A 42,453-nucleotide genomic window follows, 5' to 3' on the forward strand; every position below is an offset into this window, starting at 1 on the left:
ACAGTTTGGTATATTTTGTCCAGTTTATAACCTCAAAAAAGTCATCAATAAGAACAATATATGTCAATTAATATAAGATTAGACATAAACTTATTATTATTTGCAGATTTATCTTATTGAATTACTTTAAAATCATTAAAAATCAATAAAGTAAATATTTTAATTATATAAAAACCCATAAGGTAAATATTAGGAGAATATTAGTTACCCCTCATGTAAGGAGAACAAAAATACTGTTTAACCTACAGCGATAAAGCAGCCGCAAACGCGGGAGTAACGACAAAACAGAGAAACGTAATTCGTATCATGGAAGAACACACCTTGCCTCGGTGAGGGGCTGTTTTTTTACAAAACGTTAATAAAAAAAGTCATGTCATTAAAAAAACAAGGCGCATGTCAGAAAACACAACGGCGAATCAGGTAGTAACAATAGGCATACCATGAACGGTAGTGAATCCGTCAAGGCAGGCTCTATTTTACGAGCAACGGGCGGGGCGAGAATCCAACTATTTTCAAGCCCTAGGCAATTATCCTGATGACGCCATAACTTACTGATTAAAAAAATAAAGGATAGGATATGGAAGAAGCGAACCTATTAGTCGGACAACGTATTCAGGCCAAAAGGAAAGAGCTGGGGATGACAGCAACAGCATTGGCAAAGCAAATTGGTATTAGCCAGCAACAACTTTCACGTTACGAAAGGGGTACAAACCGAATTAATTTAACCCATCTTGTTGAGATTGTAGGGCTGTTGAGTACCGACATCAGTTGGTTTTTTGAAGATTGTTTTATGAGTAAAAAAGAAGACAACACCGTTAATAAACTCACGGATCAATATATTCCCATTGCTGAAACAATTATAGGGAAAAATGGTTGTTAAAGGTCAAGATAAACTCGTCAGAAGCCTAAGTGAAACTGGTTTCATTTATCAAGTTTAAGGCTTCTGACTCTTGTTAGATAGTATCCCTGCAATATGTATTTTTTATCACATCCATTTTATTCTTGCGTGTGATCCACTACCCCAACGACACCCACGACAAATCGTTTGATGATCAAGAGTTCTTCTGCCGAGTAGTTTTCCAGCATTTGCAACCATTTTGCTTCTGCTTGCTGATGCAGCTTTTCATGGGCAGCAAAAATCCGCTTTCCTTTAATAGATAAACTGAAATAAGTCTCTTTCTGGTTATCCACCATTTTTAACTTCTCAACGATAGAACGCTGAAGAAGTTTTGCACAAATTTTCGAGATCGCGCCCTTGGTCATTTTCATCGCTTGGCTGATACTCGTGATATTTAACAACCCCGCTGCCCCAATACACTGAATAACATGTAATTCAGACAGTGAGTAACCACTGATGCCGTATTCACGGAGTGTCTCTTCATCATGTCCTTGCTTAACACTGTCTCTCAAGTGTATCAGGTGGTTAACGGCAGCAAGGATCTCACATTGGCAAACTTTACGGTTAAACATTCACTACTTTTTCCAAATCGTTATTTCCAAGGAAAGTATTTTTGACATCATCGCAAAGAAAAGGAAAAAAGATCTTTATAAAATCCACCAATTTATTAATCTCCATTTTGTTTCCAAGGAAATAAAATGGAGAAAAAAGATGAATAAACGTATTTCAATTCGCAATGTAAAAATGATTTTCTATCTGGTGTGCTTCAGCGCCCTTTTAGGCTCTCTGGCACAAAATATCTATACTCCCGTTATTCCTACCATAAAAGAGTTATTCAATACTTCCCTACCCTTGGTAAATCTCACCGTATCAGCATTCACATTTGTTTTAGCTGTTATGCAAATCGTGTATGGCCCACTCGCTGACAGTAAAGGCCGAAAAGCTATTCTACTACCTGCCCTTGCTATCTCCGTTATCGGTTCTGTTGGATGTACCATGACTTCCGATATTTATTGGCTGATTTTCTTTCGAATAGTGCAAGCTATTGGCGTTGCCGCCATTCCAGTTATTGTCGTTATATCCTGAAAATCAAATCAGGCAGGCAGGCAGTAAAAAACATTAGATACAGAATAAAATACGGGTATATTGGGTAGTATTTTGTTCAAAACATGGTGTGATGTGCTACTGATATATAGCGGGATTAATTTTTAACTCGGAAGATTCACCCAGTTAAAAATATTTAATCAAAAATTTTCCATAAAGAAAGATAATTCACTATTTTAAGTTAACTTAATTCATACAGTGGATTATGTGAGATAAGCCAGTAAGCAATTTATCTTTTTTCAGTGAATCCCCAAATGCATTACTATTTGCGTTTAACACAGAACATGATGCAATGTTCTACGCATAACTCAGCACATCATCGTAGAGCCAACATATGAAATTAACCATCATACAAATTACGGTGTTATCCCCGCAGGATAGAATTGATTTGGCAAAAATTTGGCCTGAACAAGATGAGCAAGAGTGGGATGTACTGCCAGAAAGCGATCGAAAACTGTTTGTTGCACAGTTTAATGGCAGGCTGCTGGCTGCGGTCAAAGTCACTATTAACCCATCAATCGGCATTCTTGAAGATTTTTGTGTGCGGGAAATCACTCGTCGGCGCGGTGTTGGTTCTTATCTGCTGGAGCAGATTAAAGCCGCTTTTTCCGATATCAAACGCTGGGAATGGAGCCTGAATCATTTTCCTGAAGCTCACGCGCCAGATTTGCGTGGTTTTATGGATGCCAATACTTTTCATTATGATGCACGTCTGAATAGCTATTATTTGGATCTATAACCTATCTGGTACGCTGGATAGGCTGGCGTAATACAGTTTTCAGTTTTCCTGACGAAAGGGATTCAAAAATAGCCTAGCATGCTATTTAATGAGACATAGCCCAAACCGCCGCAACATTACGTGCCGTTACCCGCAGGTTTTCGGCACCATTGGCAAGAGCATCTGAAAGGGAACAAGCTTCCGGTACGATGGAAAATACGGCATCCAGCCCATGTTGATGCACGACATGATAATCTCGGCTCATTCCCCCAACCAAAGCGATGGAAGGGATGCCAAACTTTTTGGCAACGCGGGCAACGCCGATGGGGGTTTTGCCATGTAAGGTCTGGCTATCTATGCGACCTTCCCCCGTAATGACCAGATCCGCTCCCTGAACAGCCTCTTCCAGTTTCAAGGTATCAATAACAATCTCAATACCTGACTGTAGCTTCGCCCCCAAACATCCCAGTAAGGAAGCGCCCATTCCACCAGCCGCTCCAGCACCTGCTTCATCAATCACGCTTTTTCCCGTTAGGGATTCCATTTTCATTCCATAATGACGCAAGGCAGAATCAAGCGCTTTAACCATCTCCGGTGTCGCCCCTTTTTGTGGGCCAAACACCGCTGATGCTCCCAATTCTCCACAGAGTGGATTATTCACATCACAAGCCACGGTAAGTTCAATTTGACTGAGACGAGGGTCAAGACCTGTTAGGTCGATGCTTTCCAATCGGGTTAAGGCTGCGCCGCCAAATGGCAGAATGCGCCCGTCTCCATCCGATAAATTCGCGCCAAGTGCTTGCATCATGCCCGCACCACCATCATTGGTCGCACTGCCTCCAATGCCTAAAATCAGTTTTTGCGCGCCATGTTCCAGCGCAGACAGAATGAGTTCTCCTGTTCCATAGCTCGTCGTTACCAGAGGATTGCGCTGTTCCAAAGGCACCAAGTGCAAACCAGAAGCGGCGGCCATTTCAATCACCGCAGTTTCCCCCTCTCCCAGTAGACCGAAAAATGCCTCAACGGGCTGCCCCAAGGGATCGGTGACTGTACATGAGATACATTTTCCCCCCGTCGCAGCAACCAGCGATTCCACCGTCCCTTCTCCTCCATCTGCCATGGGCAACTTGATGTAATCCGCCTGCGGGAGAATTTCCTGAAATCCCTGCTCTATCGCTTGTGCCACTTGCAAGGCACTCAGACTCTCCTTAAATGAATCAGGGGCAATCACAATTTTCATAACGGGTTCCTCTATTCTTTGATGCATATTCTCTGACATCTCTAGCCAGCAAAGCCTAACACTCCAAAGATTAAAGTTGAGGTGAAGGCAATGGTAAAACCAATCAATGTTTCGTAGGGAAGCAGCTTCAAACGTTCATGTACCTGCATATGCACACTGCCTCCTGTAGCATGGAAAAAACTGCCATGCGGTAAATGGTCAAGTACGATTGCACCTGCATGAACCATCGCGGCTCCCGCCAAGGCGCTGATGCCTAAATCGATCAATGTAGGCGCAAATACCGCAGATGCAACCGCAGTACCTGCCGTTGTGGATGCTGTCGTCATTGACATCAAGGCACCCGAAATCGGGGCCAACAGGTATGAAGGCAAGCCAGAAGCCGTAATGCTCTGAATCAGCATATTTTTAAGCTCAGAATTTGCAATAATTCCGGCGAGTGTTCCTGTTCCCAATAACATGATGGCGATGGGTGACATGCGATTTAGGCCAGAAATGATAAATTTATTCGATTGACGCCAGTGCCCCATGATCACCGCGCCAGCAAGCCCTCCCACCGGCAATGCAATCAAGGGATCAATGGTGATATTGGCAATCGGACGTAGTGCCAGCAGCAAAATGGTAATAACTGGAGCGGAAATTGCCGCCATAAAAGAGGGAAATGTTGCCTGTCCTGTGAGTGTCAGTTCTTCATTTCTGACTTTATACCCCCGATTTATCAGGCGACTTGAAAGATAGTAAGCCATCACTAACCCGAATAGCCCGGGAATAATACCCGCAGCCATCAGAGATGTCAGGGGGACATGAAATCCCTCCGACGCTGCAATGGTATTCGGATTGGGGGACATGACGTTTCCCGCTTTACCACCGCCAATCATCGCAAGCAAAATCGCCATTTTCGATAAATCAGCACGATGCGCAATCGCCAGTGCAATTGGAGCCACAGTAATCACGGCTACATCAATAAATACTCCCACAGCCGTCAGCAACATGGTCGCCAGCGCCAAGGCCAATAGTGCTCGCTTTTCTCCTGCCTTGCGCACAATCGTTTCTGCTATGGTGTTTGCTGCTCCAGATTCAATCAATACTCCCGCCAATACACCTGCCGCCAGTATGCGTAAAACAGCATTCGTCATGCTTTGCGCACCCGTGACCATCAAACTCACGGTCTGAATTAAATCCGCTCCACCAATCAAGCCGCCCATCAATGCGCCAATCATCATGCCATAGACAGGAGGCACTTTACGCAGTATCAGCACAATCGCGACAACCAGTGCAATAATGGCTCCCAAAGCAGAAACTGTCGTCATTTTCTTCTATCCCCATTCGCCTCATGATTATTATCTGAAACCACTATGGGTTAACACTTACCCTCGCTTAACTGCTCATCTCCATCTCGCAGACATAAAAAAAGCGATAAACAAATTATCGCCTTTTAGCATTAAGAGTATGGGAGATTACGCTTCAATAGCCAGTCGCAATTTCTTCATTGCATTTTTTTCTAGCTGCCGAACACGTTCGGCGGATACACCGTATTTATCCGCCAGTTCCTGCAAGGTGGTTTTATTGTCATCATCCAACCAACGGGCACGAATGATGTATTGGCTACGCTCATCAAGCCCTTCCATCGCTACAGAAAGTTTATCCGCAGCGTGGTTTTCCCAGTTATCTTCTTCAATGCCATCAGCAAAGTCAGAAGCCTTATCTTGCAAATAGAGCACCGGGGCCACGGGTTGACTATCATGATTGTCATCATCAGAAGACATATCAAATGCCATATCCTGCGCTGACATACGGGATTCCATCTCTCGGACGTCTTTGCTGGTCACGCCCAATTCTTGGGCGACCATCTCAACTTCATCCTGATTGAACCATCCCAGACGTTGTTTAGCCTTACGCAAATTAAAGAACAGCTTGCGCTGGGCTTTTGTCGTTGCAACTTTCACAATACGCCAATTACGCAATACGTATTCATGGATTTCTGCCTTAATCCAGTGAACAGCAAAAGAAACCAAACGCACGCCCACTTCTGGATTAAATCGACGAACCGCTTTCATCAGGCCAATATTTCCTTCCTGAATTAAATCCGCCTGCGGTAAACCATAACCGGCATAACTGCGAGCAACATGAACAACGAAGCGCAGGTGAGAAAGAATCAGCTTTTTCGCTGCATCCAGATCTCCCTGGTAATGCAGCCTTTCTGCCAGTTCCCTCTCTTCCTCTGCGGTGAGCATAGGATAAGCATTGGAGGCACGGATGTATCCTTCCAAACTACCTTGTGGAACTAATGCCAAAGTTTGCATTTCTTTTGTCATTCAAATTCTCTCAAAATCAGATCCAAATTGATGGCCTTTTAATTGCCTGAATGAACCAATAGGTTTATTTAAGCCATAGATACGTCTATTTTACCATCGTAGAGATCATATTCAAATCATCTAAATTGTATGAATATCGATACAAATCTGTAACTGTGATTTCGGCAACGCTTAAGCCCAAAAGTTCACATGAAAACCCGCAACTACCTTTACTCCGGCCTAAAACGACGTAAATGCTGAATTGTCGCAAACCACGCAGCAATCCAACCAATCATTCCAGAAATAAGTACCAACAACAGTGATTCATCCCATCCCAAGCCATGCAGTTTAAAGCTCGTCCCAAAGACACTCGCCACTTCTGTGACCACATTGGAAAGTTTCCATACCAGCAGGGACGAGAGGCTTAAGGAAAAAATCGCGCCTAAACTGCCCAGCAAGGCTCCACCATTAAGGAAAGGACGCAGAATAAAACCATCCGTCGCCCCAATCAGTTTCATGACATTAATCGTCTCACGCCGGCTAAAGATGCTCAACCGGACACTGTTACCAATAACCAAAAGCAGCGCAACTACCATCAAGATGCCTATCACGGCGGCAATCCGGCCAATAAGCGTAGTCAAAGCGGTCAAGCGGGCGAACCAGCTGTCATCCATTCTGACTTCTTCAATACCTTTAATCTGGGCAACCTGATCACGCAATGTCGTTAATGTTTGCGGGTCTTGGGAATTCAATTTAGGAGAAACAATGGCAACCGCTGGCAGAGGATTTTCTTCCAACAGATCCAAGGCACTGGCAAATCCCGACCATGCACGAAATTCGTTTACGGCTTCTTCACGGGAGAGATAATTCACCGATTTCACGTCATCCATGCCTTTCAGCTGATCAATCACCTGTTTGGCGCTGTTGTCATTCAGTGACTTATCCAAATAGACCGTAAGCTGTGGGATGGGATACCACTGTACCACCGCCTGATTAACGTTTTTCCAAACGATATAAAACACGCTCGGCAAGGTCAGGGAAATGGCAATCACCATAATGGTCAGCAGCGTTGCCAGCGGCTGGCGTAACATATCTGACAGGGTACTTTTCCACGCATAACGCCACTGTACACGCCATCCCCCTTTCAATGATTTGGATTTGGACTTGGATTTTGGGGGCTGCGTTTTCTTCGTTGAATGACGGACATTCTTAGCCATGATGCCCTCCTTGCATACGTCCCTGATTCAGGGTCAGGATGCGGTAATTTCTTCGTTCAATGAGAGCAATATCATGGGTAGCCATCAGAACCGTCACGCCAACTCGGTTAAATTCTTCAAACAGGCGCATGATCCCCTCAGATAATTCACCATCCAGATTTCCCGTCGGCTCATCTGCCAGCAGAACAGTTGGCTTGTTCACCACAGCGCGGGCAATACCAACGCGCTGTTGTTCTCCACCGGAAAGCTGAATGGGGAAATTTTTCGCTTTGTCCAGCAAGCCGACCTTATCCAGCGCCGCAGATACCCGTCTGCGAATGTCTTCAGCACTTGCCCCTGAGATGATCAACGGCATGGCGACGTTCTCGTATACCGTGCGATCCAACAACAGGTGATGATCCTGAAAAATCATGCCGATCTGACGACGCAGAAAAGGAATCTCACGGGATTTTAGGCGGCGAATGTCATGACCAGAAAACCAGATGTGACCTGCGCTAGGACGCTCAATACCACAGATAAGTTTCAAAAGCGTACTTTTACCGGCCCCTGAATGACCGGTTAAAAATGCCATTTCTCCTGGAAGTAGATGAAAATCCACCCCTTGCAGCGCCTGCCGCCCTCCCAGATAGGCTTTACTGACCTGTTCAAAGCGAATCATCGATAGTTAATCCTCTCGGGCAAAAAGAGCCTCAATAAAATCATCTGCCTTAAATGGACGGAGATCTTCAATGCCTTCCCCTACGCCAATGTAGCGGATTGGGATCTCAAATTGGTCGGCAATAGCGAAAATAACCCCCCCTTTCGCAGTACCATCCAATTTAGTCAGTGCAATACCCGTCAATCCCACAGCTTCATGGAATAGTTTAGCCTGACTTACTGCGTTTTGACCTGTGCTGGCATCCAGTGTCAGCATAATTTCATGTGGTGCGTCTTCGTCCAGTTTTTTCATCACTCGAACGATTTTCTTCAGTTCTTCCATCAGATGGGATTTATTCTGCAAGCGCCCAGCGGTATCCGCAATCAGGACATCAATGCCTTTGGCCTTGGCTGACTGGATGGCATCAAAAATCACTGAGGCTGGATCTGCCCCTGTATGTTGGGCAATCACAGGGATTTTGTTGCGATCTCCCCAAACCTGCAACTGTTCGACTGCTGCTGCACGGAAAGTATCCCCTGCCGCCAGCATGACGGATTTGCCCTGAGAATGGTATTGGCGCGCTAATTTACCAATAGTTGTCGTTTTGCCGACGCCATTCACTCCCACCATCAGGATGACGTAAGGAGATTTACCTTCAATCTCCAGCGGCTTATCAACTTTCGCCAGAATGTCTGACATCTCTTCTTTCAGCTTAGAGTAAAGTGCTTCCGCATCTTTCAATTCCTTGCGGCTGGCATGAGCTGTCAGGCTAGTAATAATCTTACGGGTCGTTTCGACACCCACATCCGCAATCAGTAACTGTTCTTCCAGTTCTTCAAACAGATCATCATCAATTTTCTTGCCACGGAATAAGCCCAAAAAGCCGGAACCAAGGTTCTGACGGGTTTTGACCAGACTACGTTTCAAACGAGCAAAAAACCCTTCTTTGGTTGGGCGCTCTTGTTCTTTCGGTAATGCCGCTTGTTCCTCGGCCTGACGGGCAGCTTCTTCCGCTAAACGCTGCTGCTCCGCGGCTTCTGCTTCACGACGGGCAGCTTCTTCCGCTAAACGCTGCTGCTCCGCGGCTTCTGCTTCACGACGGGCGGCTTCTTCCGCTAAACGCTGCTGCTCCGCGGCTTCTGCTTCACGACGGGCGGCTTCCTCCGCTAAACACTGCTGCTCCTCAGCTAATTTTTCTTGTTCAACTTGTTCTTCTTGCTGTTTCTTATCTTGACGACCAAGTCCAAACCAAGAGAAGAAACCTTTTTTTTTCTCTTTTGCCATCGGCCACTACACTCCTCGCGGTTAATTATGGCGTTATCAACAAATATGCCCACTGAGATAGGTTCTAACGGTGATAAAATCCAGTCTAACATTTTCATCACACCACAACACATATCTATCGAGGATTTCGTGGTAAATTAATCAATGGGTTTCTTCATTTTCACTCACTTTTTGTCTCCGCCAGATATTATTTAATAGCATCGGATGACAAATGCTTAAGTTATGTAAATTATGACTAAAAAACCACAGCGCGCATCTTTGGGACAAATCCGTATTATCGGCGGAAAATGGCGCGGGAGAAAATTGCCAGTTCCTGATAGTGACGGGCTACGTCCAACGACGGATAGAGTCCGTGAAACGCTATTTAACTGGCTCATGCCAACGATTCAGGGAGCCCGTTGTCTGGATTGTTTTTCAGGCAGTGGAGCACTCGGATTTGAGGCTTTGTCACGCTATGCAAGCCACGCTACCTTAATTGAATATGATAGCAATGTGGCGAAACAACTATCGGCTAATTTAGCCTTGCTGAAAGCTGAAAATGCCAATGTAGTGCAAGGTAATGCTCTACAATACCTCAATGGGGCAGGTACGCCATTTAACGTGATTTTCCTTGATCCTCCATTCCGCAAGGGCATGCTCACTGAAGCAATCCGTTTATTGGAAGCCAATGGCTGGCTAGCAGAAGAAAGCTGGATTTATGTTGAAGCAGAATCAGAATCTTCTGCGACGGAAGTTCCTTCAAACTGGCAACTGCATAGGGAAAAAGCTGCTGGACAAGTTGCTTATCGATTGTATATTCGCCACCAGACATTTGGTGTCTGACCTGCTTAAACACGATTTTGGAGTCAATGATGTTTATTCAATTAGGAAGAGTTATCATGTTTTTCGTTTGGGGAATCATGATTTTAAATTTGTTTCACCCCTTCCCTAAGCCATTGAGATACTTCATGGATATTGCCATGGTGTTCACGGTAGTAATGCATGCGTTTCAGTTATTGCTGCTGAAAAACTCCCAACCTAAAGATCAAAAACTATCTGGTTTTCTCCAGACTAAAATCTTCTTTTTCGGTGTCTTTGAGTTATTGGCCTGGCAGAAAAAGCAACAACGGGAGAAAAAATAACTCTCCACACCACCTATCCATTTTGTTTCCTTCCCATTGGAAATAAAGCAAATCTCGTCAATGAGTAATCCCGTTAATTACTCATTGACGTTCCTTGCTTTTGATAATAAAACGTTACTCGTTCGTTAATAACACTTTAATATTGCACTCTCCGCACCAACCCCATCATAAATAGTCATGCCTGCTCAAACGGGCGTTGAACATTAAGGAAAGGAAAAGTATGAGTTGGCCATTTCTTGCTGTGTTTTTCTCTGGATGGTTATATATTGATGCCGCCTATCGTGGCACCAACTGGCAGCAATGGGTTTTCCGCCCAGTCACAATGCTGCTTCTGTTATTGTGGGCATGCCAAGCACCTAATCTTGGGGTTTCAGGCTACTTAATCATCGCGGGTCTTCTCACTGCTTTGCTCTCTGATTCGATCCGTATGCTCCCTAGTAAGTATTTACTCTTCTCATTCATCACGCTCTTCCTGAGTTACTTGTTATACACCATCAGTTTTGCCTTACATATGGGCTTCAGTTTCTTCTTCCCACTTCCACTGAGCTTGCTGGTCATTGGTATTGTGATCATGCTCGTTGTCTGGACTCGTCTTGATAGTATGCGTTGGCGGGTGATAGATAGTCTTCTTATGGCACTGCTGATGGTTTGGGTCGCCGGGGAACAATATTTTATGCTCAGTAATGAAAACCGCTTTTCTGCCATGGCTGGCGCTACCCTGTTACTCCTTGCACATAGCATCAGCATTATTGACCGGTATCGCTTCTCCTTTAAGTTATCAAAAGCGATTATCGCAGCCTGTGGTTTTATCGGGCACTTTTTGATTATTCGTTCACTGTTCCTGTAATTGATCCCATCCCTATTGGGTAAGAGCCTGAGGATCAAATAACACAAAGAGGGAGGACGTTGATGATGATAATCCATCTTAGATAGCACAAATCATCAAAATAATTCCTCTTATTGGATTTGACTCTGGAGTTCACTCCAGAGTGTAGAGTTAATCTTAACTAACCAGAATTAACTCTATTTGAGAGGTCGCCTATGTTCTCCACAGCCAAAAAACATGAGCAATCACAGCACGATTATTTGTCTTCCCAGAAGGAAGAGCATCACGATACTGCCGAGAATGTAAGTGATCATTCACATGCTCCTCATGATACATGCCATGAGCACTCTCACGGCAAAACACACACTCATGAACATGCTCATGAGCATGGTGGAACACATTGTTCACACGACCATGCACATGCCATACAGGACACGACTCCCTTTGAGCTAACAGCTAACCAGCGTTTTAATTGGATTATCCATGGAATGGATTGCCCAAGCTGCGCAGGAAAAATCGAGAATGCCGTAAAAAAACTCCCAGAAGCTAAACAGGTCAAGGTACTATTTACAACAGAGAAACTGGTGGTCGATTCTGACGTTGATATTCGTGCCGCCGTCGAGCACGCGGTAAAGCAAGCTGGCTTTGAAATAAAGGAGACGGATTCAGTATCCAAACTACCTCCAGCAGTCAGTCACTGGAAAACATTTTCCCCTATTCTTATTCTCACCGCCTTGATGTTCATCAGTTGGGGAGTATCAAAAGTCAATGCTCCCGCGGGGCAAATTGCTTTCATCATTACCACGCTAATTGGGCTATATCCAGTTGCGACCAAAGCTTTCAAACTAATTCGTTCAGGCACGCCATTTGCCATCGAGACTTTGATGAGTGTCGCTGCCATCGGTGCCTTGTTCATTGATGCCACAGCAGAAGCCGCAATGGTCATTCTGTTGTTCAAGTTAGGGGAAGTTTTGGAATCCTACGCCGCCGGACGTGCCCGTCGTGGCGTCAGTGCCTTGATGGCATTGGTTCCTGACCAAGCCTTGCTGGTGAAGGAAGGGAAGAAGACAATCGTATCAGCGGCTGACCTGCGCCCTGGTGATATCATTGAGGTAGCCCCAGGCGCCCGTTTACCCACCGATGCCAAACTACTCAGTCCGTTCGCTAGTTTCGATGAAAGCGCCCTGACAGGTGAATCTATTCCCGTTGAACGGCATCAGGGAGAAAAAGTCGCCGCAGGTTGTCTTTCTGTCGATAGTGCTGTGCAGATGAAGGTGATCTCTGAACCCGGACACAACGCGATTGACCGCATTCTTCAATTGATTGAAGAAGCAGAAGAATGTCGTGCGCCAATTGAGCGTTTTATCGATCGGTTCAGCCGCATCTATACTCCGCTGATTATCTTGTTCTCTGCGCTCGTGGTACTGATCCCTCCGCTGTTCTTTGCCGGATCGTGGGAAACTTGGATCTACCGTGCCCTGACCCTACTGTTGATCGGTTGCCCTTGCGCACTAGTCATCTCGACCCCTGCCGCAATAACTTCCGCACTGGCAGCTGCGACCCGTCGAGGCTCTCTAATCAAGGGGGGAGCAGCATTAGAGCAACTTGGGGCAGTGACCACAATTGCATTGGATAAAACTGGCACACTGACCGAAGGCAAACCACAGGTGACTGAGATTGAGCCAGTGGGAAACACCCGTGCTGAAACCTTACTGGCACTGGCTGGTGCTGTAGAAAGTGGCTCTCATCATCCATTAGCAAAAGCTATCCTTAACGCCGCAGAAAATAAAGGAGTGACAATTGTTGAGGCTGAACACCGCAAAGCACTGGCAGGGATCGGAGTTGAAGGTCAATTGTCAGGGCAGAGAATTCTAGTCTCCTCCCCTGGACGCTTGCCGGAAAATACCTTGTCTGCGGAATGGAAACAGAGAGTCACGGAATTGGAAAGCAGCGGCAAAACTGCGGTTGCTGTTATGCAGGGCAAGCAATTTATGGGTTTGATTGCCATGCAAGATACCTTGCGCCAGGATGCCATTGATGCTATCCGTCTTTTGAAAAAACAAGGGGTTGAGGCAGTCATGCTGACTGGCGACAATCCCCGTGCTGCGGCAGCTATTGCGAACCAATTAGGCATTGATTATCGCGCAGGATTGTTACCAGAAGATAAAGTCAAAGCGGTGACTGAGTTGAATAAAAAACACCGCACCATGATGGTTGGTGATGGCATCAACGATGCTCCAGCCATGAAAGCAGCCAGTATCGGGGTTGCCATGGGCAGCGGTACTGATGTTGCATTAGAAACAGCCGACGCCGCCCTAACGCATAATCGGCTGACGGGTTTAGCTGAAATTATTGCACTGTCTCGCACAACCCATTACAACATCCGTCAGAATATCACCATTGCGTTAGGCTTAAAGGCGATATTCCTTATCACCAGTCTATTGGGTATCACGGGGCTATGGATGGCGGTTCTGGCTGATTCAGGCGCCACTGCACTAGTCACTGCAAACGCAGTCCGACTGCTGAGAACTAAGTCGCAGAAGTGATGAATTGAGAATAATGAAAAGTAACAAGGAAAGGTAACAAACTGAAAAGGTGCGTACTCCGCACCTTTTCAAAATTACAATTACTCAAGATTGCTATTAAGGAAAAAGGAAATACGGCATTCAGCGAGGTGATAAATTGTGACTAAATGCCATACTTAAAGCCTAGCACGACTCCTTTTTTCTGCCAGTCAATTACACGTTATTTTCTCAACTAAACAGTATGTTCGCTTTTTCTGAGTAGATACCGATAAGGAGTTTGCCCCGTCTCCTGTGCAATCAACGCATGATCCATAAAACGACAGAAACCCGGAATATCGCGGGTCGTTGCCGGATCATCAGCAATGATCAATAACGTCTGGCCAGCACTCATATGGCGAACTGTCTTACGTACCATCATTACTGGCTCTGGGCAGCGTAACCCCAACGTATCAAGCGTTTTGTCGGGATTAGCGAAAACATCGGACATAACAATCTCTGTAGGTTCAAACAATCTATAGCGGTGGATTATATTACAAAATATCGTCAACTACCGTACTTTACTTTTATTGAACAACCCGCGTATGATCTGTTTCGCCTGATTTTCAGGCGCGTTTATTTTCTGGGTTCCCTCACCCCATTCACCAAAAAGGTACAATATGTTCCAATTGACCTCGCAGCAGCGAGCCACGGCGTTGTTCTGGCTTTCGCTCTTCCACATTCTTATCATCACTTCCAGTAACTATCTGGTGCAATTACCTATCTCCATTTTTGGTTTTCATACCACTTGGGGGGCATTTACATTTCCTTTTATCTTTTTGGCAACCGATCTGACTGTGCGTATTTACGGTGCTCCATTGGCTCGCCGGATCATTATCTCCGTCATGCTTCCCGCGTTGTTGATCTCTTATCTGGTTTCAGCTCTGTTTTTTCAGGGAACATGGCAGGGATTCGGAACATTGGGAACCTTTAATTTGTTTGTAGCCCGCATTGCGGCAGCCAGCTTTATGGCCTATGTACTCGGCCAGATATTGGATGTCGGAGTCTTCAATCGTCTGCGCCAAAAACGCCGCTGGTGGATAGCTCCGGCTGCCGCCATGTTTTTCGGTAATATGTTCGATACGCTGGCCTTTTTCTTTATCGCGTTTTACCACAGCACTGATACGTTCATGGCAACCCATTGGGTCGAAATTGCCTTAGTGGATTATGCGTTCAAGCTGTTTATCTGTATGCTTTTCTTCCTCCCAGCCTATGGCATCCTGTTGAATTTAATCCTGAAATACTTTTTTGCTCAACCAGTAGATAAAACGCTGCTCAAAGTTCATTAAAAAGAAAATAGCACCCTGAACCAATCAGGGTGCCAATTGTTCAGTCATTTTTACCTCTCGAATCACGCATTTCCTGCTTTTACTCATAACCTCTCTGTATATTTTGCCGTATAGTGTTGGCGGACAGGCAAACACATCCAACTGCCTGCCCAGGCCAGTATTGTGACACTCCATGCTTAGTTTCCAGTGAAGAAGGAATATTTCTTATGCTGAAAGTGATCCAGTCTCCATCCAAATATATCCAAGGGCCAGATGCGTTATCTCACATTGGTCGATACACCAAAATGCTTGCTGACCACGTCTTCGTGATTGCTGATAATTTCGTCATGAGCCTTATTGGGGATATCGTCAGCAAAAGCCTAGAAGAACATGAAGTTACCAGTCACTTCGAAATCTTTAACGGTGAGTGCAGCCGTGGTGAAATCCAACGCCTATCCGACATTCTGATAAGTAATCAATGTCAGGCCGTCATCGGGATTGGGGGTGGCAAAACCCTTGATACCGCCAAGGCTGTGGCACACGAATCCAAAATACCCGTGATTATTTCTCCTACCCTTGCTTCAACGGATGCGCCGACCAGTGCCCTTTCCGTCCTGTATACAGAACTGGGCGAATTTGACAGCTATCTTCTCTATCCGCAAAACCCGAATATTGTGCTGATGGATACCAATATCATTGCCAAAGCGCCTGTTCGCCTGTTTGTGGCAGGAATGGGAGATGCACTCGCTACCTATTTTGAGGCGCGAGCCAGTAGTGCTGCCCATAAACCTACTATGGCTGGCGGAGCGACATCCACTACAGGTCTGGCGCTGGCGAAACTGTGTTATGAAACCTTACTGGCTGAAGGTTACAAGGCCAAACTGGCAGTGGAAGCGGGAGTCAGTACACCGGCGGTTGAGAATATTGTTGAGGCGAATACCTATCTCAGTGGCATTGGTTTCGAAAGCGCAGGTCTGGCTGCCGCTCACGCCGTCCACAATGGCTTTACAGTGTTGGAAGAGTGTCACCATCTCTATCACGGCGAAAAAGTGGCATTCGGCACACTAACGCAATTGATATTGGAAAACAGCCCAAGTGAGGAATTGGAAACGGTACTCGATTTCTGTGTACAGATGGGTCTGCCAGTGACACTGGAACAACTCGGCTTACGTGCCAGTGAAAAACTGAATCAAAAAATCATGCAAGTCGCCATCGCAAGTTGTGCCGAAGGTGAAACTATTCACAATATGCCATTTGCTGTGACACCAGAGCAGGTTTACGCCGCGATTTTGGCCGCAGACCGAATGGGACAAGATTGGCTGTATTAAGTTATTGCGAAAATGATTCGGTTTCAGGGCGGGAATTCCCGCCCTGAAGGTTTGAACACGACGATTCAGGAGAAACGAAATTTACCACCAATATCATCAAGGATTGATATCCTTTAATTTTTAAAACCAGTTTCACTCATCATTCCCCCGAATTAGCAAACGTTTTTCTTCAAATAGATTCAAATATGATGAATAATATAACGTGTGCTACGGCCACCAGCCTCAGTTTTTTCCAGACATCCAAATTCTATTAGGTGATTTAAATGTCGGGTCGCTGTTGCACGGCTAACTTTTGCAATTTTCTGATATTGTCCACTATTAATGCCTTGCTGAAAATCACCATCCAGCATTCTGTTCAGGACGTTGATCTGTTCTCCACTAAGCCGGCTTTGATCAACACAACGCCAGAATCGAGCCTTTTTCACCGTACTATCAATTTGCTTCAGTTTAGTGATAAGAGTGTCATTCAATGTTTGCAGAAACCACACCATCCAATCGGTAATATCCAAACCACTGCGCTGGGTCTGTTCCAGTATTTCGTAATATTGCTTTCGACGTTCAAAAATATTCACTGACATGGCATAAAACCGGATTGAGCGGCTTTCTCCTTGCGCCAATACTAAATCAGTCAGGAAACACGGGTGATACGCCCATTACCATCTTCCATTGGATGCAGAGTGACAAACCATAAATGTACAATTGCTGCCCGCAAGATCGGATCAAGATTAAATTCATGATGGGATTGATTGAACCAAACAATAAATTTTGTCATTTCTTCCTGCAATTTTTCGGCTGGTGGAGCTTCAAAATGAATAATAGGCTTATCTATTCTGCCGGAGATGACCTCCATTCCCCCATGCCGCAACTGGCCTCCCTTGATGGGATTGAACAAGGTATAACCTGCGGGAAACATCAATTCATGCCATTTCAAAATGCGTTCAAGCGACAACGGTTCGTAATATTTTTCCACCACATCAAAGGCAATTTCTGCCATACCCTCTGACTGTTCGCTAGTTGGATAGGGTTTAGCTTCGCTGATACCTAGTCGATTTGCCAGTGAAGAACGTATTGATGCCGCATTTAACTTTTCACCTTCTATTTCACAGGAATAGAGAATGCTGGCAAGAAGAGTATCTAGTGTCGCTTGCTCTGTGCTTTCAGCGTCAGATCTTCCTAGCAGTAACCCCTGATTAAAATGAATCTCCCGCAACACAGACGTCATAACATGCTAATTCCATTGGAAATCAGGCCAATTTTCTTGTTCCCATATCCACATTGAATTCCACCTTATGATGCCAATAGTCGAACCATTCTACTCATGGAGTGAGGCAAATAACAACTCTATTCGACTCATAAAATGAGGCGAATAGCAGGTCTAATTGACTCACCAGCCGAAATTTACACCTCTGAGTCCACTGCCCGCGCCAACAAACTTATCGGATATTCACATTTCTTGCTGGTAGACATCTCAATCTGCCATTTGCAGGTTTCGCAATCCGTAATCACCAGATCGACACCACTCGCTTCAATCTGGTGGAATAAATTCGCCCCGACCCCTTGGGAAACATCATAGTTTTCCGCCTTAAAGCCGTTTGCTCAGATATAATCCATTCCGCTACAATCTGCTCTGCTACAAACAGGACACTCAGTAAAGAAACGCCCACACCGCAACCTTCGGCCAGAGAATCATATCCTCCCAATATCGCACCCGCAGCATAGAGGTCTTCGATCACATTACCTCCTTTCAATGGCCGTAAATATTCATCCGTGTTTACACCGAATTTAAGGTAAGGTTGTGGCGCAAAGATATTTTGCTGCGTCCATTGCCCTCGTTCGGGGTTCCCCAACAGATCTAGATTCAGCAGGGGTTCATAAACGCGATCACATTCGGTTTTCAGCACGATAAATTAACGAAGCTACGTTTTTCTCACCGATCCGGCTGTAGGGATGCGTCACTTCACGACCATCGGGTATGCCAATCACGTATCCGGCGAGTCAATGTCTTGCTGGGATAGATAAAATATATACAATACCCGTGTTTTTTGTTTGATAAGGAATAAAAACGAGCGAGAAACGCGCATGAAATGGCATGAAAAAAGTACATATCGTGATAAATATCACGCTTTGATAAACCGATAAGGACACAAACAAAAATGGAAGATGAGAATAAAAAACGGGCATGATCCCGTAGGAGCATGCCCATAATTCAATTAACGATGTCAATCAGTGCGCTATTTTATTGGCTCCGGCCAAATTGTGGCGATGTGGCTCAGGCATTCTTCTTTAGAATCTGTCCTCCCGATTGTCATCCATCCCATCGGGATCTCATACTCAGCAGGCCAGACCGAATACTGCTTTTTAGCATTTATGACAACCATCCAACTCATGGCATCATTTTCTGTTAACTGCTTCATACTACAGCCTCCTTTTTGAAGTTTTCTGACAGGATAGCCGGCAGGAACCTTGTACCAATCAGATAACGCAATACCTGATGGACATATTCAGCCGTAATTGTTGGGCAACGAATGTCGCTTCCAACCAATCCTGCCAGCGTATTCTTCAACTCCAATTCAGGATGGACTTCATCGAGATAAGCCGGATCCAGCGCCCGATAAGGTCTTTCTGTCATATCCCTGATCAGCGGGATCAGCGGATACAGTGGGTGAGTATCATCCAGCGCAAGGATCTTCTCTTTACCCTCATTAAACGGTACAGGGTTGAGGATATAGCCAAAATCCTGCACCCAGTCGAAAAATTGCCGGATAGAAACCTGTTCTGGGTTGAACAAGTTGAAGAATTGCCCATTGGATTCCGGTTGTTTGGAAATATGTACCAACGATGCCGCCACATAATCAACCGGTACAATATCAAGCAACAGAGCGTGATCAGGATAAAAGCCCATTGCCAGATAACCTTTCAAGGACGCGACCAGATAATCATTACCCTGTGCTGCCCCTGTGCGGGTGTGTCCAAGGATCAATCCCGGCCGGTAAATGCTCACAGGCACGCCCCGTTTGCGGGCAATATTGATGATCCCTTCTGATACCCACTTACAGCCCGAATAACCAGAAGGATCACGTACCGATTCATTCATGGCACGATCATCTTCCATATAGGGGCGTGGCGATTCTGTAGCAAACAGGGCATTCACGGAAGAAACATAATGGAAATGTTTCAAACGCGCAGTGCAAGCCAGTTCCAGCGCCGTTCTGGTGCCATCGACATTGATGTTCTTCAGCGCACTATAGGGGTAGATGAAATTAACCAACGCCCCGTTGTGATAAATAACATCGACATTTTCTGCAAGCTGCGACCATGTCTCCGGCAGTAAGCCAAAACGTGGCTGTCCCAAATCACCGATAATGAAATCCACACGGTCAAGCCCATTTCCCACATCAATCTGGTAATTTTTAAATCCAGACTTGATTCTGTCGCGCGCATGTTCTTCATCAGATGCACGGCACAGGCAGATAACCCTGGCCGAGGTCTGTTTCAGCAATTGCTCCAGCAAATGCAGCCCAAGATATCCGGTAGAGCCGGTCAGTAATACGGTGTCTGGCTGATACCAGTTAGCATGAACCAACCCATCAGGACGAATCCCTTCTTTCAGGTAGACATCATTCCTGAGTGTTTCAGCATGCTGGCGAATTAACGCTTCGCTATGATAAATTCCTGCGATCTGAGCAGGATTCGCCTGACGCGCGACCATCATTTCATCCAGAATGGCGGCTATTCTGGCAACTGTCGGTTCAACATAGATACCAGCAATCGGAATCCTCAGTAAAAATGCTTTTTCAATGCGTTCTACCATACGGGCAACAAGGATGGAGTGCCCCCCGATCTGGAAGAAATCATCGGTGATCCCAAATACATCCGTCGCCAGTAAATCACGCCAAATGGCATAAACGCGTTTTTCGGTTTCTGTTTGAGGCTGTACCGCATCACAACTGGCATTCAATCGTTCCGCAATTTCTTCCAGTCGCTTTTTATCTCTTTTGCTACTGCTTGTCAGCGGTATATAAGGAATACGATAATACTCAGTAGGTATCCAAGCTTCATGCAGTACTTCCCTGAGCGATACTTGCGTCTCGCGCACCCAATCCTCTGGCACAATCATATTAGGATTGAACAGCATAAACGCTTGGATCTTGGCAAGATCACCACTGCCCGCCACTCGGATAATGGCATCCTGTACGCCATTTTGTTTTCTTAATGAAATTTCTATCTCCCCCAACTCGATTCGATATCCACGCACTTTTACCTGATCATCCTGTCTCCCCATATAAATGAGGGAGCCATCTTCAAGCATGCGTGCCATATCCCCTGTCAAATATGCCCTTTTACCTTTTTGTGCCATATCGGGAACATATCTTTTGGCGGTTTCAGTTGGATTATTGCGATATCCTGCGGTCACGCCCAACCCTCCGATGAGGATTTCTCCCACGGTTCCTTTGGGAACAGGGCGCAGGTGTTTATCCACAATCGTGATACTTGTACCGGGGATAGGGCCACCCAATTGAACTTTTTCCCCTTTTTTCATGCGAAACGCGGTTGACCAGATGGTTGTTTCCGTTGGGCCATAGACGTTCCATAACGTACCGTCAGTGGCTGTCAGTTGATCCGCCAGATCTTGTGACAACGCTTCCCCACCGCAAAGCATGCCCATTTCAGGACGAGGCTTCCAACCCGCGTTCAAGGCCATTGACCAAGTAACTGGTGTCGCTTGGGCAAAAGTAAATTGCGGGTTCGATAACGTTTCGGACAACGCCGTGGCATCACGCTGGGTATCAATTGAAGTGATGTAAATACTGCCGCCATGAACTACGGTCAGCAGCAATTCCAGTACTGAGATATCAAAAGAGAACGTAGTCAATGCCAGCATATGGTCACGCTTACTGATTGACAGCAGTTTGCCAAACCCGCATAAACAAGCAGCCAGATTGTCATGCTGTACTTGTACTGCTTTTGGCAATCCTGTGGAACCAGAGGTAAACATCACATAAGCAGGATGATCGCCCAACACTGAAATATCAATGTATTCCGCTATTTCAGTTTTAGTTATCTTATTGATATCTTTTAAGATAACGTCCATAGAGATTAATGTTGACGCCTTGAGCCCCGCCGACACCGTACCATCAGATACCAAAATACTTTCCGGCAGGCTGGCGAGAATATCATTCAGGCGTTTTTCTGGCATCATGGTGTTCAGGGGGATATACACCGCCCCAATTCGCCAAATTGCCTGCATGGTGACAAACCATGCAATGCCCCTCTGGGCCGCAATAGCAATATTGCTTCCCATTTTGGCACCGTGATGACGCAAAACATGTGCTGCATTCTCAATTCTCTGATGCAATTCACCAAATGACAGCATTTCATATAAATCAGAAACAGCGATGTCATTCGGTACAACTTTTGCCAACTCAGCCAACCGAGAAGGAACATTTTTAAACCACGGATCTAGCGCTGCTGTCATGCGACTGATATTGCTGTTCATTTCAGTATCGCCAGCAGGAGAAGATTTTTGCCCAGTAAATGCTGTGTGTAATATTGCCTTGTGTGTGTGAGTATTCATAATGATGTTCTCATTCTGAGCTCCATTGATCTCATCATTTTTCATGATGAATGGAGGTATCAATGCTGGTAGTCGTTTTCTTTCAGTTTTGGCCTACATTCAGCATTTGCAAATACCTTATGTTGACGTTAACTGAAGCAGAAAAATAAATTGCAAAAAATTTCGTGCGAATTTAATAAATATATTAATTAGTATTATTTTGTAATCTTTGATTAATTAAACAATCAACTTATATAAAGCTAGTCATGCATTGAAAAACAGAGTGTATTACGCCTATACAACCTGCCATCAATCTTGTACAACATATTGATATACTTATAATTTACTTCATAAAACAGTTATCCTATGCTGCATGTTAACTGCGATCATGAGTATGAATAACTATTTGTAGTAATATCCGTTATTTTGAATTTTAATATCAAACACTTTATTTGTAACCGCGTTATAAAAAACGCCAAACATGTAAATAAAAAGTAAAATACATGAAAAAAATAAAAGCATCATTTGAATAACACTATCATATAAACAGTACAATTTGTTAAAAACATAGACAAGAAAATGCCACCGTTTATTTATTAAATTACGTTTATAATAGTTATATTTATGTGGGTTATATTTATATGACTTTATGATTACTGCTTCGGAGTAATCTCCCTAATAATAATGAGTCTTTGTGTGATAAAGAACATAAACGAACTTTAAATGTACAAAAATAACAAGAAAAGCCATTTATTGTGACAAGCATCACGATAATATGAATAAATTGTATTTAAAAAACCCTCTAAATCACTCAAAATCATCACCTTTGCGAAATTATATCTATATGTTAGCGATACCTCACAGGTATATGAGGTTGTTTTAACTAATATTCCCTTCGATATAGAAAATAATTAGTCTAAATTTTTCGTTTAACACTATCACTGCTCAATGGTGGTGATTCGCTCATACAGAAGTCACGTGGAGACAAACATGTTAAGTATTTTTAAACCGGCTCCCCATAAAGCCCGGTTGCCTGCGCAAGAAGCAGATCCACTCTATCGTCGCTTGCGCTGGCAAATTTTTATGGGGATTTTCTTTGGCTACGCCGCTTACTATTTTGTGAGGAAAAACTTTGCACTGGCATTTCCAGAGTTAAACAAACAAGGCTTTACCAACCTTGAACTTGGCTTCGCTTTATCAGCTATTTCGATTGCATACGGTATCTCAAAATTCATCATGGGTTCCGTATCAGACCGTTCCAATCCACGAGTCTTCTTACCTGCGGGGCTGCTCCTCTCTGCATCAGTGATGCTGTTTATGGGCTTTGTCCCTTGGGCGACTTCCAGCATTGCCATTATGTTTTCCCTGCTGTTTATCTGTGGCTGGTTTCAAGGCATGGGCTGGCCACCTTGTGGGCGTACCATGGTTCACTGGTGGTCACATAAAGAGCGTGGTGGAATTGTATCTATCTGGAACTGTGCCCATAACGTTGGTGGTGGCTTACCGCCTCTGTTGGGCATGTTGGCGATATGGTGGTTCAATGACTGGAAGGGTTTATTCTATATGCCCGCCTTTGCCGCCATCCTGATGGCAATCATTGTTTACTTCTTAATGCGCGACACACCTCAATCTTGTGGCTTGCCACCAATTGAAGAGTACAAAAACGACTACCCTACTGACTATGTTGAAAAAGATGAGAAGGAACTGACTGCAAAACAGATCTTCTTGCAGTATGTTCTGCCGAACAAATTGCTATGGATGATCGCATTTGCCAACGTGTTCGTTTATATGCTGCGCTACGGTATCCTCGACTGGTCTCCATCCTACCTGCAAGCAGCGAAGCACTTTGCCATGGATAAATCTTCCTGGGCCTACTTCTTCTACGAATACGCAGGCATTCCGGGTACTCTGCTGTGTGGCTGGATGTCTGACAAAGTCTTCAAAGGCAATCGTGGCGCCACAGGCGTGTTCTTTATGGTACTCGTTACCATCGCAACTACCGTGTACTGGCTGAACCCAGCAGGCAATCCCGGTATTGATATGATCTGTATGATCGTTATCGGCTTCCTGATTTACGGCCCTGTGATGCTTATCGGCTTGCACGCCCTTGAGCTGGCACCGAAAAAAGCGGCGGGTACTGCGGCAGGTTTTACTGGTTTGTTTGGTTATCTGGGTGGTTCTGTTATCGCCAATATCGCCATTGGTTATGCTGTTGACCACTTCGGTTGGGACGGTGCCTTTCATCTCTTGATCGGTGGTAGTGCCCTGTCCGTGATCCTATTGATAATAGTGATGATTAATGAAAACAAACACAAGCAAGAAATAGCACGCAACAATAGCTAATAGATAAATTGCCGTTTACAAGAGGCAATAGCAATCAGAAGTAACCGCAGTATCATTTTCGGTATTGCGGTTATTTTGAAAAATACCACACGCTAAATGTCCTTTTTACTCTTGATAAACGCTATAGCTTATTTTCTATATTCTTTTTATTATTAGATGGTAAGGAACCCAACTCTTTCATAATAGTCAAATTAAATTAAAGCAAATTTATAAATTCTTTCATTAAAAGAGAGAAGGATAAACATGATAATAAAATCAATATTAGATCTCTATACGTAGCAATACTTTGTTAAATAAAAAATATAAGAAAAAAGTTTAAAGAATCAGCACCACTGTCATAAAACTGTGACAGTCCATCGATAAATTTAGCAAAACGTATTGTGTTAATTTATTTCTTATCACAATTTTCTACATAGCGCTTTATTACCATGAATGGAGAACCCCAATGCAGACCCCTATTAAGGCAATCATGGCAGGTATTCTGTTAGCATCATCAATGTCAGGTATTGCACATGCAGCAGATAAGATTGTTATCGCCCATCGTGGGGCCAGCGGTTATCTACCTGAACATACCCTGCCCGCCAAAGCACTGGCCTATGCACAAGGTGCTGATTATCTTGAGCAAGATCTGGTAATGACTAAAGATGATCAGCTCATTGTACTGCATGACCATTATCTCGACCGCGTAACGGATGTCGCAGAGCGTTTTCCAAACCGTGCCCGTGCCGATGGTCGCTATTATGCGATCGACTTTACTTTACCAGAAATCAAGTCACTGAAATTTACCGAAGGCTTCGATATCAAGGATGGCAAAAAAGTACAAAGTTATACAGGACGTTTCCCAATGGGGAAATCAGATTTCCATATTCACACTTTCCAGGAAGAACTGGAGTTTATTCAAGGCCTGAATAAGTCCACCGGAAAGAACATCGGTATCTATCCTGAAATCAAGGCACCATGGTTCCATCGCCAAGAAGGCAAGGATATCACCACCAAGGTACTGGAAGTTCTGAAACAATATGGCTACACCAAAAAGAGCGATAAAGTTTATCTACAGTGCTTTGATACCAATGAACTGAAACGTATTAAAAATGAGCTTGAGCCTAAAATGGGTATGGATCTGAAACTGATTCAGCTCATCGCTTATACCGATTGGAAAGAAACTTATGAGCAGAAAAAAGATGGCTCATGGGTGAATTATAGTTACGACTGGATGTTTAAACCGGGTGCGATGAAAGAAGTGGCAAAATATGCTGATGGCATTGGCCCCGATTATCACATGCTGATCGCCAGTGATTCTACTCCGAACAACATTAAATTAACCGGCATGGTGAAAGAGGCTCACGCCAGCCATCTGGCGGTACATCCGTACACGATCCGTATCGATCAACTGCCAAAATATGCCACCAGCGGCAATCAATTGTTTGATATCGTTTTCGACAAAGCTAATGTCGATGGTGCATTCACCGATTTCCCTGATTTGGCAGTGAAATTTCTGGAAAAACACCACGAGCATAAATAATCTACGTCAATAATAAAGGGGCAGTCCAAGACTGCCCCAATCGTGATCACGAAATTCCCACCGGAAAGGCAATAACCTCACTGATCCGTTCGGCACCCAGCGCCAGCATAATCAGACGATCCACTCCCAATGCCACGCCAGCACAATCCGGCATCCCATGAGCAAGAGCTGCAAGCAGGTATTCATCAATTGGTTGGATCGGTAATCCCATCGCTTCACGTTTACGGTTGTCTTGCTCGAAACGCAGACGCTGTTCATTACTGTCAGTCAGTTCACGAAAACCATTCGCCAGCTCCATGCCCTTAAAATAGACTTCAAAACGCTCTGCAACACGATGATCTTCCTTGCTGATTTCCGCCAATGACGCTTGAGATGCAGGAAAGTGATAGATAAACGTTGGTTTTTCAATGCCGATCTGGGTTTCTACGCCCATGACAAAAAGCAATTGCAGCAAGGTATCTCGATCTTCTTCCTGATCAGCGATATTGCTGAGATCGAGTTTTGCCGCCACTTCACGTAACTTTTCTTTACTTGCGGTAAGGGGATCAATATCCAGATATCGAATGAATGCCTGCTGGTAAGAAAGTGATTCGGCACTTTCACAATCCAGAATCTGTTGCAACAGATCATCCACTTCATTCATCAGACGATACATGTCGTAATGCGGACGATACCACTCCAGCATAGTAAACTCTGGGTTATGATGACGACCGGCTTCCTCATTACGGAAACTTTTCCCCATCTGATAAATGGAACCACTTCCAGCCACCAGCAAACGCTTCATATGGTATTCGGGGCTAGTCATCAGATACAGAGTCAAGCCATTTGCCGCTCCCGGCCCAACAAATTGTGTCTGGAAAGGAACCAGATGGACGTCGGTGACAGTCGCCTGACTCATCGCAGGTGTTTCAACCTCCAACACCCCACGATCTGCGAAAAAGCGCCGTATTTCTGCTAAAATCTCCGCCCTTTTCAATAAATTGACGATAGGGGCACTTGGCTGCCAATTCGCGACTTCGTTCATGTTCCTATGACTCCAAAATAAAACAAAACGCGCAGTTTACCCGCATCAAGCCTACCAGACAAATCATTGCCTGCAATTTATTCATATACTTATTCTTTATACACTTAATTTTTCAATTTGAGGTTTTGTTGGCTATGTTCATTGCTTATTTATTTATATTGAGGAATATGGACATCCATATCCATACCCCAGAAAACTCTTCTGCAACGTCCATCTACAACTCTTTTTAGTTGTCATTTGAAAAACATTCATTATTACTCAGATACGATGATAACACCTGTAATGTATCTTTCATTGTGAACACCAACAAATCCATTGGTTTTCAGTGTAACTACTTTATTGTTAATTAAGGCTAACAATAACGTTGTGTATACTCCCCCTCCCTCTATTTGACCGTCAGGGTGTACTAAATAAAAGTTACTATACACATTTTCAGCCTGATCTTTAAATGTCACTTCAACATTATTGGTTGAGGTTCCTTCAAACTTTGGATAAGTTTCCAATTGCAGTATTTTTACTTTTCCATAATACTCAACTTCATCTAAACTTTCGTCTTTATTACTAATCATAATAATACTCCTTCAATTAATCATTCACATAAAAACACAAATAGAATACAGAGTTCACATATAGCCATTAACATTTAGATAAGGCACTGTAATAACGTAATAAATACTATTTCCAGTCAATTAATAAATACAGAAAATTATTTCAGTTAGTTGTGGGCTATCAATGCTCGAATTAAATCCGTATTATAATAATCCACCTCAATAAATAAGAGATTAAGCTTCCCTTCCTCTTTGTTGGCTGCTCTCACGCCCCCAATCACATAGTTAACTATGCTCTTAGGGATTCATTCACTTGCCACCGTGAAGCAACTTGCAATCTATTGGATATATATAAAAGTTAGTCATAAAATTCTATTATGTCAAAAAAACACCTGCGGACTTAAGCTTAACCCCAAGTCTATTTCATTAATAATGAAGTAATTATTATACTTTACCTCTTATACCTATTTCTGATTTTTATATATAAAAATCAATCACAACATATAGTAAAATCATTATATTAATTAACATATTGATTTAATAATAATTTTTATTTATTTCACATGTTAATAATATAAATATCCTTATAAGAGTAAGACCATGATGATTCAAATTAATTAATTCCATATTTTACTTTTGTATCAATCAAGCTAATAAATTGATTCCCATATTAATACGCAGTATCCAAATGAGTAAAAACATGAGGCCGGTGAAGAAGCGGTCAAACAGATTCAGGAAGTGAGACCTGCCAATGATAGTGCACTGGATGCCCAAGCACGTGATGTCGAAGATAATATCAACAAATTGCTGAATCAGATTAATTTAATTTCTATAAAAGAAATGTGAAACCTTCATTGTGGTTTCATTGAATAATATGGACGTCCGTGTCCAGATGCCAGAAGATACTATTTCGAATCAAAGATAGCGGGTATCGTAGGTAGGGGAAAAATGAATCTAATCTTAACCCCAAGGAGGATATGGGTCAGGTGGTATCCCCGGAGATTCAATATTAACACCTGAAATATAACGATTTCCTTCAGGATAAACATATTCGGTGAGTTTTAATGATACAGTAAATGAGTTGGCTAAAGATGACAGTAATGTGAGGTATATTCCACCTCCACTTACCTGCTGATTAGGATATGCAAGATAAAAATTTTCATAATGACCTCCATATGGGTCCTTAAATTTTACTTCAATATTATTACCTGAAATATCCGTCTCCAACCCAGTAATTATTGCTTTTTGAACAATTGTATCATCATCTTTTGCCATCTTATCTGTTACTGATTTTTCTGGTTTATCATTGCTGTTCATATGATTATACCTTCAAATTATTTTTTAGTTAGAAGTGAGGCTGGATTCAACTAATAATTGCAACACCTGTAATGAAACCAACTTCTTGACTACCATGATATTCAGTGGCTTTTATTTTTACTGTATATTCTTTGACTAAAGCTTCCAGTAACCCTGCGTATGTTGCAATTCCCCTCATCTCCTCATTGGGATATGCTAATTCAAAAATAAGATAATCATATAATTTACTATAAACTGTGACTCTAATATTACTAACCGAATTTTCACCTCCCTGATTGTAAATCTGCAACCTACGAATTTTTACGGTGTAATACACTATATTTCCCACATCTATGCTAGGTGTATCAACTAAATCTGATTTATCTTTAATATTCATATAATTATTTCCTAAAATAAGAATTTATATATAAAAAAACAAACAAAATTCAGCGAAAGTTTAATTAAATGAGAAATCACAATACCATTAAAAATACAATCATCCATTAAATAAAACTGAACTACCACCGACTAAAGTCGGTGGGTTAGCGCAGCCAGGACTGACGACTGAAAGTCGTCAAACCGTCCTGTCTAAACGCGCATACGTCAAAAATATTTACGTTCAAGGTCACCGTCTAAAGATGGTGGTTTTAACCTTTCATTTGGAAGAATAAAATTAAATATTTATTACAGGCTCCATAATTAAATCCCTAAGAAATGAAATTCTAATTTAAGGTGATATATATAAGTTAGTTTATGATTTTTGGTATGTCAAAAAATATTCAAATTACTGGTTAATCACGCCTATTCAATTCATTAAACAACACTTATATTTCACCCCATATATCCATTCAAAAATCTCATGTATGAAATTCGGCCTGAACATATAATAAGAATACACACTCTTATTAACTTACTTATTTAATAAGTATTTTCTATTCCACTTGCATTTTAACTGGTTATTTCTTTCAATAGTAATATTGTTATTAATCACACCAATGTGTTTATATCTTACTTTATCAATAAATTTTATGAATCACTCTTCATTCTGGAATACAAACCACAAATACGTAAAAACATGCCTTAGATCACGTTTTACAGGCAAAATCCCACAAAACCCGCATTCATATCAAATTTAGACCCTGCACTATTCGCTATAATTAAACCATACAAAAAGTAGCAGTTAGTGAATCTAAATCGTTAAAGCGTAGAAAATGACCTATGACACTCAGCCAAATAAGAAAAAATATCATTTTGATATGGTAAAGATAAAGAAATTGGTGAGTGATAATGCATAAGGGTTCCTTTAACTGATTTTTGATGACCCCCACTTGAACAATGGAGAAGCGCAGTGCAAACCTTCAATGTCGATCTAGCGATTATCGGAGCCGGTGGCGCAGGGCTACGAGCAGCCATCGCTGCTGCTGAAACCAATCCCCAGCTCAAGATCGCCTTGATCTCAAAAGTGTATCCCATGCGTAGCCATACCGTAGCCGCAGAAGGTGGATCAGCCGCAGTCACTCAGTCACACGATTCCTATGACTTTCACTTCAATGATACGATATCTGGTGGTGACTGGTTGTGTGAGCAAGATGTGGTTGAGTATTTCGTCGAACATTGCCCGACAGAAATGATTCAGCTGGAACAATGGGGCTGCCCATGGAGCCGTAAGGAAGATGGTTCTGTGAACGTACGTCGTTTCGGAGGCATGAAAATTGAGCGCACATGGTTTGCCGCCGATAAAACCGGCTTTCATATGCTCCATACGCTGTTCCAAACTTCCCTCAAGTATCCCCAGATCCAGCGTTTTGATGAACATTTTGTGCTCGATATTCTGGTAGATGAGGGGCAAACCCGCGGTTTGGTTGCCCTGAATATGATGGAAGGAACGAAAGTTCAGATCCGTGCCAGTGCGGTTATTATGGCGACAGGCGGTGCCGGACGCGTATATCGTTACAATACCAATGGCGGCATTGTCACCGGTGATGGTATGGGAATGGCGTTCCGCCACGGCGTGCCATTGCGTGATATGGAGTTTGTGCAATATCATCCAACAGGCCTGCCCGGCTCCGGTATTTTGATGACCGAAGGTTGTCGTGGTGAAGGTGGGATTCTGGTGAATAAAGATGGCTATCGTTATCTACAGGATTATGGATTGGGGCCAGAAACGCCACTCGGACATCCTGAAAATAAATATATGGAACTAGGCCCGCGTGACAAGGTTTCTCAAGCATTCTGGCATGAATGGCAAGCAGGGCGTACCATCGCCACGCCACGCGGTGATGTGGTTTATCTGGATCTACGCCATTTGGGCGAGAAAAAACTGCTTGAACGTCTGCCGTTTATCAGTGAATTGGCAAAAGCCTATGTCGGCGTTGACCCTGTCAAAGAGCCTATTCCCGTTCGCCCTACCGCGCATTACACCATGGGCGGGATTGAAACCAATCAGCAGTGTGAAACCCGCATCAAGGGGCTATTCGCTATCGGGGAATGTTCTTCTGTTGGCCTGCATGGTGCAAACCGCCTTGGTTCTAACTCTCTGGCAGAATTGGTTGTCTTTGGTCGTCTGGCTGGTGAAGAAGCGGTCAAACAGATTCAGGAAGTGAAACCCGCCAATAGCAGTGCACTGGATGCCCAAACCCGCAATATCGGAGATAAACTCAACAAATTACTGAACCAGAAAGGCGGTGAAAACTGGGCGAAGATCCGTGATGAGCTGGGAACTTCCATGGAGGAAGGCTGTGGTATTTACCGTACACCAGAGTTGATGCAGAAAACCATCGATAAGATTGCTGAACTGAAAGAGCGCTTCAAACATATCGAAATTAGCGACCGTTCCAGTGTATTCAATACTGATCTGCTCTATACCATCGAATTGGGATTTTGTTTGGATGTGGCTGAGTGTATGGCACATTCCGCAATGAACCGCAAAGAATCACGTGGTGCCCACCAGCGTCTTGATGAAGACTGTACCAAACGTGACGATGAAAATTTCTTGAAGCATACGCTGGCTTTCTATAACCCTAAGGGCGCTCCCCATCTGGAATACAGTGATGTGAAGATCACCAAATCTCAACCAGCGAAGAGAGTATATGGTGGCGAAGCAGCAGCTCAAGAGAAAAAACAGAAGGAGCAGGCGAATGACTGAGATGAAAAACCTGAAAATAGAGGTCATGCGCTATAACCCGGAAATTGACAGTGAACCTCATTTCGTCACTTATGAAGTGCCTTATGATGAGCAAACTTCACTGTTGGATGCGTTGGGCTACATTAAGGATAATCTAGCGCCTGACCTCTCCTACCGCTGGTCTTGCCGCATGGCAATCTGTGGTTCCTGCGGCATGATGGTGAACCGTGTACCAAAATTGGCCTGTAAAATTTTCCTGCGTGATTATGCACAAGGGATGAAAGTCGAAGCACTGGGCAATTTCCCAATTGAGCGGGACTTGGTTGTGGACATGACACACTTTATTGAGAGTTTGGAAGCCATCAAGCCCTATATTATCGGCAATGATCGCAAACCTGCTGATGGCCCGAACGTGCAGACACCCGCCCAGATGGCAAAATATCATCAGTTTTCAGGTTGTATCAACTGCGGCCTGTGTTACGCCGCCTGTCCTCAATTTGGCCTGAATCCTGAGTTTATTGGGCCTGCTGCGGTTACACTGGCACATCGCTATAACCTTGATAACCGCGATAACGGCAAGAAAGAACGCATGCCGCAAATCAACAGTGACAATGGGGTCTGGTCTTGTACTTTCGTAGGTTACTGCTCTGAAGTTTGCCCGAAACATGTCGATCCGGCTGGTGCCATTCAGCAAAGCAAAGCTGAAAGTGCCAAAGATTTCCTTATCTCTATGCTGAAACCACAATAAGGGAGGAGAGAGTAATGACGACAAAACGTAAACCTTATGTGAGCAGCATGGAGTCTCATTGGTGGCGTAAACTGAGCTTCTATCGCTTTTATATGCTGCGCGAAAGCACATCCGTTCCTACCGTTTGGTTCAGCCTGCTGGTACTTTACGGTTTATTTGCCCTGAAAGATGGCCCTGAAAGTTGGGCGGGGTTTGTCTCTTTCCTGCAAAATCCAGTCGTGCTGCTGATTAATATCATCACTCTGCTGGCAGCCTTGTTGCATACAAAAACGTGGTTCGAACTGGCACCGAAAGCGCTCAATATTATTGTCAAAAATGAGAAAATGGCACCGGAGCCGATTGTCAAACTGCTGTGGGCAGTCACGATTATTGCTACCGCCGTGATTCTTGGCGTGGCGCTGCTTTTTTAACCCCAAGGAGGATCTGATGAATCAAGTACCTAAGCGTTCCGATGAACCGATTTTCTGGGGGCTGTTTGGTGCCGGCGGGATGTGGAGTGCCATTGTTGGCCCGGCGATTATTCTGTTGCTGGGTATTCTGCTGCCACTCGGTTTGGCACCTGAAGCGCTTTCTTATGAGCGTATCCTGACATTCTGCCAGAGCTTTATTGGCCGTATCTTTTTGCTACTCATGATCTGCCTGCCGCTATGGTGCGGAATGCACCGTATTCACCACGGAATGCACGATCTGCAAATTCATATCCCTGCCAGTAAATGGGTATTCTATGGTACAGCGGCCATTTTGAGTGTTGTCACCTTGATTGGGGTGTTTACCCTGTAATTGCCCCTGATAGGATATAAATGACAATAAAGCCCACGTAAGGTGGGCTTTATTATTCGTGACTAAAAAGCAATTCGATTAAAATTTATAAGAAATAGTGGCCTTATAATTTCGGCCTTTCTCTTCTTGCCCTTGATAAGATTTCAGGTAGTAAGAATGTTCGTTATAACGTTTATCAAAAATATTATCGATACCCAACTGGAGTTCAGCATTTTTAAATACACCTGATTTTGGCGCCCAAGATATATATATATCACTTACGCCATAACCTGTTTTATGTATGCCGGCAGTTTCGTATTCTTTTGTTTTACTGTTTTTCACTTTACTCTTTGAATTTTTTGACAATACGAATCTAGAACTCCAACCCAGTTCAATGTCAGTTTTGTCAAATAAGTAGCTACCACCCACAGTGATCGAATCACCGACTGATGGTGTAAATTCCGATCCTCTGTCAAACAACTCATTGCCTTTAACAGTCTTATTATTGACTTTGGCGTAGCCAGTTCTCAAAGTCCAATTATCTAGCTTATAGACAGCGGATAATTCAAACCCTTCCAATCTTGCTTTCGGGATGTTATGTAACTCCGTTTCCTCCAGCGTTGTAGCCAGGTTTTTGTAATTCGTTTGGAATACTTTACCTGATACGGACAATCCATCATTTTCAGCAAAAACATCAGGATAATTGCCCTTCAAACCCGCTTCCAAGTTGTAGCCTGTGGTAGCTTTTAAGTTATCATTATGGTTTCTTAACCCTACCCCAATTTCTTTGCCCAATGGGCCTCTGAATAATTCGGTATAATTGGCAAATAATGTTGTTGATGCCTCAAGCTCGTATTTCAAGCCGAATGCTTTTGAAAAACGGGCATAATTTCTATCAAACGGTTCATTCTGTTTATTAACCGTTTGATATTGATAATGATCCCATCTGATACCTGGGATAATATGCAAATCAGCCAATCGAATATCATCCTCTAAATAAACAGAAGATGATTTTCCTCTTTCAACATCTTTATTATATATATTTTTTGATACATCAGTGTATCTCATTCTGGCATCAAAATATTCATATCCATAAGTCAAAGCATGGTATAGCTTCTGGGTATCAAAACTAGAGGTATTACGAACCTTAATACCTTGGGTTTCAGCAATACTATCAAATCCTTTCCCATTCCCACTGACAGGCTTCATATGAGTAGACATTTGCTCAGTATGATAGGCGGATATTTTTAAATCAATCAAGTCATTATTGACTGGTGCATACCCGTAAATGATATTATGGGTATCACGGTCTATCGCCTGTTTCGCTTTTTTCCCGTTATTGACATCATGACCAAAATTCAACCTATTATTAGTCCTGCATCATTTTTATAATGCTCTTTTGATACCGTGATATATTGCTCATCGGTCAGGTTAAACTTAGCTTTTAATAGATAGTTAAATAGCTTGCCATCGGTAGGAATTGAATCTCGTCCCTTGCTATCGCTGCCGGATTTAGCATCGTTCATATTGCGATGGGTGAAATAACCCAATAAATCAACAGCACCGAGTCTCCCATAAGAAGTCAATGATTGCTGGAATTCAGAGCTATTACTTGCGTAACTTAATTTTCCTTTTGTACCAAATAATTGCCCCGGTTCTAATAAATCAGAGGTATCGACGGTCTCAAATTTTAACGAGCCGACAAGAGCACCGGTATCGTATGTAATGCTGTTACTACCCACATTGATATCAACTTGTTTTAACAGCTCAGGATCAATTCCGTAGTTACCTGAGTGGTGGAAGTGGAATCCCTCTTGTCTTGCACCATCAATAGAAACGTTGATGAATTGGTCATCCATACCACGAATTTTGAAGCGCTGCCCTAAAGCACTAGGATGGCCTGCTTGTACGCCTGGTACATTCTTTAAAATATCGCCGACACTTTGTGGTTGTCTGACTTTTATTTCATTACTGCTGACTTTTCCATCTTCTTGTACATTGTTACTCGCAATAACAACAAGTGTATCGCCAGTAGAATTCGATTTTTTGGTTGTGTTTTCTGTACTTGCTAGTGCACTGGTGGAAATAGCAACTGTCAACATAGATGCTGACATCAAAGGAGCATACAAACCATTTTTAGCTAGGCTCGTGTAGATTTTAGTGAATTTTATCATTTTTCTTTATGCTAAGTATTATAAGACGCATTATTATTTACATTTAAATAGTAAATGCAAATAACTTTGGAGGAACATGCAATAAAAGCGTGTTAAATGGAGTTTATTAACGGTCTAAGCCCACATACTGTGGGCTTATTATTGGATAAGGCAAAGAATTTGATAGCGATAATGCTCAGGATCATCCTCAATCGCGGCAATCGTTTTTTCTTACTACTTGTAACTTCTTCAAAGCTTCATCCGAAGTCATCGTTCTTTCATGAATAATATCTTGTTTCGCCATCATAATGAGTTGCAATAGTACATGAGCCTGTTGTTCAAACTCCGTCTTTAATTCTTCCTCTCATTCATTATGTATTCTATTATTCGATAGTAGCCAGAATACTTTCTGCATCGTGATAATCTCCCGCTTGTGCGCAGAATGTGATTTTCCCCGAACGATGAGCGCTGATCTGTACTTCCATTTTCATCGCTTCCATCACAGCAATCACATCACCTTCATTCACTTGCCCACTCTCTGTGACTAGCCATGAATGCAAAATACCGGAAATGGGCGCTGTCACTTGACGGGGGTCTGTCGATGTTTTTTCCTTTACGACAGACTGAGAAAATGGCTGCTTACTCGCAGGGGCTAACTGTGCCAATCCCGCCAATAAATTCGACGGTAATCCCAACTCGTGCCTGCGACCATCAATCTCAATAAATGTGCGGGTGATGCCTTTATCTTCTGTTACAGACTGGCGGGGTGAGCTTTCCAGTTCATTGGCAAAATCGGTTTCAATCCAGCGGGTATGGACATGAAATTCATCACTGGAAACAAAATCAGGATGTTCCACCACGGCTTGATGGAAAGGCAATACCGATGCCACACCGCTGATTTTGAATTCCTGTAATGCCCGACGAGCGCGGGAAATGGCTTGTTCACGAGTCGCTCCCGTAACGATTAATTTCGCCATCAGTGAATCAAAAGTAGCCGGAATGGTCGAACCACTCGTCACTCCCGAATCCAGACGAATACCAGGACCAGAAGGCGGGGTAAATTCACTGATTGTTCCAGATGTCGGCAAAAAGCCTTTACCCGCATCTTCCGCATTAATGCGAAATTCAAACGCATGTCCTCTTGGTACTGGCGTTTCCTTAATACTCAACGGATAACCTTCAGCTATTCGCAACTGCTCGATAACCAGATCAATGCCCGTTGTCTCCTCCGTCACCGGATGCTCTACTTGTAAGCGAGTATTTACTTCCAAGAAAGAAAGCGCTCCATCTGCACTTAACAAGAACTCTACTGTGCCAGCTCCTACATAATTGGCTTCTGCGCAGATGGCTTTTGCTGACTGATGAATGCGTTCTCTTTGTTCCTGCGTTAAGAATGGGGCCGGTGCTTCTTCCACCAGTTTCTGATTCCGGCGTTGTAAGGAGCAATCACGGGTTCCCAACACCACAACATTACCCTGTTTATCCGCAATCACTTGCGCTTCTATATGACGAGGCTTATTCAAGAATTGCTCAATAAAACACTCGCCCCGCCCAAATGCGGCTGTCGCCTCACGCACTGCCGAATGATAAAGTTCTGCCACTTCATCCAATCGCCAAGCTACCTTCAAACCACGGCCACCACCACCAAATGCGGCTTTAATGGCAATGGGTAAACCGTGCTTTTCCGCAAAAGTGACAACTTCCGGTGCCCCTTTGACTGGCTCTGCGGTTCCAACCACCAATGGTGCGCCCACTTTCTGGGCAATTTTACGTGCCTTGACCTTATCACCCAGCTCATCAATCGTTTCAGGGTTAGGGCCAATCCAAATCAACCCCGCATCTATCACAGCTCGGGCAAACTCCGCTCGTTCAGACAGAAAGCCATATCCCGGATGCACCATCGTTGCCCCCGATTGCTTCGCCACCGCCAGTAAACGAGGAATATTAAGGTAGGTTTCTGCGGGGCTATTGCCTCCCAGACCATAAGCCTCATCTGCCAATTGCACGTGCTGTGCATTGATATCTACATCCGCATAAACGGCGATCGTCTGTATTCCATAATCACGGCAGGCACGAATAATACGGACGGCAATCTCACCACGGTTGGCAATCAGCACTTTCTTAGGTTTGTTATTTGAATTGTTCACGGTGGTGTTCATAGCAAATCTTTACTCCCTTGGATTTCATGGAATTGGCTGATGGGGTTAAACTGAATTTTGGCGTTGACGGGGATCTGACCAGCAAGATCAAGGTGGTAATCTGCCACTGAGGCAATAACAGGATATCCTCCTGTCAGTGGATGGTCAGCCAAAAATAGGACAGGCTGCCCACTGGCAGGAATTTGGATCGCTCCTGCACAAGTTCCTTCGCTGGGTAGTTCTTGCTGCTTAACACGTGATAGTGAGCACTCACCATTTAATCGCAGACCAATTCGGTTAGATTGAGGTGTTACTTGCCAAATCTGCTTACTCAATAAGTTGAGCGCTTCTTGAGTAAACCAATCTGTGCGAGGGCCAAGGATAATATCTAATACCACAACCTCATCTTTATTTGGCATCTCAAAAGCCGGCGTTTCAGCGAAAGATACCGCCGCACAGTGGGAAGTTTCGCTAACAGACAATTTATCACGCACTTTCAACGGCGCAGGCCCGATATTGGACAGTGTATCAAATGAATGACTGGATAAGACGGCAGGAACAGTCAAATTCCCTCGCACAGCCAAATAAGAACGCATTCCAGCATTAGGAATACCTAATGAAATTTCATCGCCGTCGTTGAGATCAATCGGTTGGTGAGTATTTACATAGAGTGTTTCACCCAGTGGAGTTTTTACCTCTATTGGACATGACGCTCCCGTAATCGCGACTAGCATCTGCCCATGTGCGATTGCCTTAAATCCCCCCTGAATTATCTCCAAGCAGGTTTGATCGGAAGAATTGCCAACAATGCGGTTTGCACTGCGTAAGGCACTCTTATCCATCGCACCAGATTCTGAGATCCCTAATCCTGATTGACCAACACGTCCCAAATCTTGGAACAGCGTTTGTAATCCCACGGACAAGATTTCTAAATGGCAAGAGGTCTCTGGTAATGGCACTGTATGCTTGATAGAAGGTTCTGGCAAACTTACGGTTGCAGGAAGATGTCCGGCATCCCGAAAATTAACGCGATAACCCGGTTGCAATAAGGCAGGGGATGAACGGGAAAGGTCCCACATGCGTTCAGTTGTAATACCGATAATCTGCCACCCTCCAGGACTTGCCTGTGGGTAAATGCTGCTGAATTCACCCGCTAGCGCAACGGCACCTGCCGGAATACGCGTTCTTGGTGTTTTCCGTCGAGGAATATTCCACTGCAAGGTATCCGATACCATATAAGCAAAACCGGGAGCAAATCCAGTAAAGGCTACGGTATATTCATTTTCTGTATGTTGGCGGATGACTTCCTGAACAGTGAACCCTAATATTTCCGCAACTACCGCTAGATCATCACCGTTATAATGCACTGGGATTTCTATCTGTTTTTCCGTTGCATGGCCGCGTTCTTGCAAATCTCGGCAACAAATTTTTGCTGCCAATTGTTGGGCTGATATTTTTGTCGGCCGAAAACGAATCATCAAAGTTCTCGCTGCCGGAATAATTTCTTCAATTCCCAAAATAGGTGCTACATTCAGTGAATCTAGCAATGCCAGTGTTTCTGCCAATCCACTGAGTTCGACCATGATGGTATTAAAATTAACAGGTAAAAAACGCAAGACTATCTCCCTAAATCATCAACCGTGTCGGTGCAACCCATGTTTATGGATGAATAAATGATCGAATGGTAATTCCTGCCTGTTGCAAAACGGTTTTAACCTGTTTTGCCATTTCTACCGCACCAGGGCTGTCGCCATGCACACAAATAGAATCCGCCTGAATAGGTGTAAATTTGCCATCAATCGATTCAACGCCTCCTTCTGTCACCAATTGCAACATGCGTTGAGCAACAAGATCTGCGTCATGCAGTACAGAACCGACTTCACGACGGGAGACTAATTCCCCCTGCGAGGTATAGGCACGATCAGCAAAGGCTTCTGCAATGGTTTTCAGCCCTCTTTCCTGAGCCAGCTTGAGGATATTTGATCCCGCCAAACCGACCAAAACAAGGCTGGGATCAATCGACAGAATGCTTTCAATAACGGCAATTGCCTGATATTCATCATTCGCGATTGTGTTATACAATGCGCCATGGGGTTTGACATAACTCACCGTTGTCCCTGCCGCTGCGGCCAATCCTTGCAGAGCACCAATCTGGTAAATAACATCTGCGGTAAGTTCATGACTGGCGATATCCATTTTACGTCGACCAAAACCAACCAAATCGGGATAAGAAACATGAGCACCTATCGCCACGTTGTTTTCTTGCGCAGATTTCAATGTCTGCAAAATCCCGGCTGGATCTCCCGCATGAAAACCACAGGCAACGTTAGCACTACTGACAATTTCCAATATTGCTTCATCGTTCCCCATGCGCCATTGGCCGAAACTTTCACCGAGATCACTATTTAAATCGATTGTTTTTATCATGATGACTCCGTTAAGCTAATGTCAAAAACTCAAAAATTGAACCGATAGACATCGCCCCCATGTACCATGTCAGCGCGCACGTAATCGCACCTGACCACAGCAACCAACGTGGATAGACATACCCCGCCATCAAATCAGCACGTTTCCAGCCAACATAAATAAAGATAGTCAAACCAAGGGGAAGAATAAGCCCATTGAAACCACCTGCGAAAACCAACAAAGCAGCTGGAGGCGTCCCCATTAATAGATAAACGGCCAGCGATATGGCGATAAAAAACAAAGTTGCAATATTGCGCTGGCGCTCAGTAAATTGCTTTCGAAATACACTGCAAAAAGAAATGGAAGTATAGGCAGCACCAATAATGCTGGTAATCGCCGCCGCCCAAACAATCAAACCAAAAATGCGTAATCCGAGTTCACCAGACGCTATCTGAAAAGCTTGTGAGGCAGGATTTGCCGTTTTGCTGGCAACATCAAGTGTAACGCCACTGGCAACCACACCCAATATGGCAAGAAATAGCAGATAGCGCATCAGACCAACCACCAATATCCCTTTGGTTGCTGCACTGGAAACAACTTGGAGGTTTTCGATGCCTACAGCACCTTTATCCAGCAAACGATGAGCGCCAGCATAACAAATGTAACCACCCACAGTTCCGCCAACAATGGTCGTAATCGTCGCAAAATTGATTTCATCAGGCAGTACCGTTTGCCGCAAGGCTTCTCCCAATGGTGGGTTGGAGACTATCGCAACAAACAGTGTCATGCCTATCATGATCAGTCCCAATATCACCATTATACGATCAATGGCGACGCCTGCTTTACGGGAAGTAAAAATGTAAATTGCCATCAGCGCGCTGAATAATCCTCCCCACTTTGGATCCAGTCCCATCAAGGCATTAAGCCCCAATCCCGCTCCTGCAATATTGCCGACGTTAAACACCAATCCACCAAAAACTACCAATACCGCCAATAAATAACCACTTCCTGGAATAGCAGCATTGGCAATATCCGCAGATTGCATCCTGGTCAATGTGACAATCCGCCAAATATTTTGCTGTACTACAAAGTCAATCAGGATAGAAGCCAAAATGCCAAAAGCAAAAGCAGCTCCCATCGTTGCGGTAAATGTTGCCGTTTGAGTGATGAATCCTGGTCCAATCGCTGATGTCGCCATTAGAAAAACAGCTGCAATCAGAGAAGAGCGCCGATTTGCCACAAAACTCACCGTTTCTTGTTTTACTGTTTCCTGCAGGGCCATAGGCTATTTTCCCCTGTCATCGTTATTGTATTTACTATTTTCTAAGCAATATTCATACCATTGTGGAACTAAAGCATTGAGTTGTTTAATCAAAGCAAATTAGTTGTTGAACAATTAATAAATTCTGCGAGGAAATAAGCAAATAGAATGATGTTATCAATTGCGAAAATCTAATGAAGATCACTTTATCAACATTTAGCGTTGAATTTATCGTCAAGATGCACAATCTAGGTGCAATATACACAATAATGTTGCCCTATATTGGTTCAAAGGCTGCAACTTGCTGGTTATCAGGGAATATGTGAAGATTCGTTTTTACGTACGCTTTGAAGGTGTTTGTGATCAGCCACTAAATCTAACGGATAACTATGAAAAAAGACCACTCTCCTCAGATCTTAAGCAAAAGAATTGCCGAAACTATAAGAAATAAGCTAGTTGTTGGGGAGTTATTACCGGGACAACGGCTATCAGAGGCCGCACTAAGTGAACAACTTGAAATTTCACGAAATACGTTACGTGAGGCATTCCGTCTTCTCACCCAAGAAGGGCTGTTGCAACATGAACCTAATCGTGGTGTGTTTGTTGCAACTCCCGATATCGCGTCAATTATCGATATCTATCGAGTTCGGCAACTGATTGAGTGTCAGGCTCTGGCTCAGGCTTATCCAATGCATCCCGGCGTTACCAAAATGAAACAAGCCGTTGAAATCGCCCAGCAATGCCGCGATAAACAAGATTGGATTAGTGCCGGAACAGCAAATATGCGCTTTCATGCCGCAATCGTAGAATTAACCGATAGTGAAAGGGTGATCGCTTTTTATCGCAATATTTCTGCGGAACTTCGTCTAGCCTTTGGTATTTTGAATGACCCGGAGCTTTTATATGCGCCCTATATCGATAAAAACACCCATATTCTGGAGCTACTGAATTCGGGGCAAAATGAACTCGCAGCTAAAAAAATGCAAGACTATCTGGAATTATCGGAAAGAACGATATTAGCAGCTTATACACGCAAAAAATAATCAAGAATGATAAAAATCACCAAACGCAAAAAAGCCATCCG

General features: G+C 43.8%; 36 protein-coding genes and 3 pseudogenes. 16 read left to right on the forward strand and 23 right to left on the reverse strand.

What is annotated here, in order from left to right:
• The first annotated feature begins 577 nt into the window (after positions 1-577).
• Positions 578-880 carry a helix-turn-helix domain-containing protein gene (locus H8A87_RS00140; protein WP_198688015.1) on the forward strand — a complete coding sequence of 101 codons (303 nt, stop codon included), beginning with the start codon at positions 578-580 and terminating at the stop codon, positions 878-880.
• 116 nt (positions 881-996) lie between these two features.
• Here the strand turns inward: H8A87_RS00140 and H8A87_RS00145 are convergent, their stop codons facing one another.
• Complete coding sequence (locus tag H8A87_RS00145; RefSeq protein ID WP_198688016.1) at positions 997-1,470, reverse strand: MarR family transcriptional regulator; 474 nt, start codon at positions 1,468-1,470, stop codon at positions 997-999.
• 139 nt (positions 1,471-1,609) lie between these two features.
• On the opposite strand from H8A87_RS00145, the gene H8A87_RS00150 reads away from it, so the two are divergent.
• Together H8A87_RS00150 and panM are read left to right on the forward strand one after the other, a co-directional pair.
• On the forward strand, positions 1,610-1,984 hold the full coding sequence (locus H8A87_RS00150; RefSeq protein WP_198688017.1) for an MFS transporter: 375 nt from the start codon (positions 1,610-1,612) through the stop codon (positions 1,982-1,984).
• Positions 1,985-2,336: 352 nt separating this feature from the next.
• Complete coding sequence (gene panM / locus H8A87_RS00155) at positions 2,337-2,741, forward strand: aspartate 1-decarboxylase autocleavage activator PanM (RefSeq protein WP_198688018.1); 405 nt, start codon at positions 2,337-2,339, stop codon at positions 2,739-2,741.
• Positions 2,742-2,826: 85 nt separating this feature from the next.
• Here the strand turns inward: panM and H8A87_RS00160 are convergent, their stop codons facing one another.
• The 6 genes from H8A87_RS00160 to ftsY form a co-directional block, all read right to left on the reverse strand.
• The gene (locus H8A87_RS00160; protein WP_198688019.1) at positions 2,827-3,960 is read right to left on the reverse strand and encodes a glycerate kinase; all 1,134 of its coding nucleotides are present in this window, start codon (positions 3,958-3,960) and stop codon (positions 2,827-2,829) included.
• A 41-nt stretch (positions 3,961-4,001) separates the two neighbouring features.
• Positions 4,002-5,267: a GntP family permease gene (locus tag H8A87_RS00165; RefSeq protein ID WP_198688020.1), complete on the reverse strand. Its 1,266-nt coding sequence runs from the start codon at positions 5,265-5,267 to the stop codon at positions 4,002-4,004.
• A 147-nt stretch (positions 5,268-5,414) separates the two neighbouring features.
• The gene (rpoH, locus tag H8A87_RS00170) at positions 5,415-6,272 is read right to left on the reverse strand and encodes an RNA polymerase sigma factor RpoH (protein WP_198688021.1); all 858 of its coding nucleotides are present in this window, start codon (positions 6,270-6,272) and stop codon (positions 5,415-5,417) included.
• A 209-nt stretch (positions 6,273-6,481) separates the two neighbouring features.
• Complete coding sequence (ftsX, locus tag H8A87_RS00175; protein WP_198688022.1) at positions 6,482-7,468, reverse strand: permease-like cell division protein FtsX; 987 nt, start codon at positions 7,466-7,468, stop codon at positions 6,482-6,484.
• Complete coding sequence (gene ftsE, locus H8A87_RS00180; RefSeq protein WP_198688023.1) at positions 7,461-8,126, reverse strand: cell division ATP-binding protein FtsE; 666 nt, start codon at positions 8,124-8,126, stop codon at positions 7,461-7,463. Before ftsE ends, ftsX begins: the two co-directional genes overlap by 8 nt.
• A gap of 6 nt (positions 8,127-8,132) precedes the next feature.
• Positions 8,133-9,389, reverse strand: a complete 1,257-nt coding sequence (gene ftsY, locus H8A87_RS00185; RefSeq protein ID WP_198688024.1) for a signal recognition particle-docking protein FtsY — start codon at positions 9,387-9,389, stop codon at positions 8,133-8,135.
• A gap of 231 nt (positions 9,390-9,620) precedes the next feature.
• Between ftsY and rsmD the strand changes: the two genes are divergently transcribed.
• The 4 genes from rsmD to H8A87_RS00205 all read left to right on the forward strand — a co-directional run bounded on the left by rsmD (position 9,621) and on the right by H8A87_RS00205 (position 13,882).
• A complete protein-coding gene (gene rsmD / locus H8A87_RS00190; RefSeq protein WP_198688025.1) occupies positions 9,621-10,211 on the forward strand; it encodes a 16S rRNA (guanine(966)-N(2))-methyltransferase in 591 nt (196 codons plus the stop codon).
• Between the two features lie 29 nt (positions 10,212-10,240).
• Positions 10,241-10,510: a DUF1145 family protein gene (locus H8A87_RS00195; RefSeq protein ID WP_198688049.1), complete on the forward strand. Its 270-nt coding sequence runs from the start codon at positions 10,241-10,243 to the stop codon at positions 10,508-10,510.
• Between the two features lie 220 nt (positions 10,511-10,730).
• Positions 10,731-11,357, forward strand: coding sequence for a lysoplasmalogenase (locus tag H8A87_RS00200; RefSeq protein WP_198688026.1), 627 nt, complete (start codon positions 10,731-10,733; stop codon positions 11,355-11,357).
• Between the two features lie 194 nt (positions 11,358-11,551).
• Positions 11,552-13,882, forward strand: coding sequence for a zinc/cadmium/mercury/lead-transporting ATPase (locus H8A87_RS00205; RefSeq protein WP_198688027.1), 2,331 nt, complete (start codon positions 11,552-11,554; stop codon positions 13,880-13,882).
• Positions 13,883-14,093: 211 nt separating this feature from the next.
• On the opposite strand, the gene tusA is transcribed toward H8A87_RS00205, so the two are convergent.
• Positions 14,094-14,348, reverse strand: coding sequence for a sulfurtransferase TusA (gene tusA / locus H8A87_RS00210; RefSeq protein WP_198688028.1), 255 nt, complete (start codon positions 14,346-14,348; stop codon positions 14,094-14,096).
• A gap of 169 nt (positions 14,349-14,517) precedes the next feature.
• On the opposite strand from tusA, the gene H8A87_RS00215 reads away from it, so the two are divergent.
• Both H8A87_RS00215 and H8A87_RS00220 read left to right on the forward strand, forming a co-directional pair.
• On the forward strand, positions 14,518-15,186 hold the full coding sequence (locus H8A87_RS00215; protein WP_198688029.1) for a 7-cyano-7-deazaguanine/7-aminomethyl-7-deazaguanine transporter: 669 nt from the start codon (positions 14,518-14,520) through the stop codon (positions 15,184-15,186).
• Between the two features lie 206 nt (positions 15,187-15,392).
• Positions 15,393-16,493 (forward strand): glycerol dehydrogenase, encoded by a 1,101-nt coding sequence (locus tag H8A87_RS00220; protein ID WP_198688030.1) that lies wholly within the window; start codon positions 15,393-15,395, stop codon positions 16,491-16,493.
• Positions 16,494-16,672: 179 nt separating this feature from the next.
• Here H8A87_RS00220 and H8A87_RS20365 read toward each other — a convergent pair.
• The 5 genes and pseudogenes from H8A87_RS20365 to H8A87_RS00245 all read right to left on the reverse strand — a co-directional run bounded on the left by H8A87_RS20365 (position 16,673) and on the right by H8A87_RS00245 (position 22,068).
• Positions 16,673-17,715 (reverse strand): annotated as a pseudogene (locus H8A87_RS20365) (Fic family protein).
• A 176-nt stretch (positions 17,716-17,891) separates the two neighbouring features.
• A pseudogene (locus tag H8A87_RS00230) lies at positions 17,892-18,083 on the reverse strand (heterodisulfide reductase-related iron-sulfur binding cluster); the annotation flags it as partial.
• Between the two features lie 23 nt (positions 18,084-18,106).
• Positions 18,107-18,376: pseudogene (locus H8A87_RS00235) on the reverse strand (FAD-binding protein); the annotation flags it as partial.
• Positions 18,377-18,724: 348 nt separating this feature from the next.
• The gene (locus H8A87_RS00240; RefSeq protein ID WP_198688031.1) at positions 18,725-18,907 is read right to left on the reverse strand and encodes an MbtH family NRPS accessory protein; all 183 of its coding nucleotides are present in this window, start codon (positions 18,905-18,907) and stop codon (positions 18,725-18,727) included.
• Positions 18,904-22,068 carry a thioester reductase domain-containing protein gene (locus tag H8A87_RS00245; protein WP_232369977.1) on the reverse strand — a complete coding sequence of 1,055 codons (3,165 nt, stop codon included), beginning with the start codon at positions 22,066-22,068 and terminating at the stop codon, positions 18,904-18,906. Before H8A87_RS00245 ends, H8A87_RS00240 begins: the two co-directional genes overlap by 4 nt.
• Positions 22,069-23,037: 969 nt before the next feature.
• Here H8A87_RS00245 and glpT point away from each other — a divergent pair.
• Complete coding sequence (gene glpT / locus H8A87_RS00250; RefSeq protein ID WP_198688033.1) at positions 23,038-24,390, forward strand: glycerol-3-phosphate transporter; 1,353 nt, start codon at positions 23,038-23,040, stop codon at positions 24,388-24,390.
• A gap of 445 nt (positions 24,391-24,835) precedes the next feature.
• Entirely contained in the window at positions 24,836-25,912 is a 1,077-nt protein-coding gene (glpQ, locus tag H8A87_RS00255; RefSeq protein WP_198688034.1) for a glycerophosphodiester phosphodiesterase, read from the forward strand.
• Positions 25,913-25,958: 46 nt separating this feature from the next.
• On the opposite strand, the gene epmA is transcribed toward glpQ, so the two are convergent.
• The 4 genes from epmA to H8A87_RS00275 form a co-directional block, all read right to left on the reverse strand.
• Positions 25,959-26,936, reverse strand: coding sequence for an elongation factor P--(R)-beta-lysine ligase (gene epmA, locus H8A87_RS00260; RefSeq protein ID WP_198688035.1), 978 nt, complete (start codon positions 26,934-26,936; stop codon positions 25,959-25,961).
• Between the two features lie 254 nt (positions 26,937-27,190).
• A complete protein-coding gene (locus tag H8A87_RS00265) occupies positions 27,191-27,505 on the reverse strand; it encodes a hypothetical protein (RefSeq protein WP_198688036.1) in 315 nt (104 codons plus the stop codon).
• A 939-nt stretch (positions 27,506-28,444) separates the two neighbouring features.
• A complete protein-coding gene (locus H8A87_RS00270) occupies positions 28,445-28,801 on the reverse strand; it encodes a hypothetical protein (protein WP_198688037.1) in 357 nt (118 codons plus the stop codon).
• Positions 28,802-28,847: 46 nt separating this feature from the next.
• Entirely contained in the window at positions 28,848-29,177 is a 330-nt protein-coding gene (locus tag H8A87_RS00275; protein WP_198688038.1) for a hypothetical protein, read from the reverse strand.
• A 951-nt stretch (positions 29,178-30,128) separates the two neighbouring features.
• Here H8A87_RS00275 and frdA point away from each other — a divergent pair.
• Genes frdA through frdD form a run of 4 tightly spaced genes read left to right on the forward strand, consistent with a single transcriptional unit; the run spans position 30,129 to position 33,432 of the window.
• Complete coding sequence (gene frdA / locus H8A87_RS00280; RefSeq protein ID WP_198688039.1) at positions 30,129-31,925, forward strand: fumarate reductase (quinol) flavoprotein subunit; 1,797 nt, start codon at positions 30,129-30,131, stop codon at positions 31,923-31,925.
• Entirely contained in the window at positions 31,918-32,652 is a 735-nt protein-coding gene (locus tag H8A87_RS00285) for a succinate dehydrogenase/fumarate reductase iron-sulfur subunit (protein ID WP_198688040.1), read from the forward strand. The genes frdA and H8A87_RS00285 overlap by 8 nt, the downstream gene beginning before the upstream one ends.
• Positions 32,653-32,666: 14 nt before the next feature.
• Positions 32,667-33,062: a fumarate reductase subunit FrdC gene (gene frdC / locus H8A87_RS00290; RefSeq protein ID WP_198688041.1), complete on the forward strand. Its 396-nt coding sequence runs from the start codon at positions 32,667-32,669 to the stop codon at positions 33,060-33,062.
• A 16-nt stretch (positions 33,063-33,078) separates the two neighbouring features.
• Complete coding sequence (gene frdD / locus H8A87_RS00295) at positions 33,079-33,432, forward strand: fumarate reductase subunit FrdD (protein ID WP_198688042.1); 354 nt, start codon at positions 33,079-33,081, stop codon at positions 33,430-33,432.
• A gap of 78 nt (positions 33,433-33,510) precedes the next feature.
• Here the strand turns inward: frdD and H8A87_RS19640 are convergent, their stop codons facing one another.
• The 6 genes from H8A87_RS19640 to H8A87_RS00320 all read right to left on the reverse strand — a co-directional run bounded on the left by H8A87_RS19640 (position 33,511) and on the right by H8A87_RS00320 (position 41,390).
• The gene (locus H8A87_RS19640; RefSeq protein WP_232369978.1) at positions 33,511-34,773 is read right to left on the reverse strand and encodes a TonB-dependent receptor domain-containing protein; all 1,263 of its coding nucleotides are present in this window, start codon (positions 34,771-34,773) and stop codon (positions 33,511-33,513) included.
• Positions 34,770-35,585, reverse strand: coding sequence for a TonB-dependent receptor plug domain-containing protein (locus H8A87_RS19645; RefSeq protein WP_232369979.1), 816 nt, complete (start codon positions 35,583-35,585; stop codon positions 34,770-34,772). The genes H8A87_RS19640 and H8A87_RS19645 overlap by 4 nt, the downstream gene beginning before the upstream one ends.
• A gap of 362 nt (positions 35,586-35,947) precedes the next feature.
• Complete coding sequence (locus H8A87_RS00305; protein WP_198688043.1) at positions 35,948-37,723, reverse strand: acetyl/propionyl/methylcrotonyl-CoA carboxylase subunit alpha; 1,776 nt, start codon at positions 37,721-37,723, stop codon at positions 35,948-35,950.
• Positions 37,720-39,318: a 5-oxoprolinase subunit B/C family protein gene (locus tag H8A87_RS00310; protein WP_198688044.1), complete on the reverse strand. Its 1,599-nt coding sequence runs from the start codon at positions 39,316-39,318 to the stop codon at positions 37,720-37,722. The genes H8A87_RS00305 and H8A87_RS00310 overlap by 4 nt, the downstream gene beginning before the upstream one ends.
• A gap of 43 nt (positions 39,319-39,361) precedes the next feature.
• Positions 39,362-40,129 (reverse strand): LamB/YcsF family protein, encoded by a 768-nt coding sequence (locus tag H8A87_RS00315; protein ID WP_198688045.1) that lies wholly within the window; start codon positions 40,127-40,129, stop codon positions 39,362-39,364.
• Between the two features lie 10 nt (positions 40,130-40,139).
• Positions 40,140-41,390 carry an NRAMP family divalent metal transporter gene (locus H8A87_RS00320; RefSeq protein WP_198688046.1) on the reverse strand — a complete coding sequence of 417 codons (1,251 nt, stop codon included), beginning with the start codon at positions 41,388-41,390 and terminating at the stop codon, positions 40,140-40,142.
• Between the two features lie 368 nt (positions 41,391-41,758).
• Between H8A87_RS00320 and H8A87_RS00325 the strand changes: the two genes are divergently transcribed.
• On the forward strand, positions 41,759-42,412 hold the full coding sequence (locus tag H8A87_RS00325) for a GntR family transcriptional regulator (protein WP_198688047.1): 654 nt from the start codon (positions 41,759-41,761) through the stop codon (positions 42,410-42,412).
• The last annotated feature ends 41 nt before the right edge of the window (positions 42,413-42,453 follow it).

The sequence above is a fragment of the Xenorhabdus lircayensis genome (genome assembly GCF_016306625.1).
Classification (GTDB): Bacteria; Pseudomonadota; Gammaproteobacteria; order Enterobacterales; family Enterobacteriaceae; genus Xenorhabdus; species Xenorhabdus lircayensis.

Bases quoted from the DNA above. Each gene is read 5' to 3' on its own strand.
- H8A87_RS00140 (WP_198688015.1), top strand. From the start codon at position 578: ATGGAAGAAGCGAACCTATTAGTCGGACAACGTATTCAGGCCAAAAGG.
- H8A87_RS00145 (WP_198688016.1), bottom strand. From the start codon at position 1,470: ATGTTTAACCGTAAAGTTTGCCAATGTGAGATCCTTGCTGCCGTTAAC.
- H8A87_RS00150 (WP_198688017.1), top strand. From the start codon at position 1,610: ATGAATAAACGTATTTCAATTCGCAATGTAAAAATGATTTTCTATCTG.
- panM (WP_198688018.1), top strand. From the start codon at position 2,337: ATGAAATTAACCATCATACAAATTACGGTGTTATCCCCGCAGGATAGA.
- H8A87_RS00160 (WP_198688019.1), bottom strand. From the start codon at position 3,960: ATGAAAATTGTGATTGCCCCTGATTCATTTAAGGAGAGTCTGAGTGCC.
- H8A87_RS00165 (WP_198688020.1), bottom strand. From the start codon at position 5,267: ATGACGACAGTTTCTGCTTTGGGAGCCATTATTGCACTGGTTGTCGCG.
- rpoH (WP_198688021.1), bottom strand. From the start codon at position 6,272: ATGACAAAAGAAATGCAAACTTTGGCATTAGTTCCACAAGGTAGTTTG.
- ftsX (WP_198688022.1), bottom strand. From the start codon at position 7,468: ATGGCTAAGAATGTCCGTCATTCAACGAAGAAAACGCAGCCCCCAAAA.
- ftsE (WP_198688023.1), bottom strand. From the start codon at position 8,126: ATGATTCGCTTTGAACAGGTCAGTAAAGCCTATCTGGGAGGGCGGCAG.
- ftsY (WP_198688024.1), bottom strand. From the start codon at position 9,389: ATGGCAAAAGAGAAAAAAAAAGGTTTCTTCTCTTGGTTTGGACTTGGT.
- rsmD (WP_198688025.1), top strand. From the start codon at position 9,621: ATGACTAAAAAACCACAGCGCGCATCTTTGGGACAAATCCGTATTATC.
- H8A87_RS00195 (WP_198688049.1), top strand. From the start codon at position 10,241: ATGTTTATTCAATTAGGAAGAGTTATCATGTTTTTCGTTTGGGGAATC.
- H8A87_RS00200 (WP_198688026.1), top strand. From the start codon at position 10,731: ATGAGTTGGCCATTTCTTGCTGTGTTTTTCTCTGGATGGTTATATATT.
- H8A87_RS00205 (WP_198688027.1), top strand. From the start codon at position 11,552: ATGTTCTCCACAGCCAAAAAACATGAGCAATCACAGCACGATTATTTG.
- tusA (WP_198688028.1), bottom strand. From the start codon at position 14,348: ATGTCCGATGTTTTCGCTAATCCCGACAAAACGCTTGATACGTTGGGG.
- H8A87_RS00215 (WP_198688029.1), top strand. From the start codon at position 14,518: ATGTTCCAATTGACCTCGCAGCAGCGAGCCACGGCGTTGTTCTGGCTT.
- H8A87_RS00220 (WP_198688030.1), top strand. From the start codon at position 15,393: ATGCTGAAAGTGATCCAGTCTCCATCCAAATATATCCAAGGGCCAGAT.
- H8A87_RS00240 (WP_198688031.1), bottom strand. From the start codon at position 18,907: ATGAAGCAGTTAACAGAAAATGATGCCATGAGTTGGATGGTTGTCATA.
- H8A87_RS00245 (WP_232369977.1), bottom strand. From the start codon at position 22,068: ATGAATACTCACACACACAAGGCAATATTACACACAGCATTTACTGGG.
- glpT (WP_198688033.1), top strand. From the start codon at position 23,038: ATGTTAAGTATTTTTAAACCGGCTCCCCATAAAGCCCGGTTGCCTGCG.
- glpQ (WP_198688034.1), top strand. From the start codon at position 24,836: ATGCAGACCCCTATTAAGGCAATCATGGCAGGTATTCTGTTAGCATCA.
- epmA (WP_198688035.1), bottom strand. From the start codon at position 26,936: ATGAACGAAGTCGCGAATTGGCAGCCAAGTGCCCCTATCGTCAATTTA.
- H8A87_RS00265 (WP_198688036.1), bottom strand. From the start codon at position 27,505: ATGATTAGTAATAAAGACGAAAGTTTAGATGAAGTTGAGTATTATGGA.
- H8A87_RS00270 (WP_198688037.1), bottom strand. From the start codon at position 28,801: ATGAACAGCAATGATAAACCAGAAAAATCAGTAACAGATAAGATGGCA.
- H8A87_RS00275 (WP_198688038.1), bottom strand. From the start codon at position 29,177: ATGAATATTAAAGATAAATCAGATTTAGTTGATACACCTAGCATAGAT.
- H8A87_RS00285 (WP_198688040.1), top strand. From the start codon at position 31,918: ATGACTGAGATGAAAAACCTGAAAATAGAGGTCATGCGCTATAACCCG.
- frdC (WP_198688041.1), top strand. From the start codon at position 32,667: ATGACGACAAAACGTAAACCTTATGTGAGCAGCATGGAGTCTCATTGG.
- frdD (WP_198688042.1), top strand. From the start codon at position 33,079: ATGAATCAAGTACCTAAGCGTTCCGATGAACCGATTTTCTGGGGGCTG.
- H8A87_RS19645 (WP_232369979.1), bottom strand. From the start codon at position 35,585: ATGATAAAATTCACTAAAATCTACACGAGCCTAGCTAAAAATGGTTTG.
- H8A87_RS00305 (WP_198688043.1), bottom strand. From the start codon at position 37,723: ATGAACACCACCGTGAACAATTCAAATAACAAACCTAAGAAAGTGCTG.
- H8A87_RS00315 (WP_198688045.1), bottom strand. From the start codon at position 40,129: ATGATAAAAACAATCGATTTAAATAGTGATCTCGGTGAAAGTTTCGGC.
- H8A87_RS00320 (WP_198688046.1), bottom strand. From the start codon at position 41,390: ATGGCCCTGCAGGAAACAGTAAAACAAGAAACGGTGAGTTTTGTGGCA.
- H8A87_RS00325 (WP_198688047.1), top strand. From the start codon at position 41,759: ATGAAAAAAGACCACTCTCCTCAGATCTTAAGCAAAAGAATTGCCGAA.